At 59.5% G+C, this 55,552-nt stretch carries 58 protein-coding genes and 1 tRNA gene (1 of these 59 cut by a window edge); 40 read left to right on the forward strand and 19 right to left on the reverse strand.

All coding sequences use genetic code 11. From position 1 onward, the window contains the following. Positions 1–173: 173 nt before the first annotated feature. The 3 genes from JJB09_RS21790 to JJB09_RS21800 form a co-directional block, all read right to left on the reverse strand. Entirely contained in the window at positions 174–920 is a 747-nt protein-coding gene (locus tag JJB09_RS21790; RefSeq protein WP_201663201.1) for a Bax inhibitor-1/YccA family protein, read from the reverse strand. 209 nt (positions 921–1,129) lie between these two features. Next, positions 1,130–3,688 (reverse strand): ABC transporter permease, encoded by a 2,559-nt coding sequence (locus JJB09_RS21795; RefSeq protein ID WP_201663202.1) that lies wholly within the window; start codon positions 3,686–3,688, stop codon positions 1,130–1,132. Next, positions 3,685–4,365, reverse strand: coding sequence for an ATP-binding cassette domain-containing protein (locus JJB09_RS21800; protein ID WP_201663203.1), 681 nt, complete (start codon positions 4,363–4,365; stop codon positions 3,685–3,687). The genes JJB09_RS21795 and JJB09_RS21800 overlap by 4 nt, the downstream gene beginning before the upstream one ends. Before the next feature lie 54 nt (positions 4,366–4,419). Here JJB09_RS21800 and JJB09_RS21805 point away from each other — a divergent pair, with 54 nt between their 5' ends. From JJB09_RS21805 to JJB09_RS21815, 3 genes are all read left to right on the forward strand, one after another. Beyond that, the gene (locus JJB09_RS21805) at positions 4,420–5,055 is read left to right on the forward strand and encodes an arylesterase (RefSeq protein WP_201663204.1); all 636 of its coding nucleotides are present in this window, start codon (positions 4,420–4,422) and stop codon (positions 5,053–5,055) included. A gap of 97 nt (positions 5,056–5,152) precedes the next feature. Beyond that, positions 5,153–5,731: an RNA 2',3'-cyclic phosphodiesterase gene (gene thpR / locus JJB09_RS21810; protein WP_201663205.1), complete on the forward strand. Its 579-nt coding sequence runs from the start codon at positions 5,153–5,155 to the stop codon at positions 5,729–5,731. Positions 5,732–5,924: 193 nt separating this feature from the next. Next, positions 5,925–6,254 (forward strand): hypothetical protein, encoded by a 330-nt coding sequence (locus tag JJB09_RS21815; protein ID WP_201663206.1) that lies wholly within the window; start codon positions 5,925–5,927, stop codon positions 6,252–6,254. A 4-nt stretch (positions 6,255–6,258) separates the two neighbouring features. Here the strand turns inward: JJB09_RS21815 and JJB09_RS21820 are convergent, their stop codons facing one another. After that, complete coding sequence (locus JJB09_RS21820; protein ID WP_201663207.1) at positions 6,259–6,732, reverse strand: low molecular weight protein-tyrosine-phosphatase; 474 nt, start codon at positions 6,730–6,732, stop codon at positions 6,259–6,261. Between the two features lie 37 nt (positions 6,733–6,769). On the opposite strand from JJB09_RS21820, the gene JJB09_RS21825 reads away from it, so the two are divergent. From JJB09_RS21825 to JJB09_RS21880, 12 genes are all read left to right on the forward strand, one after another. Next, complete coding sequence (locus tag JJB09_RS21825) at positions 6,770–7,069, forward strand: 4a-hydroxytetrahydrobiopterin dehydratase (RefSeq protein ID WP_201663208.1); 300 nt, start codon at positions 6,770–6,772, stop codon at positions 7,067–7,069. A gap of 78 nt (positions 7,070–7,147) precedes the next feature. After that, a complete protein-coding gene (locus JJB09_RS21830; RefSeq protein WP_201663209.1) occupies positions 7,148–7,528 on the forward strand; it encodes a YkvA family protein in 381 nt (126 codons plus the stop codon). 256 nt (positions 7,529–7,784) lie between these two features. Further along, complete coding sequence (locus JJB09_RS21835; RefSeq protein ID WP_201663210.1) at positions 7,785–8,294, forward strand: invasion associated locus B family protein; 510 nt, start codon at positions 7,785–7,787, stop codon at positions 8,292–8,294. A 238-nt stretch (positions 8,295–8,532) separates the two neighbouring features. Next, positions 8,533–9,705: a dual-specificity RNA methyltransferase RlmN gene (gene rlmN, locus JJB09_RS21840; protein ID WP_425523764.1), complete on the forward strand. Its 1,173-nt coding sequence runs from the start codon at positions 8,533–8,535 to the stop codon at positions 9,703–9,705. Between the two features lie 142 nt (positions 9,706–9,847). Further along, entirely contained in the window at positions 9,848–10,801 is a 954-nt protein-coding gene (locus JJB09_RS21845; protein WP_201663212.1) for an ABC transporter substrate-binding protein, read from the forward strand. An 88-nt stretch (positions 10,802–10,889) separates the two neighbouring features. Then, the gene (locus JJB09_RS21850) at positions 10,890–11,771 is read left to right on the forward strand and encodes an ABC transporter permease subunit (protein ID WP_201663213.1); all 882 of its coding nucleotides are present in this window, start codon (positions 10,890–10,892) and stop codon (positions 11,769–11,771) included. After that, complete coding sequence (locus tag JJB09_RS21855; protein WP_201663214.1) at positions 11,768–12,562, forward strand: ABC transporter ATP-binding protein; 795 nt, start codon at positions 11,768–11,770, stop codon at positions 12,560–12,562. Before JJB09_RS21850 ends, JJB09_RS21855 begins: the two co-directional genes overlap by 4 nt. Positions 12,563–12,662: 100 nt before the next feature. Continuing rightward, positions 12,663–13,289, forward strand: coding sequence for a DUF1287 domain-containing protein (locus JJB09_RS21860; protein WP_246748883.1), 627 nt, complete (start codon positions 12,663–12,665; stop codon positions 13,287–13,289). A gap of 29 nt (positions 13,290–13,318) precedes the next feature. Further along, positions 13,319–14,920: an MBL fold metallo-hydrolase gene (locus JJB09_RS21865; protein WP_343229073.1), complete on the forward strand. Its 1,602-nt coding sequence runs from the start codon at positions 13,319–13,321 to the stop codon at positions 14,918–14,920. Between the two features lie 115 nt (positions 14,921–15,035). Continuing rightward, the gene (locus tag JJB09_RS21870; RefSeq protein WP_201663215.1) at positions 15,036–15,389 is read left to right on the forward strand and encodes a YciI family protein; all 354 of its coding nucleotides are present in this window, start codon (positions 15,036–15,038) and stop codon (positions 15,387–15,389) included. Further along, positions 15,389–16,639, forward strand: a complete 1,251-nt coding sequence (locus tag JJB09_RS21875) for an RNA polymerase sigma factor (protein ID WP_201663216.1) — start codon at positions 15,389–15,391, stop codon at positions 16,637–16,639. Before JJB09_RS21870 ends, JJB09_RS21875 begins: the two co-directional genes overlap by 1 nt. 43 nt (positions 16,640–16,682) lie before the next feature. Further along, on the forward strand, positions 16,683–17,096 hold the full coding sequence (locus JJB09_RS21880; protein ID WP_201663217.1) for an iron chaperone: 414 nt from the start codon (positions 16,683–16,685) through the stop codon (positions 17,094–17,096). On the opposite strand, the gene JJB09_RS21885 is transcribed toward JJB09_RS21880, so the two are convergent. Both JJB09_RS21885 and JJB09_RS21890 read right to left on the reverse strand, forming a co-directional pair. Beyond that, entirely contained in the window at positions 17,077–17,718 is a 642-nt protein-coding gene (locus JJB09_RS21885; RefSeq protein WP_201663218.1) for a LysE family translocator, read from the reverse strand. The genes JJB09_RS21880 and JJB09_RS21885 overlap by 20 nt on opposite strands. Positions 17,719–17,723: 5 nt before the next feature. Continuing rightward, positions 17,724–18,593: an SDR family NAD(P)-dependent oxidoreductase gene (locus tag JJB09_RS21890; protein WP_201663219.1), complete on the reverse strand. Its 870-nt coding sequence runs from the start codon at positions 18,591–18,593 to the stop codon at positions 17,724–17,726. Between the two features lie 199 nt (positions 18,594–18,792). Between JJB09_RS21890 and JJB09_RS21895 the strand changes: the two genes are divergently transcribed. After that, complete coding sequence (locus tag JJB09_RS21895) at positions 18,793–20,016, forward strand: argininosuccinate synthase (RefSeq protein ID WP_201663220.1); 1,224 nt, start codon at positions 18,793–18,795, stop codon at positions 20,014–20,016. Between the two features lie 43 nt (positions 20,017–20,059). Here JJB09_RS21895 and JJB09_RS21900 read toward each other — a convergent pair whose 3' ends face one another. Further along, positions 20,060–21,316: a multidrug effflux MFS transporter gene (locus JJB09_RS21900; RefSeq protein ID WP_201663221.1), complete on the reverse strand. Its 1,257-nt coding sequence runs from the start codon at positions 21,314–21,316 to the stop codon at positions 20,060–20,062. After that, entirely contained in the window at positions 21,313–21,801 is a 489-nt protein-coding gene (locus tag JJB09_RS21905) for a MarR family winged helix-turn-helix transcriptional regulator (RefSeq protein ID WP_201663222.1), read from the reverse strand. The genes JJB09_RS21900 and JJB09_RS21905 overlap by 4 nt, the downstream gene beginning before the upstream one ends. Positions 21,802–21,966: 165 nt before the next feature. On the opposite strand from JJB09_RS21905, the gene JJB09_RS21910 reads away from it, so the two are divergent. The 4 genes from JJB09_RS21910 to JJB09_RS21925 all read left to right on the forward strand — a co-directional run bounded on the left by JJB09_RS21910 (position 21,967) and on the right by JJB09_RS21925 (position 27,270). Continuing rightward, positions 21,967–24,030, forward strand: coding sequence for a M3 family metallopeptidase (locus JJB09_RS21910; protein WP_201663223.1), 2,064 nt, complete (start codon positions 21,967–21,969; stop codon positions 24,028–24,030). Between the two features lie 143 nt (positions 24,031–24,173). Next, positions 24,174–24,590: a hypothetical protein gene (locus tag JJB09_RS21915; RefSeq protein ID WP_201663224.1), complete on the forward strand. Its 417-nt coding sequence runs from the start codon at positions 24,174–24,176 to the stop codon at positions 24,588–24,590. Positions 24,591–24,726: 136 nt separating this feature from the next. Beyond that, positions 24,727–26,559, forward strand: a complete 1,833-nt coding sequence (gene typA / locus JJB09_RS21920) for a translational GTPase TypA (RefSeq protein WP_201663225.1) — start codon at positions 24,727–24,729, stop codon at positions 26,557–26,559. Between the two features lie 201 nt (positions 26,560–26,760). After that, on the forward strand, positions 26,761–27,270 hold the full coding sequence (locus JJB09_RS21925) for a GNAT family N-acetyltransferase (protein WP_201663226.1): 510 nt from the start codon (positions 26,761–26,763) through the stop codon (positions 27,268–27,270). 5 nt (positions 27,271–27,275) lie between these two features. On the opposite strand, the gene JJB09_RS21930 is transcribed toward JJB09_RS21925, so the two are convergent. Next, positions 27,276–27,905 (reverse strand): hypothetical protein, encoded by a 630-nt coding sequence (locus tag JJB09_RS21930; protein ID WP_201663227.1) that lies wholly within the window; start codon positions 27,903–27,905, stop codon positions 27,276–27,278. 172 nt (positions 27,906–28,077) lie between these two features. Between JJB09_RS21930 and ppa the strand changes: the two genes are divergently transcribed. Then, positions 28,078–28,617 (forward strand): inorganic diphosphatase, encoded by a 540-nt coding sequence (ppa, locus tag JJB09_RS21935; protein WP_201663228.1) that lies wholly within the window; start codon positions 28,078–28,080, stop codon positions 28,615–28,617. Here the strand turns inward: ppa and JJB09_RS21940 are convergent, their stop codons facing one another. Together JJB09_RS21940 and JJB09_RS21945 are read right to left on the reverse strand one after the other, a co-directional pair. Further along, complete coding sequence (locus tag JJB09_RS21940) at positions 28,618–28,923, reverse strand: DUF167 family protein (RefSeq protein WP_201663229.1); 306 nt, start codon at positions 28,921–28,923, stop codon at positions 28,618–28,620. Further along, entirely contained in the window at positions 28,920–29,210 is a 291-nt protein-coding gene (locus JJB09_RS21945) for a YggT family protein (protein ID WP_246748885.1), read from the reverse strand. Before JJB09_RS21945 ends, JJB09_RS21940 begins: the two co-directional genes overlap by 4 nt. 137 nt (positions 29,211–29,347) lie before the next feature. Between JJB09_RS21945 and JJB09_RS21950 the strand changes: the two genes are divergently transcribed. Then, positions 29,348–30,601, forward strand: a complete 1,254-nt coding sequence (locus JJB09_RS21950) for an MFS transporter (RefSeq protein WP_201663231.1) — start codon at positions 29,348–29,350, stop codon at positions 30,599–30,601. 91 nt (positions 30,602–30,692) lie between these two features. On the opposite strand, the gene secA is transcribed toward JJB09_RS21950, so the two are convergent. Continuing rightward, positions 30,693–33,407, reverse strand: coding sequence for a preprotein translocase subunit SecA (secA, locus tag JJB09_RS21955; protein ID WP_201663232.1), 2,715 nt, complete (start codon positions 33,405–33,407; stop codon positions 30,693–30,695). A gap of 240 nt (positions 33,408–33,647) precedes the next feature. On the opposite strand from secA, the gene JJB09_RS21960 reads away from it, so the two are divergent. The 5 genes from JJB09_RS21960 (at position 33,648) to JJB09_RS21980 (ending at position 37,436) form a co-directional block, all read left to right on the forward strand. Further along, the gene (locus JJB09_RS21960; RefSeq protein ID WP_425523762.1) at positions 33,648–34,505 is read left to right on the forward strand and encodes a peptidylprolyl isomerase; all 858 of its coding nucleotides are present in this window, start codon (positions 33,648–33,650) and stop codon (positions 34,503–34,505) included. A gap of 102 nt (positions 34,506–34,607) precedes the next feature. Continuing rightward, positions 34,608–35,849 (forward strand): bifunctional glutamate N-acetyltransferase/amino-acid acetyltransferase ArgJ, encoded by a 1,242-nt coding sequence (argJ, locus tag JJB09_RS21965; protein ID WP_201663233.1) that lies wholly within the window; start codon positions 34,608–34,610, stop codon positions 35,847–35,849. Then, a complete protein-coding gene (locus JJB09_RS21970) occupies positions 35,830–36,606 on the forward strand; it encodes a GNAT family N-acetyltransferase (RefSeq protein ID WP_201663234.1) in 777 nt (258 codons plus the stop codon). The genes argJ and JJB09_RS21970 overlap by 20 nt, the downstream gene beginning before the upstream one ends. A gap of 1 nt (position 36,607) precedes the next feature. After that, positions 36,608–37,024: an 8-oxo-dGTP diphosphatase MutT gene (gene mutT, locus JJB09_RS21975; RefSeq protein ID WP_201663235.1), complete on the forward strand. Its 417-nt coding sequence runs from the start codon at positions 36,608–36,610 to the stop codon at positions 37,022–37,024. Between the two features lie 97 nt (positions 37,025–37,121). Then, positions 37,122–37,436, forward strand: coding sequence for a hypothetical protein (locus JJB09_RS21980; protein ID WP_201663236.1), 315 nt, complete (start codon positions 37,122–37,124; stop codon positions 37,434–37,436). Positions 37,437–37,490: 54 nt separating this feature from the next. Here the strand turns inward: JJB09_RS21980 and JJB09_RS21985 are convergent, their stop codons facing one another. Beyond that, positions 37,491–38,351 (reverse strand): SAM-dependent methyltransferase, encoded by an 861-nt coding sequence (locus JJB09_RS21985; protein WP_201663237.1) that lies wholly within the window; start codon positions 38,349–38,351, stop codon positions 37,491–37,493. 101 nt (positions 38,352–38,452) lie between these two features. Here JJB09_RS21985 and JJB09_RS21990 point away from each other — a divergent pair, with 101 nt between their 5' ends. The 7 genes from JJB09_RS21990 to JJB09_RS22020 all read left to right on the forward strand — a co-directional run bounded on the left by JJB09_RS21990 (position 38,453) and on the right by JJB09_RS22020 (position 44,611). After that, positions 38,453–39,199 carry a ComF family protein gene (locus JJB09_RS21990; RefSeq protein ID WP_201663238.1) on the forward strand — a complete coding sequence of 249 codons (747 nt, stop codon included), beginning with the start codon at positions 38,453–38,455 and terminating at the stop codon, positions 39,197–39,199. A 52-nt stretch (positions 39,200–39,251) separates the two neighbouring features. Continuing rightward, complete coding sequence (grxC, locus tag JJB09_RS21995; RefSeq protein WP_201663239.1) at positions 39,252–39,509, forward strand: glutaredoxin 3; 258 nt, start codon at positions 39,252–39,254, stop codon at positions 39,507–39,509. Between the two features lie 5 nt (positions 39,510–39,514). After that, on the forward strand, positions 39,515–40,360 hold the full coding sequence (locus JJB09_RS22000; RefSeq protein ID WP_201663334.1) for a carbon-nitrogen hydrolase family protein: 846 nt from the start codon (positions 39,515–39,517) through the stop codon (positions 40,358–40,360). A gap of 5 nt (positions 40,361–40,365) precedes the next feature. Continuing rightward, positions 40,366–40,794, forward strand: coding sequence for a DUF1178 family protein (locus JJB09_RS22005; protein WP_201663240.1), 429 nt, complete (start codon positions 40,366–40,368; stop codon positions 40,792–40,794). A gap of 130 nt (positions 40,795–40,924) precedes the next feature. After that, positions 40,925–41,776 carry a DMT family transporter gene (locus tag JJB09_RS22010; RefSeq protein WP_246748887.1) on the forward strand — a complete coding sequence of 284 codons (852 nt, stop codon included), beginning with the start codon at positions 40,925–40,927 and terminating at the stop codon, positions 41,774–41,776. Positions 41,777–41,915: 139 nt separating this feature from the next. Beyond that, a complete protein-coding gene (locus JJB09_RS22015; RefSeq protein ID WP_425523763.1) occupies positions 41,916–43,331 on the forward strand; it encodes a lipopolysaccharide biosynthesis protein in 1,416 nt (471 codons plus the stop codon). Positions 43,332–43,333: 2 nt separating this feature from the next. Beyond that, the gene (locus JJB09_RS22020) at positions 43,334–44,611 is read left to right on the forward strand and encodes a GNAT family N-acetyltransferase (RefSeq protein ID WP_201663243.1); all 1,278 of its coding nucleotides are present in this window, start codon (positions 43,334–43,336) and stop codon (positions 44,609–44,611) included. Positions 44,612–44,667: 56 nt separating this feature from the next. Here the strand turns inward: JJB09_RS22020 and JJB09_RS22025 are convergent, their stop codons facing one another. After that, positions 44,668–45,594: a prephenate/arogenate dehydrogenase family protein gene (locus JJB09_RS22025; protein WP_201663244.1), complete on the reverse strand. Its 927-nt coding sequence runs from the start codon at positions 45,592–45,594 to the stop codon at positions 44,668–44,670. Between the two features lie 51 nt (positions 45,595–45,645). Continuing rightward, complete coding sequence (locus JJB09_RS22030; RefSeq protein WP_201663245.1) at positions 45,646–46,401, reverse strand: class I SAM-dependent methyltransferase; 756 nt, start codon at positions 46,399–46,401, stop codon at positions 45,646–45,648. Between the two features lie 94 nt (positions 46,402–46,495). On the opposite strand from JJB09_RS22030, the gene gloB reads away from it, so the two are divergent. The 3 genes from gloB (at position 46,496) to JJB09_RS22045 (ending at position 48,571) form a co-directional block, all read left to right on the forward strand. Then, positions 46,496–47,266, forward strand: a complete 771-nt coding sequence (gene gloB / locus JJB09_RS22035; RefSeq protein WP_201663246.1) for a hydroxyacylglutathione hydrolase — start codon at positions 46,496–46,498, stop codon at positions 47,264–47,266. Positions 47,267–47,269: 3 nt separating this feature from the next. Then, positions 47,270–47,911 (forward strand): DNA-3-methyladenine glycosylase family protein, encoded by a 642-nt coding sequence (locus tag JJB09_RS22040; RefSeq protein WP_201663247.1) that lies wholly within the window; start codon positions 47,270–47,272, stop codon positions 47,909–47,911. Between the two features lie 102 nt (positions 47,912–48,013). Beyond that, positions 48,014–48,571, forward strand: coding sequence for an HNH endonuclease (locus tag JJB09_RS22045; protein ID WP_201663248.1), 558 nt, complete (start codon positions 48,014–48,016; stop codon positions 48,569–48,571). A gap of 61 nt (positions 48,572–48,632) precedes the next feature. On the opposite strand, the gene JJB09_RS22050 is transcribed toward JJB09_RS22045, so the two are convergent. Both JJB09_RS22050 and JJB09_RS22055 read right to left on the reverse strand, forming a co-directional pair. Beyond that, complete coding sequence (locus JJB09_RS22050; protein ID WP_201663249.1) at positions 48,633–49,133, reverse strand: disulfide bond formation protein B; 501 nt, start codon at positions 49,131–49,133, stop codon at positions 48,633–48,635. 13 nt (positions 49,134–49,146) lie between these two features. Beyond that, positions 49,147–49,737, reverse strand: a complete 591-nt coding sequence (locus JJB09_RS22055) for a YqaA family protein (protein ID WP_201663250.1) — start codon at positions 49,735–49,737, stop codon at positions 49,147–49,149. 175 nt (positions 49,738–49,912) lie between these two features. Here JJB09_RS22055 and JJB09_RS22060 point away from each other — a divergent pair, with 175 nt between their 5' ends. Both JJB09_RS22060 and JJB09_RS22065 read left to right on the forward strand, forming a co-directional pair. Beyond that, positions 49,913–50,866, forward strand: coding sequence for an aldo/keto reductase (locus JJB09_RS22060; RefSeq protein WP_201663251.1), 954 nt, complete (start codon positions 49,913–49,915; stop codon positions 50,864–50,866). A 96-nt stretch (positions 50,867–50,962) separates the two neighbouring features. Then, positions 50,963–51,047, forward strand: a tRNA-Leu gene (locus JJB09_RS22065). Between the two features lie 836 nt (positions 51,048–51,883). Here the strand turns inward: JJB09_RS22065 and JJB09_RS22070 are convergent. Beyond that, entirely contained in the window at positions 51,884–53,470 is a 1,587-nt protein-coding gene (locus JJB09_RS22070) for an adenylate/guanylate cyclase domain-containing protein (RefSeq protein WP_201663252.1), read from the reverse strand. A gap of 805 nt (positions 53,471–54,275) precedes the next feature. On the opposite strand from JJB09_RS22070, the gene JJB09_RS22075 reads away from it, so the two are divergent. Beyond that, the gene (locus JJB09_RS22075) at positions 54,276–54,947 is read left to right on the forward strand and encodes a DUF938 domain-containing protein (RefSeq protein ID WP_201663253.1); all 672 of its coding nucleotides are present in this window, start codon (positions 54,276–54,278) and stop codon (positions 54,945–54,947) included. 195 nt (positions 54,948–55,142) lie between these two features. Here the strand turns inward: JJB09_RS22075 and JJB09_RS22080 are convergent, their stop codons facing one another. Then, on the reverse strand, positions 55,143–55,552 hold the 3' portion of the coding sequence (locus tag JJB09_RS22080; protein WP_201663254.1) for a hypothetical protein. It continues 13 nt past the right edge of the window; 410 of the gene's 423 nt are visible here — the last part of the coding sequence; its start codon lies beyond the right edge, outside the window — the gene reads right to left on this strand; the stop codon is at positions 55,143–55,145.

Raw genomic sequence — 55,552 nt, forward strand, 5'->3', positions numbered from 1 at the left:
TTCGTCCATAGAACCTCCGTTCTGTGTCGCGCATAAAATAGCGGTCCAAGCACGGAGGTCTCTCAACTACGATGTAGAACACGTCCAGTCCTCCACCGTAGGTGGAGGTTTACTTACTTCATAGCAAAAGGGCGGCATGAATGCCGCCCTTGATCGTCTGGCCTTCGGCCCGTTTATTCCTTGTTGCCCATGAAGCGCAGCAAGAAGAGGAACAGGTTGATGAAGTCCATGTACAGGTTCAGCGCGCCCATGATGGCCTTCTTGCCGGCAGCTTCGAAACCGTCGCCTTCGAAGTACATTTCCTTGATCTTCTGTGTGTCCCAGGCGGTGAGGCCGGCAAACACCAGCACGCCGATCGCCGACACAGCGAAATCAAGCGCCGAAGACTTGAGGAAGATGTTGACCACGGAAGCGATGATCAGACCGAACAGGCCCATCATCAGGAAGGAGCCCATGGCGGAAAGAGACCGCTTGGTCGTGTAGCCGTAGAGCGAGAGCGCCGCAAACGAAGCAGCCGTGACCGCGAAAGTCTTCACAATGCTGGCATCGGTGTAGACCATGAACACGCTGGCCAGCGAAGCGCCGACGAGAGCCGCATAGATCCAGAAGGTCAGCTGAGCCGCAAACAGGCTCATCTTTTCAATCCTGAAGCTCAGGAAGAAGACGAGGCCGAGTGGAGCAAGCAGCACAACCCAACGCAGCGGGCTGGCGAAAATGGCGGTGCCGAAAGCCGTCAGCTGTCCGTTGGAAACCGCTGCTTCAGCAAAGGCGTAGGCAACGAGACCCGTCAGCGCAACGCCGAGTGCCATCAGGTTGTAGACCTTGAGCATGTAGGACCGCAGGCCCTGGTCGATCTCGGCATCGGTACGACCGAGAGCCGGATTGCTCATTCGGGTTTGGAAGTCTCTGATATCAGACATAGTTCCCTCAAACAAAGCTCCGTTTTGCCAAGATCACGGTACCGGACCATAGGCCACCCATGGCGGTCATCGCCCGTGCGCCGCTGCGGAGCTCCAGCAAGCATTCCGGGAATATGGGGTGCCTTTCCGATTGAAGCAAGGGCCCAACCATGACAAAAGAGTCATGTTTTACCACCTGCGATAATCTATGTCGGCAATTTCCCGCATAACTACAGTTCACGAAGCACCGGCGCAGCTTTCTGTCCGAGGACGGACCAAGTGCCAATCAGCCCTGTTCCGGCAGTGAGAACGAGCGCAATCAGCACGGTGCCAACTGCGGTTCCGGTCAGGAATGTGAACGGTAACTCCATGATCTCTGTGACAGCATACCACGAAGCACCCGCCGCTGCCAGCAGCGCAAACGCAGATGCCGATAGGCCGAGCAGGAAATACTCGTAAAGGTATGCCCGCATCAGCATTGTCCTTCGTGCGCCGAGTGTTTTCAGCACCACTGCATCGTGGATGCGCGCCCGATTGCCTGCAGCGATGGCGCCCGCCAGCACCAGCACCGACACCAGCAGCGCAATGGATGCTGCAGCGCGCACGCCGATCGCCAGCTGACCCACCAGGCCGGCGGCGACGTCCAGTGCATCCTTGACCCGGATGGTGGTGATGCCGGGATAGGCATTGGTGACGGCATTCATCACGGTGGCGTCCTGAGCGCTGGTGGCGCCGGTATCCGTCAACGTTGCGAGCCAGGCATGCGGCGCGCCCTTGAAGGTGTTTGGCGAGAACACCATGACGAAGTTGATCGACATCGAACGCCATTCCACTGCACGGAAATTGGCGATCCTGGCGGTAATGCTCCGGCCAAGCACATTGACCGTGACGGTGTCGCCGATCCTGAGACCGAGTTCGCGTCCTTCTTCACCGGAGAAAGAGACGAGTGGCTCGCCATTGTAGTCGGCAGTCCACCATTGTCCTTCGTCGAGGGAGGCGTTGGCGGGCAGCATGTCGGAGTAGGTGATGCCGCGGTCGCCCTGCAGCACCCAGCGGGCTGCCTGCGGTATAGACCGCTTCTGGACGTCCTCGCCGTTGAAGGCGACGATCCGGCCACGAAGCATCGGCACCTCAGCGACCTTTCCGGCCGGAGCCTTCTGTTGGACCAGCTCGCGAAAGCCTTCTACATCCTTACCCTGAATATCGACGAAGAAGAAGTTCGGCGCTTTCTCGGCAAGCGCACCGGAAAGGTTGCCCCTGAGATTACCCTCGATCAGCGCCAGCGACGCCAGCAACGTCAGGCCAAGGCCGAGCGAGAGAACGACCGGAGCCGTCAAAGCGCCGGGCCGGTGTATATTGCCGATCGCAAGCCGGAGTGCTGGCGAGCTGACCTTCGGAGCGTGCCGCGCAATGGCCGAAATGCCCAGCGCAACCAGTCGCAGCACGACGAAAGCGACGGCTGTCGATCCCAGAAATGCCGTTGCGATGAAGCGGTCTTCCGATGAGAATATGGCAAGGGCTGCCACCAGCCCGAAGGCGATGAAGGCGCCGATATAGTATCGCATCGGCACCCGGCGCCATCCTTCATAGCTCTGCGAGCGAAAGAGTTCGGTGGCGCGAACGAGCCGTGCCCGGCCGAGCGGCAGGATCGAGAAAGCCACCGTCGTCAGCAGTCCGAACAGTGCTGCGATCCCAAGGGCGACCGGATAGAGCGGAAAGCTGTCCGGGACGGGCAGGAAGCCGCGCAGGAAATAGGTCGCGACCGGCGTGATCGCTGCCCCAATAACCACACCAGCTGTCACCGCGATGGTGGCAATGGCGAGGATCTGGATCATGTAGATCGTAACGATCAGATGTCCCGGCGCGCCGAGACTCTTGAACGAGGCGATCACCTGCCGTTTTTGGTCGAGAAAAGCGCTGACGGCATTTGCGACGCCGACGCCACCGGCGGCAAGCGCGGCAAGCCCCACCAGCGTGAGAAAATCCGAAAAGCGTTTGATGTTGTCCGACAGTGAAGGTGCCGCATTGTTGGCACCGCGGATCGACCATCCCGCCTCGGGAAACTTCGCTTCCGCTTGCCGTTTGAGCTGACGGGCTTTTCGGTCGGGGTCATCGAGCTTGATCCGGTAGTTGTTGTCGATCAGGCTGCCGGTTCGAACCAGCCCGGTCCTGGCCAGCGCGTCACGCGAAATGAGGATACGAGGCGCAAAGGCAAAGCCGTCGGAGAGCAGGTCGGGCTCGGAGACGATCGTGGCGCGGATGACGAAGGACAGTTCGCCGAGAAGCACATGGTCGCCGATCTTCAGACCCAGCCTGTCCATCAGCGCGGGTTGGACGACGGCTCCGTAGAGGCCGGCATCTTCGGCCAGCAAGTTCGACAAGGGCCGGTCCGGCTGCGCTATGAAACGCCCATAGAGCGGATAGGCGCCATCGACCGCTTTGAGTTCGGCCAGCGCCTGGCTGGATTTGTCGGCAAGGCGCGCCATCGATCGCAGGTTGCTGCTGAGGGAAACCTTGCCGAGGCTTTCGAGATAGGCCAGTTCCTCGGGTTTGGCCTCGCGCTGCTTCAGGCCAAAGCGGATGTCACCCGCAAGGATCTCGCTGCCTTGTGCGCGGATGGCGCTGGTCATTGCCCGGCCGACCGAGTTGACTCCGGCAATGGCGGCGGTGCCAAGCAGTATACAGAGGATGAAGACATAGAAGCCCCTCAGTCCGCCGCGCATCTCACGAAGCGCAAAACGAAAGGCAAGCGGGAAACTCTTGAGGGCCGTTGCGATACCGAACATCATTCACCCGCATCGATGATCTGGCCAGAGCGGATCCTTATCTGCCGCTCGCACCGGGCCGCCAGAGATGCATCGTGGGTGACGAGTACCAGCGTCATGCCGCGTTCGGCCTGTTCGGAGAAAATCAGGTCGGCGATCTGCCGCCCGGTTTCGGTGTCGAGATTGCCGGTCGGTTCGTCGGCAATCAACAGTTCCGGCGATGGCGCCAGCGCACGCGCAATGGCCACGCGTTGCTGCTCGCCTCCCGAAAGCTGGCCGGGATAGTGGCTCAGGCGTTCGCCCAGGCCGACGGCTTCCAGTTCCTTGCGGGCGATGTCGAAAGCGTCCCTGCGGCCAGCAAGTTCGAGCGGCACGGCGACATTTTCCAATGCCGTCATATTGGGAATGAGGTGAAAAGACTGGAAGACGATGCCGATGTTGCGGCCCCGGAACGCCGCAAGCGTGTCCTCGTCTGCGTCGTGGAGCGGCTGGCCGGAAATTCGGATTTCACCGGCATCCAGCTTTTCGAGGCCTGCGAGAACCATTAGCAGCGTCGATTTGCCGGAGCCCGACGGGCCTGTGATGCCGTTGGACGTGCCCTTGCCGATTTTGAGTCCAAGTCCTTTCAGGACATGTACGGCGCTTGCGCCATGACCGAGTGTAAGGTCAGCATCTTTCAGCTCGATGATGGTGTCATCCACGCAGTCAGTCCCTATATTGTCCGAAAACCTGACTGGAAATCTAGGAGTGGCGGGATGACATTTAAAGCTCTGGGTCGTGCTTTCTTCGCCGTAACGCTGTTTGCGCTCGCAGCGGCCAAAAGCGAAGCACAGACGATCAGCATCGTCGGCTTCGGCGATTCGCTGATGGCGGGCTATGAATTGCCGCCAGAAGAAGCGTTCGCCGCGCAGCTTGAAAGCCTCCTCAAGGCCCGGGGCCACGATGTCACGATCACCAATGCCGGCGTGTCCGGCGACACGACCGCCGATGGTCTGGCGCGGCTCGACTGGTCCATTCCCGACGGCACGAAAGGCGTGATCCTCGAACTCGGTGCCAACGATGCGCTCCGGGGACTTTCGCCAGAGGAAAGCCAGAGTAATCTCGATGCCATGCTGACCCGGCTTAAACAGCGCAACATCCCGGTCCTGCTCGCGGGCATGGTGGCACCGCCGAACATGGGCGCCGACTATGAGGCAAAGTTTAACCCCATCTACAAAACCTTGGCAGAAAAGTACGGGGTGATGCTCTATCCGTTCTTTCTCGACGGGGTGGCGATGCAGCCGGAGTTGCAATTGAAAGACGGCATGCATCCGAATGGACAGGGAACTAAGCGAATGGCCGAGAAGTTTCTGCCAGTGGCGGAAGCGTTCCTTAAAAACATCACCCGATAACTAATTTGGGACAGGGGAGGCAAAACAGAATTATCGATTGCGCCAATGGCCATTCGGTGATTCGCTGGACGTATCGAAGCGAATCGAGGAGCTACCAATGCCCAGATTATTCACCGCTCTCGAAATTCCGCAAAGCGCAGCATTGAGCCTGTCGTTGTTGCGCGGCGGCGTTCCTGGCGCTCGCTGGATCGACAGGGAGAACTTTCATATCACCCTGCGCTTCATCGGCGATGTCGACCACCGGACTGCCGACGAAGTGATCGAAGCCTTTGACAGGGTCCGCCGGCAGCAATTCGAACTTTCGCTTTCCGGTACCGGTTTCTTCGGTTCGAAGAAACCACACAGCATCTGGGCGGGTGTGCGCCAGACGCCGGCGCTGATGGCGCTTCAGGCGGATCAAGAGCGTATCTGCCAGCGCATGGGTCTGCCCGCCGAGCCGCGCAAATTCACCCCGCATGTGACATTGGCGAGATTGAAGAATGCCCGGGTCGATGACGTCGTTCACTACCTGACCGGGCGCGGCAATTTCGAAGCCGGGCCGTTTACGGTGACGCGCTTCGTGCTGATGTCGTCGCGTGATTCCGTCGGCGGAGGACCTTATGTCGTCGAGGAAGGCTATCCCCTCGACATGCCGATCGCCGCAAAGCCACTGCGCCTCGGAGAGTTGAGGGTCTAGGCACCAGTTCCCAGGATAGGAACCCCGGTCTTGACGGTATTTGCGGGCGAGGCAGGACTGCATTTTTGGCGCGGGACATCTCGTCCGCAATCGACATTGTTCGCGATTTCATGAATGGTTGCTTTACAAGCAATCCTCTAGATCCCATAAGGGGCCTGTGAGTTATCGGGACAATTTCGCACGGAAGTATTGTATGAAAAGGACTGTGATATGCGCGCTGCTGCTGCTGGCAGGTTGCGCGAAAATGCCGGACGACATTTCCGCCGCGCCGGTTTCGGCCGATCCTTATATGCAGATGTCATGCGAGAGCCTGGCGTCGGAGCGCGCGGCCAAGCAGGCGGATTACGATCGCATTGCCAAGGTTCAGACCGAGACATCGAAACGCGACGAAGCCTGGATGGCGATCGTTCACGTACCCGTTGCATCGATGAGCAACGGCGACAACGAACCGCACATCGCGACACTAAAAGGTCAGCTGAACGCCATCTCGAAGGCTTCGCAAGCCAAGGGTTGCAGGGTCTGAGCCTCTATTTGTTGGCAAACAGGGTGGCGATCAGCGTTTCGCAGCCCTTTTCCAGCATATCGTAGACCTCCTCGAAGTCGCTCATATCGCCATAATAGGGATCGGGCACATCGCGCCGTTCACCGCTGACAAAGTCCATGAACAGATGGATGTCGGCGGACGAGTCGTGCGGGGCCATCTTGACGAGGTCCCTGAGGTTGTCGCGGTCCATCGCGAAAATCAGATCGAACGCGTTGAAATCGGCAGGTCTGACCTTTCTTCCTCGCAGCGGCGCGATGTCGATGCCGTGATTGCTTGCAGTTTTGATCGAGCGTGGATCAGGCGGATCGCCCTGATGCCAGCCGCCGGTGCCGGCCGAATCCGTTTCTATGAGATGGGCAAGTCCTCGATCGTCTGCGAGATGCCGGAGTATGCCTTCGCCGAGCGGCGAGCGGCAGATATTGCCGAGACAAACAAAAAGAATTCGCCGTTTATCCATGATATCATGCCCGCCTGTTGCTGCCGGGAGTCTGGAGATGAGTCGCGAAAAATTGTCCAGCCAAGAAATTGCCGAAGCGCTTGGCGCATTGGCCGGGTGGGAGATGGCTGATGAAAGCACAGCCATCGAGAAGACCTTCCGGTTTTCCGGTTTTCCGCAGGCCTTCGGTTTCATGGCCGAATGCGCCCTGTTTGCCGAGAAGATCGACCATCATCCGGAATGGAGCAATGTCTACAGAACGGTGGTCGTCAAGCTGTCCACCCATTCGGCAAAAGGGCTGACAAAACTGGATTTCGATCTCGCCGCCTTCATGGACAAGGCTGCATCGCACCATTGAATGAGCCGGGGCAAGCCCCCATATCGCCAAAGACCTCTCACGTTTAGCGGGAGGAGAGAAAGGTGTGTCGAGGATACGATGGATGACATCAAGATTGGCGAAATCCTGTTGCCGGGCGAGGAATCCGATACCGAACGGCGCGCGCGCAAGGTGAAGTCCGGCTTCTGGCCTGTGTTCAGGAAGGCCTTCAGGCAATTGCCGTTCGCCCGTGATGTCGCCGCGGGTTATTACTGCGCAATCGACCCGACCACGCCAAAGACAGTTAGGGCAATTCTGATCGCGGCGCTTGCCTATTTCGTCATGCCGTTCGACATGCTGCCCGACCTGTTAGCAGTCGTCGGATTTACAGACGACGTCGCCGTGTTGGCTGCAGCGATAGCGGCCGTGCGCGCCAATATCAGGCCCGATCACTACGCCAGGGCGGACGAGGCGCTCGACGGAGCCGACGTCAAACGGTGAACCCTTGCGTGCTAAGCTGGGGCATGTTGATGTTTCGCCAAATTCTTGCCTGATTCTTCGCCTCATGAACGAAGCGGCTTGCTGCGGTCCGAATCCGCAACCGGCTGCGGGAAGCATTCCGTGCCATTACGGTGCAAATGTCGAGCCGAAGCTGCAGGCGTTGACCGTTTGGTAACCTGAATTAAGTCATAATGAACGCAAAAAAGTGGATGCGTTCGCATCCCGGCTGACCATCGAGTGAAATCGGAAGGATAACATGTTCGCGAGAAAACTGGCTGCCGCCATCATGGCCGTTATGGTCGTTGCTTCATCCGCCGCCGCCCAGGCGCCGACCCGCATAGAGCAGTTCAAAGCATGGGGCGCATATTTTTATCAGGGGTCCTCGGGTAAAGTCTGCTATGTACTCACCGTTCCCGATCCCAAGCAACGGACGCCGGCTTCTGTCGATCACGGCGATGTCTTCTTCCTCGTGACCCAGCGTCCGGGACAGAATATTTCCTACGAGCCGCAGGCCATGCTCGGTTACGAGTTGCAGGCGGGCTCGAAAGTGAGCGTCAAGATCGATGAGAAGACGTTCACGATGTTCACCAAGGGCAAGTCGGCCTGGCTGGAAAATGCCGCCGAGGAGCCTGCGCTTGTGGCTGCAATGCGCACTGGCAAGTCCATGACCATGGGCGCGGTCTCCAAGAAGGGCACCCAGACCGGTTATGTCTTTTCGCTTTCCGGCATATCGGCGGCGCTGAAGAAGATCGAAGGCTGCCAGTAAGCCCGGCCAGCCGGAATTGCACATCAGGGTCGGCATCGCCGGCCCTTTTTTGCTTGTACGGACGGGGATGACTCGACGGCAAAATGATGCTATGCGGGCGCAAACTCTCCCACATGACTGGGACACAGCCGTTTGCCCCGACTGAAAGTCGGCTAGGCACGGCCCATAGGAATCTGACATGACCGCATTGGATACATTGAGCGCCGCTGCTCCCCAACCCGTGGCTGTTTCGCCCGCAATGTTCGAAACGCGCCCATCGCTTATCGGCCTTTCACGCGAGGATCTCGCCACGGCGTTGATTGAGAAGGGCGTGTCCGAGCGCCAGGTAAAGATGCGCGTGCAGCAGATCTGGCATTGGCTCTATGTGCGCGGCATTTCCGATTTCGACGATATGCTGAATGTTTCACGCGACCTGCGCGAGCTTCTCAGGACGCATTTTACCATTGCTCGCCCGGAAGTCGTCGAGGAACAGATTTCCAATGACGGCACCCGCAAGTGGCTTCTGCGCTTTCCGCCGCGTGGCGCCGGCCGACCGGTCGAAGTGGAAACGGTGTATATACCCGAGGAAGGTCGCGGCACGCTCTGCGTCTCTTCCCAGGTCGGTTGCACGCTGACCTGCGATTTCTGTCACACCGGCACCCAGCGGCTGGTGCGCAACCTGACGGCGGAGGAAATCCTGTCGCAGTTGCTGCTGGCGCGCGACCGGCTCGGCGATTTCCCGGACAAGGAAGTGCCTCAGGGCGCCGTCGTGCCGTCGGAGGGCCGCAAGGTCTCCAACATGGTCATGATGGGCATGGGCGAGCCGCTCTACAATTTCGAAAACGTCAAGACGGCGCTGCTCATTGCAACCGATGGCGACGGGCTGTCTCTGTCGAGGCGCCGCGTCACGCTTTCGACCTCCGGCGTCGTGCCGGAAATCTACCGCACCGGCGAGGAGATCGGCGTGATGCTGGCGATTTCCCTGCATGCGGTGCGCGACGATCTGCGCGACACGCTGGTGCCAATCAACAAGAAATTCCCGCTCAAGCAGTTGATGGAAGCCTGCCGGGCCTATCCCGGTCTTTCCAATGCCCGTCGCATCACCTTCGAATATGTCATGCTCAAGGGCGTCAATGACTCGCTTGCGGATGCGCGTGATCTGGTCAAGTTGCTCAGGGGTGTGCCGGCCAAGATCAATCTCATTCCCTTCAATCCCTGGCCGGGCTCGAAATACGAGTGCTCGGAATGGGAAACGATCGAGGCTTTTGCCGATTTCATCAATCAGGCCGGCTATGCGTCGCCGATCCGTACGCCGCGCGGTCGCGACATTCTCGCCGCCTGCGGCCAGCTGAAGTCGGAATCCGAGAGGATGCGCAAGACCGACAGGCTGGCGTTCGAAGCGATGATGATTGCCAACCACGGCGAGGACTAAGCCGCCACGCGTTCCATTCCAGATCGTTATGGACCCATTCTTTTGCATGAATCCACCGCGCAGGACAGCTTGCGCGATTGATTTTGGGTGTCCGCCTGCCTAAGAGAGAGGCAGAAATAACTGAATATGGAGGACACCCATTATGCGTAAGCTTATTCTCGCGCTTGCAGCCGCCAGTGCGCTGGTCATGCCGGCAAAGGCCGAAGAGGTTACTGTCGCGATCACCGCGATCGTCGAACATCCGGCGCTCGACGCTGCTCGTGATGGCGTCAAGGCAGCACTTGCTGAAGCCGGCTACAAGGAAGGCGAGAACATCAAGTTCCTCTATGAGTCTGCGCAGGGTAACCCGGGCACCGCCGCCCAGATCGCGCGCCAGTTCGTCGGCGAGGAGCCGACTGTGATCGTTCCGATCTCCACACCTTCCGCTCAGGCCGTCGTTGCCGCCACCCGCGATATCCCGGTTGTCTTCACGGCAGTCTCCGATCCGGTCGGCGCACAGCTGGTCAAGGACATGGAAAAGCCGGGCGGCAATGTCACCGGCCTTTCCGACATGTCGCCGGTTGCCGATCACATCAAGCTGATCAAGGAAATCAGCCCGAATGTGAAGAACCTCGGCTTCGTCTACAACACGGCCGAAGCCAACTCGGTCTCGACGCTCGCTGCCATGAAGGCTGAAGCTGAAAAGGCTGGCGTGACCATCGTCGAATCCGTCGCCACCAAGTCGTCTGAAGTGCAGGGCGCGACCCGCGCACTGATCGGTCGCGTCGATGCCGTCTACATCCCGACCGACAACACGATCGTCTCGGCGCTCGAAGCTGCTGTCGGCGTTGCGGAAGAAGCCAAGATCCCGCTCTATTCCGGTGATACCGACTCGGTCGCCCGCGGTGCGCTTGCTTCGGTCAGCTTTAATTACTTCGATGTGGGCAAGCAGACGGGCGCTATCGTCGCACGCGTCCTCAAGGGTGAAAAGCCTGGTGATATCGCGGTTCGCGTGGCAGCCGGCAGTGATCTGGTGATCAACAAGAAGGCAGCGGCCAAGATGGGCGTCACCTTCTCGGACGATCTGGTCAAGCGCGCCACCAAGGTCATCGAGTAAGCTACAACCGGGCGGGGCCTAACGGCTCCGCCCCAATTCATGCCCCGCCATCCTTCGGCCGGCATGAAAAGAATAGGAACGAACCGCCGTGAGTCAAATCGCCTTCTGGGGTGCCGTGGAACTGGGCCTCGTCTTCGCCTTCGTCGCGATCGGGGTCTATCTGGCCTTTCGCGTTCTCGATTTTCCTGATTTGACCGTCGACGGATCTTTCCCATTGGGTGCTGCTGTCGCAGCGGTCCTGATCATCGCCGGGTTAAATCCATGGCTGGCCACAGCCATCGCCATGGTGGCGGGCGCGGCCGCGGGCATCGTCACCGCGACGCTGAATGTCCGCTTCAAGATCCTCAATCTTCTCGCCTCGATCCTGACGATGATTGCGCTCTTTTCCGTCAATCTGCGCGTCATGGGCAAACCGAATGTCGCGCTGCTCAACGAAACGACGATGCTGAGCCCGTTCTACGGCCTGGGGCTGAAGGAATATCTCGTCCGGCCGTTGTTCATCTTCGTGCTTGTCGCTATCGCCGTCCTCCTTGTCTGGCGCTTCCTTGAAAGCGACGCGGGACTGGCGATGCGGGCCACGGGCACCAACGCGCGCATGGCGCGCGCCCAGGGCGTCAAGACAGGCAACCAGATCTATCTCGGCATTGCCATTTCCAACGCGCTCGTTGCCCTCGGCGGCGCACTGTTTGCCCAGACCAACGGTTTTGCCGATGTCACTTCCGGCGTCGGCACGATTGTCGTCGGCCTGGCGGCTGTGATCGTTGGCGAGACGCTGTTCGGCAAGCGTGGCCTGATGATGGCGCTGATCGGTTGCGTCGTCGGCTCGATCCTCTATCGCCTCGCCATCCAGCTTGCGCTTTCCACCGATGCGCTCGGCCTCAAGGCGTCCGATCTCAATCTGGTAACCGCCGTTCTGGTCGCCGTCGCACTCATTCTGCCGAGGCTGCGCCGCGGAGGAGCATCGACATGATTTCCGTAGAAAAGCTGCAGGTCGTTTTTGGTCGCGGAACGCCGCTCGAAAAGCAGGCCCTTTCCGGACTCGACCTGACCATCGAAACCGGCTCCTTCGTCACCGTCATCGGCTCGAACGGCGCGGGAAAATCGACCTTGCTCGGCGTGCTCGCCGGCGATGTGCTACCCACATCCGGACGCGTGACGATCGGAACCACGGACGTGACGCGCAAGCCGACCGCCAGCCGCGCCGGCCTCGTCGCCCGCGTCTTCCAGGATCCGCTGGCCGGCAGCTGTGGCCCGCTGTCGATCGAGGAAAATCTGGCGCTGGCCTATACGCGCGGCCAGTCGCGCGGACTTGCGCCGGCGCTTAGCGGAAAGCGGCGCGACTATTTCCGCGAACGTATTGCCGAGCTCAACCTCGGGCTTGAAAACCGGATGAAGGACCGCATGGACCTGCTTTCCGGCGGTCAGCGTCAGGCGGTGTCGCTCGTCATGGCAACACTGAGCGGCTCGGAAGTGCTGCTTCTCGACGAGCATACGGCAGCACTCGATCCGGGCATGGCCGAGTTCATCATGGAGCTCACCCAGAAGGTCGTCTCCGATCGCAAGCTGACGACACTGATGGTGACGCATTCGATGCGTCAGGCGCTCGATTTCGGCACGCGCACGGTGATGCTGCATGGCGGCGAAGTCGTGCTCGACGTTACCGGCGACAACCGGAAGAACATGCAGGTCGAGGACCTGATCGCCATGTTCCGCAAGATCCGCGGCCAGACGCTGGACGATGACGCATTGCTGATCGGTTAAGGCGCGACCCGCTCCGAAATCCTGCAAGGCAAGGTAGCGGCAGACAACAATTCGCCGGAATTGGGTAAGACGATCCTGAGATGAATTGAAGGGGTCGTTGATGCTTTCACGGCGTTTGTTTGTAACAGGATCATTGGTTGCCGGCGCCGGCTATTTCGCGCTGCCGACCACGCGGCCCGCTTCCGCCGGAATGCTTCCGGCTGAGGACTGGGCCGGAAAGCTCATCACCGCTGCGGCAAAGCAGGTCGGCGTGACGCTTGTCTACGACCCCTCCTATACAAAGCTCGACTATCCGGGTGGCGACGTACCGCGTTTCAAGGGCGTGTGTACGGATGTCATCATCCGGGCTTATCGCGATGCTTTCGGTGTCGATCTGCAGAAGCTGGTTCATGATGACATGAAGAGCGCCTTTTCCGCCTATCCGAAGACGTGGGGTCTGAAAGCGCCCGACAGCAATATCGACCATCGCCGCGTGCCAAACCTGCAGACATTTCTGAAACGGCGCAAGGCCGACCGCCCGATCAGCATGCATGGTCTCGATTACCAGCCAGGCGATATAGTCACCCAGAGGCTGCCGGGCAACAAGACGCATATCGTGCTCGTCTCCAACCAGTTAAATCCACAGGGGTCACGGCCACTCGCCATTCACAATATCGGCTGGGGTGCTCGGATAGAGGATGTTCTTTTCGCTTACGACGTGACGGGGCATTATCGTTCCATGGGTTGACAGACGCATCATTCCGGGAGGATTGAACCGTGGACAGCAGCGATCAGAAGGACCCAATTATCCGCTTCTTTGGCGCAGCCGGAACGGTTACCGGCTCGTGTTTCATGGTCGAGATACCTGGGCTGAAGCTGTTGGTCGATTGCGGCATGTTTCAGGGCTCAAAGACAGAGCGCGAGCTCAACTACCGTACGCTCCCCTTCGATCCCGGTCATATCGATGCGGTGATCCTCACTCACGCTCATATCGACCACTCAGGCCTGCTGCCCAAGCTTTATAATGCTGGCTATGAAGGGCCGATTTTCGCCACCCCGCCGACCATTGATTTGTGCGCCGTGATGCTGCCCGACTCCGGCCATATCCAGGAAAGCGAGGTCGAGTATCTCAACCGTCGCAATGGACGGCGCGGGCGCGATATGGTCGAGCCGATCTACACCGCAAAGGACGCTGTCGAGACGCTGACGCTTTTTCGTTCGGTCGAACTCGGCATCTGGCAGGCGGTGGGCCGCAACGCCCGCTTCCGGTTCTGGAATGCCGGTCATCTGCTGGGTTCAGCTTCGGTCGAGCTTGAGGTGACCACGGCGGGCAGGACCACGCGGCTGCTTTTTTCGGGAGATTTGGGGCCGGAGTACAAACTGCTTGAATTCGATCCAGTAGGGCCCGCCGACGTCGACTACCTGATTTGCGAAAGCACTTATGGGGACACCGATCGGATCGATGCGACCAAGGACGGCAGACGAAGGGCGCTGAAAGAGGTGGTCATGGAGGCGCATCATGCCAATGGCGCCTTGCTGATCCCGTCCTTTGCCGTGGAGCGAACGCAGGAGCTTCTCGCCGACCTCGTCTGGCTGATGGAGCGCCGGGAAATACCTGAATGTCCCATCGTTATCGATTCACCACTTGCTACCAAGGCGAGCCGAATTTTCCTGAACTATGCCAGTGAACTCGAAGATGGCGATTTGGTCGTTCACGCCATGCGCGCGCACAATGTACGGTTCACGGAATCGGCGGAGCAGTCGAAGGCCATCGATCAGATGAAGGGCTTTCATATCATCATTGCCGCGAGCGGCATGTGCGAAGCCGGACGGATCCGCTACCGGCTGGCGAACTGGCTGTGGCGCGATGAGGGCACGGTGCTGCTTGTCGGCTACCAGGCCGCAGGTACGCTCGGACGCATTCTTGAGGAAGGGGCCACGATGGTGCGCATTCGCGGCGATGACATCAAGGTTCGTGCCCGCATTCGAACGCTCGATCTTTACAGTGGGCATGCCGACGGTCCCGAACTTGCCGCCTGGGTTCGAAACCGGATGCCGATCGGCAAGGCTGTTTTCCTGATTCATGGTGAAGCTCAGGCTCTCGAGGGAATGCGCAACAGAATTGGCACTATTCTCGATCCGGACAAGATTTTTATACCGCATCTGGATTCGGCCTTTGTGCTTACTGCTGGCGGGATGCGTGATGTTTCGACGCTCGTGCCGCCGCCGCGTATCGATCCCGTTCATACGGGCCAGCGTGATTGGCACAACGACTACCAGTCCTTGCTGCTCGACCTTCAGGAGGAGCTGAAACGTGCAGCCGACGACAAGGCACGTGCCGTCGTGATCCGCAAGGTCAGGAGAGCGCTGGCTGAATAGAGGGTCGAAAGGCCAGCGCGAAATATTTTGCCCTGATCTGTCGATCCGCTAGCATCCCGTTCGTTATCGTTCACCAATCGCACTGAAGCGATCGCATAGCGAAGAGGACGAACCGATGAAATACATGGCTTTGATCTATATGAACCCTGACAATACCACACCGCCGGACTCGCCGGAATTCGGCAAGATGATGGCTGGATACCAGGTCTGCAACGAGACCTACCGGAAGGATGGGGTCTATGTAACAGGGGACGCGTTGCAGCCGGCCACGACAGCAACCACCGTCAAGGTCCGCAATGGCCGGACCGAATCCATGGACGGTCCGTTCGCCGAAACCAAGGAGCAACTCGGCGGGTTCTACATTCTCGATTGTAAGGATCTCGATGAAGCGATCCGTTATGCAGCGATGATCCCGCATGCCGCCAATGGCGCCGTCGAAGTGCGTCCAATCATGGTATTCGACCGCTGATGAACCGGCGCGCGATAGAGGCCGGCTCCGTTCCCGCTGCGATCGAGGCGATCGCGCGCGCCGATGGCGGCCGGCTTCTCTCGCACCTTGTCGGCGACATCAGGGATTTTCAGCTCGCCGAAGACAGCCTCCAGGACGCGCTGGAATCGGCGTTGATCCATTGGGGCCGCAACGGTCTGCCGGCCTCGCCGCAGGGCTGGCTGATGCAGACCGCCCGACGCAAGGCGATAGATCGCTTGCGGCGCGCCAGCAATTTTCGAGTGAAGTCGGTCGAGATCGCGCAATTGATCGAGCTTGAGAACCAGTCGGACGAGGAAGTTTACATGGGCCCCATCGCGGACGAACGGCTCAAGCTGATCTTCATCTGTTGCCATCCAGCGCTTGATCGCAAGACCTGCGTGGCGCTGACGCTGCGCTCGGTCTGCGGGTTGAAGACGGAAGAAATCGCCGACGCCTATCTCGACGGCCATGATGCAATGGCGCAGCGGCTGGTGCGCGCGCGCCACAAGATCACCAAGGCCGGCATTGCCTATGAGGTTCCGGAGCCGGACGGCTGGGCCGAGCGGCTCGAGAGTGTGCTGGCAGTGATCTACCTGACCTTCAACGAAGGCTACGCGTCCGGCAGCGAAGCGCATATCCGGGCCAATCTTTGTGAAGAGGCGATCCGCCTGGGTCGGCTGCTGAAGGATCTTTGCCCCTGGGAAGCGGAGGTCGAGGGGTTGCTCGCTCTGATGCTGCTTCATCACGCGCGGCGTGTGGCGCGGCTTGGGCCATCGGGAGAAATCGTCTCGCTTGAGGATCAAAAGCGAAAACTATGGGACCGCGTGCTGATCGACGAGGGGGCGGCGCTGGTTGATATGGCGCTGCGGCGCGGCAGGGCTGGGCCGTACCAGCTGCAGGCGGCGATCATCGCGTTGCACTCCGAAGCGCCGAGTTTCGGCGAAACAGATTGGCAGCAGATCGCAGCGCTTTATCGCGCGCTTGCAACAACGGCGGAAAATCCGGTCTTCGAGCTAAACCGGATCGTGGCGATCTCCTATGCCGAGAGCGCCGAGCGCGCGCTTTCCATGCTAGGCCCGCTGGCGCAGGCGCTGGCCCAATACCAGCCGTTCCATGCGGTCAGGGCGGACCTGCTTGTGCGTACCGGCGGGCACGAGGAAGCGCGCGCGGCCTACAAATCCGCAATTGCATTGTCACAATCGAACGCAGAGAAATTGTTTCTCGCGGCGAAAATGCAGGCGCTTGGCTAGAACTTAGCGCCGCGTTATTCTGTCGTATAGGAGGGGCTGTGCGATGGACAACAACGTGGCAGCAGACGTCGAAGCCTATCTGGCTGGTATCGAAGAGCCCTTTCGCGGAATGCTGGAACGCATCCGCGCCATCGTCCGGTCTGCGGCTCCCGACGCAGTCGAAGCCATGGCCTATGGAATTCCGACCTTCCGGCTGGATGGAAATCTGGTGCACTATGCTGCCTTCAAGAAGCATTGCTCATTCTTTCCCGGAGCTATCGTCCTGGACGAGTCGCTGAAGGAGGATCTCGCAGGTTTCAAGATCGCCAAGGGCACCATCCAGTTCACCCCCGACAATCCGCTGCCCGACGAACTGGTTCGGAAAATTGTCGCCCTACGCGTCATCGAGAACCGCAATGCTGTTGCCGCCAGGAAAAGCAAAAAGGCGGCACGGTCGACTAACGTGACTGGGTCATGAAGATCTTGACCGCAAACAGCGAGAAGACGCCGGCAAATGTATAGTCGATGCCGCGCAGGACTTTCCGGTTTCGCTGCAGCCAGCTCGACAGCTTTTGTGCCGTGAGCACGATGGCCAGATTGACAGGCGTGCCGATCAGGATGGAAAACAGACCGAGGAAAATCAGTTTGCCGGTCACATGCGGATCGTTGGCGTTGATGAACTGCGGCAGGAAGGTCATGAAGAAGATGATGACCTTGGGGTTGAGCAGATTGGTGAGAAAGCCGGAGACGAAATTCTTCCTGCCGCTGTTGGCAGGGCCTTCAGCGCGCTTGACCGAAAGGCTGGAACCGTGCCGGATCGCCTGCACCGCCAGCCAGACAAGGTAGCCCGCCCCGCCGGTCTTCAGGATCAGGAAGGCCGTCGGGGAGGCGACGATCAGCGCCGATATGCCGAAGGCGACGAGGAAAGTATGGACCACAATTCCGCATGTCGTCCCGAGCACCACCATGGCACCGCCGAGTTTTCCGTCGGTGACGGCGCGGCTGATCGACAGTGTCATGTCGGGTCCGGGCGTGATGGCCAGGAGCGAAGTCGCGATCGCAAAGGCGACGAGCGTGGCGAGATCGGGCAGGAATTCCATTGCTGCTATGCCTTGTTGTCTTGGAGGAATGCCTTGAAGGCTTCGGTGTAGTCCGGATGCCAGCGGCTCAGCGGCGGGCGGTTGTCGATGATATCGTGGGCTGCCCATTCGATGCGCTTTTCGTCAAGCGTTCGCGGCACATCATTGTCGGGGCAAAGTATGTAAAAGTCCTCGTTAGCCAGCGATTCCATCATGAAATCGACCGTCTGCTCCGGTGTCCAGGCCGCTTCAGGCTTGTCCGTCCGTCCATGCGCTGTGAGCCCGGTAAACACGAAACCCGGGATCAGCAGATGCGCAGAAACGGCCGAATTCGGCGTGTTGCGCAACTCGTGCTGCAACGCCTCCGTAAAAGCCTTCACGCCAGCTTTGGCCGTGTTATAGGCCGGATCGCCCGGTGGGGTGGTGATGCCCTGTTTGGAGCCGGTGTTGATGATCAGGCTGCGCTCGCCATGCGCCAGCATCAATGGCGCAAAGACCCGGCTGCCATGGATGACGCCCCACAGATTGACCGCGAATACCTTTTCCCAATTGTCGAGCGGACCGAAAAGCGCGCTGCCGGGCTGTATGCCGGCATTGTTCATCACAACATGGATGTTGCCGAAGCGCGATTTCGCATCCTCGGAGAGCACCTCGATATCGGCAAGGAATGCGACGTCGGTGGGGATCGCGGCAACTGCATCCTTGCCGCGCGGCGCGACGGCAATGACATCATGTGCAGCTTCGGAAAGTCTGTCGCTGCCTAGGTCGGCGAGCACGACGTTAAGACCGAGCGCTGCGAAAGATTTCGCGGCAGCCAGCCCGATACCCGAAGCTGCGCCGGTGATGACGGCCGTGTTGCCGGACTGGAAAACGGGATGAAGCAGGGTGTCAGGCATGGGCGTTTCCAGCATTTTGGGTGGCAAGGTACGATCATAGTTTTTACCGCGAATCCGAAACTTGGCAACTGGGCAATACGACCTGCGGGACTGCTCGGCTGATCGATTGGCGATTCCTCGCGCGCGACAACACTTGCAACTCCCGCCAATAAGGCTAAAAGACCGGCAATCCCATCGTTTCAAGTGACGGAAGATTGCCATGGCGCTCCCCAAAGACGTGAAGAAAGTCGTGCTGGCCTATTCGGGCGGCCTCGATACCTCGATTATCCTGAAATGGCTGCAGACGGAACTCGGTGCTGAAGTCGTGACCTTCACCGCCGATCTCGGTCAGGGCGAGGAACTGGAGCCGGCACGCAAGAAGGCCGAGATGCTCGGTATCAAGGAAATCTTCATCGAGGACGTCCGCGAGGAATTCGTCCGCGATTTCGTCTTCCCGATGTTCCGCGCCAATGCCGTCTATGAAGGCGTCTACCTGCTCGGCACCTCGATCGCCCGTCCGCTGATCTCCAAGCACCTCGTCGAAATCGCCAGGAAGACCGGCGCCGACGCCATCGCGCATGGCGCGACCGGCAAGGGCAACGACCAGGTCCGTTTCGAGCTTTCGGCCTATGCGCTGAACCCTGATATCAAGATCATCGCACCGTGGCGCGACTGGACCTTCAAGAGCCGGACAGACCTGCTTGCCTTTGCCGAGCAGCACCAGATCCCGGTTGCCAAGGACAAGAAGGGCGAGGCGCCGTTCTCGGTCGACGCCAACCTGCTGCACTCCTCTTCGGAAGGCAAGGTTCTGGAAGATCCTGCGGTCGAAGCACCCGAATACGTGCACATGCGCACCATTTCGCCGGAAGCCGCGCCCGACAAGGCGACGATCATCAAGATCGGCTTCGAGAAGGGTGATGCAGTTTCGATCAATGGCGTGCGTCTTTCGCCTGCGACCCTGCTTGCCAAGCTCAACGACTATGGCCGCGACAACGGCATCGGCCGTCTGGATCTGGTCGAGAACCGTTTCGTCGGCATGAAGTCGCGCGGCGTCTACGAGACGCCCGGCGGTACGATTCTGCTTTCGGCGCATCGTGCGATTGAATCGATCACGCTCGACCGGGGTGCTGCCCACCTCAAGGACGACCTGATGCCGCGCTATGCGGAACTGATCTACTACGGCTTCTGGTTCTCGCCGGAGCGCGAAATGCTGCAGGCGGCAATCGACCTCAGCCAGCGCCATGTCGAAGGCGAAGTCACGCTCAAGCTCTACAAGGGCAACGTGATGGTGATCGGCCGCGAGAGCGACAAGTCACTCTATTCCGACAAGCTGGTCACCTTCGAGGACGACCAGGGCGCCTATGACCAGAAGGATGCGGCCGGCTTCATCAAGCTCAACGCGCTGCGGCTGCGCACCCTAGGCAAGCGCAATCTCAAGGGCTGAGGCCGTTTGCGGTCCACTGATGCGGATCGCGGGTACTTATCATTCAGGCGGCGGCGGACATTTCCGCCGCCGTTTTGTATTCTTCGACCAGCTTGTCGGCGTCCAGCAGCGGGTGAGCTCGGATCGCAGCCCGATAGACGAGAAAGCTGATTATGCTGACGAGGCCGAAAGACGGGATCACGGTGGCCATGGCCAGTACCGGCGTGCCGATGGCCGCACAGATCAGCCCGCCGACCAGACCCGAACCCATCTGCACGAAGCCCATCAGCGCTGACGCGGTGCCCGCGATATGCGGGAAGGGGGCGATGGCTGCCGTCATCATCGAGGGGGTGATGAAAGCGATGCCGAAGGCAAAGACCGCCACCGGCACCATGACCGACAGGAAGCCGAGCGGCAGAAGAGCGATCGACAGCGCCACGGCGGCCGATCCGATACCGATCAGCGTCAGGCCCGGTACGATCAGCTGGCTTGCGGTGAAGCGAGCAAGCAACAGGCGTACGGCGACGGAGCCGGCGAAATACATCCCGGACTGCATCAGCATGCCGATACCGAACTGCAACGGCGTGAGGCCGACGCGGTCGATCAGGATGAAGGGCAGGATGGCTGCGAGCGTGTAGAGCACGCCCACCGCGCCGGCGATCACCAGCGTTGCCGAGACGAAGCGGCTATCGGTCAGAACTTCCTTGTAGGCGGCCGTCAGCGGGCCGATCCTGGCCTTGCTGCGATCCGGCACGGAGGTTTCTTCCAGAAAGACATAAGCGATCAGACAGGCAGTGGCCGAAAAGCCCAGCATGACGAAGAAGATCGATCGCCAGCCCGCCAGCCCGAGCGCGATGCTGCCGATCGTCGGCGCGAGGGCGGGGCCGACCGCGAGCATCATGCCGATCAGGTTCATGATCGAGGCCGCCTTGTCGCCGGTAAACTGGTCGCGGACGATAGCGCGAGACACCGTCATGCCGGCCGCGGCGCCGATTCCCTGAATCAACCGTCCGGCGAGCAGCACATGCACCGTCGGCGCAAAGGCCGACATCAGGCTGCCGATCAGATAGATGGCCATGAAAGCCATGGTGACGGGCTTGCGGCCGAAGGCATCGGATAGCGAACCGGCGATGAGCTGCGAAATGGCAAAGCCGCCGAAATAGAGCGACAGAGTCAGCTTGATCATCCCATCGGTGGTTCCGAATGCGCTGACGAGTTCCGGCATGGCAGGCGTATAGAGCGCCATCGAGATCGGTCCGAGCGCTACCAGAAAGGCACCGATAATGCTGGTGCGGGCTTCACTCATGCGGGCAGCGGTCATATCGAGACGGTCTCGCCACCAGCATGCGGCTGCGGTTTGTCGGACAGCAGGGAATGGAGGTTACCACGCACGGTTTTCATTGCGCTGAAGAAGATATCGCGCGCCTGTTCATCAAGGCCGGATTGGATCTCCTCGTAGAGTGCTGCGGATTGTTCGCGCACGGCGACGATCAACCTGTCGGCAGCTTCCGTCGTCGTGACGTTCTTGGCGCGACGGTCCTTCGGATCCGGGTTTCTTTCAACGAGGCCAAGCTTCTCCAGCTTGTCAAGATAGGCGCAGACGGTCATCGGCTCGACGCCCATGCGTTCTGCAATCACGTTCTGCCGGGAGCCTTCGGCGGCTGCCACATAAACGAGGGCACGAGCCTCAGCTGGCGTGACGTCCAGTCCGACGGCGGCGATGCGCCGTTCGAGCGCGGTGCGCAGCAGCCTGGATGTCTCGGTAAAAACGAAGCCGAAGGAATCTGGATTGGCTTTGGATGGCATTTTGGTAGCGTCCAATTATAATAAGCAATACTTATTATATTGCATCTTATCTTTCAAGGTGAAACACGAGATAATTTTGCATGGGGACGCATGCGTGCCATCGCAAAAGCGGCCCGAGTGTCCCTATATAGTCGTTTGATGCGATCTGATTTGCGAGGAAACACGATGTCCGACACCCCGTCCCTGAACCCTCAGATATTCTATTGGGACGGCGAACACGGATTGCCGCGCTTTGATGCGGTCCTTGACAGCGACTTCAGGCCAGCTTTCGACGCGGCGATTGCCGCGCATGAAAAAGAGATCGACCAGATCGCTGACAATGGCCAGCCGGCGACATTTGCCAACACGATCGTTGCTCTGGAGATTGCTGGCGACGAATTGTCCCGCGTCTCCTCGCTGTTCTGGAACAAGGCCGGCGCCGACACCAACGACGCGATCCAGAGCTTGGAGCGCGAGATCTCGCCGGTCATGTCGCGGCATTATTCGAAGATCGGCCAGAACGAGGCGCTGTTCAGGCGCATCGATGCGCTGTGGGAAGCAAAGGATACACTTGGGCTGACGCTTGAGGAAACCCGGGTGCTCGAGCGCCACTGGAAGGGCTTCGTCAAGTCGGGTGCGAAACTGCCGAAGGAGCAGCAGACGCGACTGGCCGCGATCAACGAACGGCTTGCGAGCCTTGGGGCCAATTTCGGCCAGAATGTTCTTGCGGATGAAAAGAGCTGGGCGCTTTACCTGACCAGCGAAGACGAACTGGCCGGTCTGCCGGATTTCCTGCGCGATGCGATGGCAGGCGCAGCCGCCAACAGGGGCGAGAAGGGTAAATTTGCGGTGACGCTGTCGCGCTCGATCATCGAGCCGTTCCTGACATTTTCCGAAAACCGGGCGTTGCGCGAAGAGGCGTTCAGGGCCTGGACGGCGCGCGGCGAAAATGATGGCCCGACCGATAACCGCAGCATCGTCGCCGAGACCCTCGCCCTTCGCGACGAGAAGGCCAAACTCCTTGGTTACGTCAACTACGCGGCGCTGAAACTCGACAATACCATGGCGAAGACCGCCGAACATGTCGACGACCTGTTGATGAAAGTGTGGGAGAAAGCGCGGGTGCGCGCCGAAGAGGAAGAGGCCGATCTTGCGGTGCTGATTGCCGAAGAGGGCAAGAACCATGCGGTGGCGCCTTGGGACTGGCGCCACTATGCCGAGAAGCTGCGCGCGCAGAAATACAATTTCTCCGAAGGCGAGCTCAAGCCCTACCTGCAGCTTGAGAAGATTATCGACGCCTGCTTCGCCGTCGCCGCGCGGCTCTTTGCCATCAAGGCGATACAACGCAGTGACATTGCCGGTTATCATGCCGATGTGCGGGTTTTCGAGATCCGCGATCTCAATGACAACCTGATCGCTCTGTTCCTCGGCGATTATTTTGCGCGCCCTTCCAAGCGGTCCGGTGCCTGGATGAGCTCGTTCCAGAGCCAGCACAAGCTGACGCTGAAGAACGGCACCAAGGGCGAAATGCCGATCATCTACAATGTCTGCAATTTCGCCAAGCCAGCGGAGGGCAAGCCGGCATTGCTGTCGCTCGATGACGCCCGCACGCTTTTCCACGAGTTCGGGCACGCGCTGCACGGCATGTTGTCGAACGTGACATATCCATCGGTTTCGGGAACCGGCGTGTCGCGGGATTTCGTCGAATTGCCCTCGCAACTCTACGAACATTGGCTGACGATTCCGGACGTGCTCAAGGAGTTCGCCTTGCATTTCGAGACCGGCGAACCGATGCCGGAAGCTTTGCTCGACAAGGTGCTGGCGGCGCGCACCTTCAATTCCGGTTTTGCCACGGTGGAATTCACCTCGTCGGCGCTGGTTGACATGGCCTTCCACACCCGGCCGCCGACTGCGGAACCGATGGATGTCGAGCGCGAGGTGCTTGCGAGCATCGGAATGCCATCCTCGATCGTCATGCGCCATCGTACCCCGCATTTCAGCCACGTCTTTTCCGGCGATGGCTATTCGGCGGGATATTATTCCTACATGTGGTCGGAAGTGCTGGATGCCGATGCCTTCGATGCCTTCATGGAAACGGGTGACGCTTTTAACCCGGAAACAGCAAGGAAGCTCAAGGACTGCATTTATTCCGCTGGCGGCTCGGTCGATCCCGAGGATGCCTATAAGGCCTTCCGCGGAAAACTGCCGAGCCCGGACGCGATGCTGAGGAAAAAGGGCCTGGCGGCCTGAGGGGTGGCAGCCGCATGTCCGATCCGTTCGCGTCGTCATGGGAACTGACGGCGCAATGGCGGGAATGCCCTCCCGGTCATGGGTGAGTTCAAGGATTTCGTGGTATGCGTGATGGCGAGCAAGGATCTGTCCGGAAGAGCAATATGCCTGTCATCCTGAGGATCGGTTTGGCTGCCATCCTGCTCGTTCCGGGTCTGATCGGATTGGCGGGCTTTTGCTTCCTGCTCTCGGAGTGGGTGGATCAAGGGTTCGGGTTTGCATCCGACCGCTGGTTGATGGCTCTTTTCGTAATTGCCGCGCTCTGTGCGGTGTCGTTTTCGGTTTTGACCGTCGGAATAATCCTGCGCTTCGCCCGTTGGAAAAAGGCTGCGAAGGCAAGCTTGGTGCTGTCGGTCATCGCCGTTTTGACGATCGTTCTGGGCTACCAGATGCTGCTGGACGCCTTGGGACCTGACGATGCGGAAGGCCCGACAATGGCATTCATCGCATCTGCCGCGGCGTTGATATTGATCGCTGCGCCGCCGTTTCTTCATTGGTTCAGGCATGTCGAGATCAAGTAAATCGGCCGCAAAATGAGGCTGTTCGGCACTTTGTCGTCGTTTTCTCTTTCGCAATCGCAAAAAAGCAGGTAAGAGGCCGCCAAACGAATTGGGCGCCGCCTGCCATTGCCGCGCCAAGAGCTCAGAGATTCAAAACATGAAAATGCGAAATATTGCAATTATCGCACACGTTGACCATGGGAAAACGACACTGGTCGACGAACTGCTGAAACAGTCGGGTTCTTTCCGGGAAAACCAGCGCGTTGCCGAACGCATGATGGATTCCAACGAGATCGAAAAGGAACGCGGCATCACCATTCTCGCCAAGGCGACTTCGGTGGAGTGGAAGGGTGTCCGCATCAACATCGTCGACACGCCCGGCCACGCCGACTTCGGCGGTGAAGTCGAGCGTATCCTGTCGATGGTGGACGGCGCGATCGTACTCGTCGACTCCTCGGAAGGCCCGATGCCGCAGACCAAGTTCGTGGTCGGCAAGGCGCTCAAGGTTGGCCTTCGCCCGATCGTAGCAATCAACAAGATCGACCGTCCGGACGGCCGCCACGAAGAAGTCATCAACGAAGTCTTCGACCTGTTCGCCAATCTCGACGCGACAGATGAGCAGCTCGACTTCCCGATCCTCTACGGTTCGGGCCGCGATGGCTGGATGAACGTCAATCCGGAAGGTCCGAAGGAACAAGGTCTCGAGCCGCTGCTCGACCTCGTTCTGAAGCACGTGCCCGAGCCGAGCGTCGGCGAGGAAGACGGCGCGTTCCGTATGATCGGCACCATCCTCGAAGCCAACCCATTCCTCGGTCGCATCATCACCGGCCGCATCCATTCCGGTTCGATCAAGCCGAACCAGGCCGTCAAGGTTCTGGGTCAGGACGGCAAGCTGATCGAAAACGGCCGTATTTCCAAGATTCTGGCTTTCCGCGGCATCGAGCGCACGGCTATCGAAGAAGCGCATGCTGGCGATATCGTCGCCATCGCCGGTCTTTCCAAGGGCACGGTCGCCGACACGTTCTGCGATCCGTCCGTGACCGAGCCGCTGGTTGCCCAGCCGATCGATCCGCCGACCGTCACCATGTCCTTCATCGTCAACGACAGCCCGCTTGCCGGCACCGAGGGCGACAAGGTCACCAGCCGCGTTATCCGCGATCGTCTCTTCAAGGAAGCTGAAGGCAACGTTGCGCTGAAGATTGAAGAAGCCGAAGGCAAGGATTCGTTCTTCGTGTCCGGCCGCGGCGAACTCCAGCTCGCTGTTCTGATCGAAACCATGCGCCGCGAGGGCTTCGAACTGGCCGTTTCGCGTCCGCGCGTGGTCATGCACAAGGATGAGAACGGTACCCTGATGGAGCCGGTCGAGGAAGTCGTCATCGACGTCGATGAAGAGCATTCCGGCGTCGTCGTGCAGAAGATGTCCGAGCGCAAAGCCGAAATGGTCGAGCTTCGCCCCTCCGGCGGCAATCGCCTTCGCCTGCGGTTCTTTGCACCGACCCGTGGCCTTATCGGCTACCAGTCGGAACTGCTCACCGACACCCGCGGCACCGCGATCATGAACCGCCTGTTCCACGATTATCAGCCCTTCAAGGGCGCAATCGGCGGACGCACCAATGGTGTTCTGCTTGCCAACGGTTCGGGCGAAGCCGTCGCCTATGCAATGTTCAACCTGGAAGACCGTGGTCCGATGATCATCGAGCCGGGCGAGAAGGTCTATGCCGGCATGATCATCGGCATCCACTCCCGCGACAACGACCTCGAAGTCAACGTGCTCAAGGGCAAGCAGCTGACCAACATCCGTGCCGCTGGCAAGGATGAGGCCGTCAAGCTCACCCCGCCGATTCGCATGACGCTCGACCGCGCGCTGTCGTGGATCCAGGACGACGAACTGATGGAAGTCACGCCGAAGTCGATTCGCCTGCGCAAGATGTATCTCGATCCGAACGAACGCAAGCGCCAGGACAAGCTGCGTACGGCCGGTGCGGCCTGATATTGCAAGCCTTTCAGGCACCTAAACTCAAGAACCCGGCTGGAAAGGCCGGGTTTTTTATTTGGATGACGCTCGGCGCTGCTTGCGGCTACGGTTAAAATGGCGTTAACATTTTGCAAATCCTGCAAATGATGTGTGGGAAACTGCCTGAAGAGGGATGAGCCATCTTCCAGTTTCCGAGCGTACGGGTGAAATAGCGTTATGAAGACGTTGTCGATCGAGGTCAGGCGGGCCGAGCCGCGCGATGCGTGTGCCGTGGCGGATGTCCATCGGGCATCGTGGCTGCAGGCCTATAGCGGTCTCATTCCCCACAAGAGCCTGCTGGCAATGCTCGAGAAGCGCGGCGAAAGCTGGTGGCGCCGCGCTGCCGACGGCCCCTCGACGCTGCTGGTGGTGGAAATCTCCGGAAGACTCGTCGGCTATGCGACGATCGGCATCAACAGGGCAAGAGCGCTCAAGCAGGAAGGCGAGATCTACGAACTCTACCTCCTGCCTGAATTCCAGGGCACCGGACTGGGCGGCTATATGTTCCGGGAATGCCGGGCCATTCTGCGAAGCTATGGCTTCAACGGTCTGGCTGCGTGGTGCCTGGAAGACAGCGAAAATGCCGTCACCTTCTTCCGCGCAACCGGCGGCATGGATATTGCCGAAGGGATGGAAGACTTCGGCGGCAAGTCGTTGCGCAAACTCGGCTTTATCTGGCCGAATTGACGGTTCTATTTCGCATCAACGGATGGAAAGACGTAGACGGCTTCGTTCGAGGTTGCGCCCCTTAGCCCGTGGAAGATTGGCCTGTCGCGGCCGCACGTAAAGCCAGCGGCCATCTTGCCGGCAGCTTCACGCGCCAGCTCGTTGGGCTGCGGATTGGCGCGGGCATCGACATAGGCGATAACGCAGCCACGCCCATCCGATGGCTGCGCAACGCGGGAAACCACCAGGACCTGCCCCTCTCGCGCCTTGCTGGGCACTCCAGTCTTCGGATCCAGATTTTCGATGTGGAACCGCACTATGGCAGCAAATGGCGCCCCATCCGCGCCAAGGCGCCATTCCACCTGCTTTCCGATATGGTTGAAGGCCTCGAACGTCTCGTTGGCTTCGTCGATGATGTCCTGACCGATGGGGCCGAAATAGACGCTCTGGCGAAGGTCGCCCTCCTTGAACCAAAGCGCATAGTCCTTGTAGCCTTTGCATTTCATGGACACATAATCGCCGTCCTCGCCAGGCTGGCTTGCCGCCAGCGTCTTGCAATGTTTGAGATCGACGTCGGTGTAGACGCTTTCTGCCGCTTTGACTGGCAGGGCCAGAAAGAGGAGCGGCAGGACGAAAATTGCAAGTCGCGGTACCATGTCAAAACCCCTGATTGATCCGTACATCAGACGTTCCTAACCAGAGCGATATTCTCGCGACCCAATTTGCCGCAGGCCTGCCGTCGGAAGGCCACTTGCGCTAAAGTCCAATATTGTCTTTGCCCGAGAGTTCCTATATCGCAGTGCAAAATTCCTGCACACGGAGGCCCACATGCGTATCGACGCCATTTCCATCGGCAAAAACCCACCCGAAGATGTCAACGTCATCGTTGAAGTGCCCGTCGGCGGCCATCCGATCAAGTACGAAATGGACAAGGAAGCCGGTACGCTGGTGGTGGATCGCTTCCTCTATACGCCGATGACCTATCCCGGCAACTACGGTTTCGTGCCGCACACGCTTTCCGAAGATGGCGATCCGATCGACGTGCTGATCGCTTCGACCCGCCCGCTGGTTCCGGGCTGCGTCATCAATGTGCGCCCGATCGGCGTGCTGATGATGGAAGACAATTCCGGCAAGGACGAGAAGATCATCGCCGTTCCCTCGCCGAAGCTGACGCTGCGCTACGAGAAGGTGCTCGAATACACCGACCTTCCGGAGATCACCGTCAAGCAGATCGAGCACTTCTTCGAGCACTACAAGGATCTGGAGCCCGGCAAGTGGGTCAAGCTGTTCGGCTGGAAGGGCGCTGAAGACGCACGCCGCCTGATCGTCGAGGCGATCGAACGCGCCAAGGCCGAAAAGTCCAAGTAATCAAAGCGACTTTATACGAACAAGCAAATCCTCCGGGTCGCCAGCGATCCGGAGGATTTTTTTACGCGATGTTTCGCCCGAGACGATCGAAACCAGAGATTTTGCGATGCCGAGACGCTTGGCGATCAACGCGATCAGCGCCTTGTTGGCCTTGCCATCCTCCGGCACTGCACTGACGCGTGCCTTGAGCCAGGTTCCGCCGCTGCCATCGTCCTCAATGCCATCAATGGCATCGCGGCCGCCATTCGGCGTCAGCCGCACGGTGAGCCGCACATGGTCGCCATGCGCCTGAACGGCCAACGTCACATTGCCAGCGGATAGAGGTAGTAGACGATCAGCTGCTGGATCAGGTAGATAATGATGAAGACAATGATGGGGGAAATGTCGACGCCACCAAGATCCGGCATGTAGCGGCGGATCGGTTTCAGCACTGGCTCGGTGACGGCGTAGAAGAACCTGCCAAGGGAATTGACGAACTGATTGCGCGAGTTGATGACGTTGAAGGCATAGAGCCACGAAAAGACCGCCGACGCGATCAGGATCCAGATGTAGATATTCAACGCGTACATCAGCGTATTGAGAAGCGGAATCATGTTGGTCTCCGTTTGGACGTTGACAGACATGTAATCATTGGCTCTTTATCGGGCAAGAGCGCGTTGCACCGCGCGAATGTCATGCTTAACGGCCATTTGCGGTTGGCGTGAGGATCTTTTCGAGGAATCCCCCTTCCATGTCGATCACCCAGGCGGACGACCGCTTTGCCGCATTCCGGCATCGCTCCTATACCCTGTTCTTTATCGCCCGGTTCCTGGCCGCTTTCGCAACCCAGATCATTTCCGTCTCCGTTGGCTGGCAGATCTACGCCGTCACCGGCAACGCCCTGTATCTTGGCGCCATCGGCTTCGTTCAGTTCATGCCGGCGCTGTTGCTGATCCTTGTTACCGGTTTCGTGGCCGACCACTATAACCGAAGGGCGATCGTCAGCATCTGCCTGAGCGTCAGTGCGGTCTGTGCACTTGCGCTGCTGTGCCTCACTCTGACGGAGACTTTCTCGCCGTTGCCCGTGCTGATCATCCTGACGATCTTCGGCATCGAGCGGGCCTTCATGGGGCCGGCGGTGCAGTCGCTCGCTCCCAACCTGGTGCCGGAGAAAGATCTGGCCAATTCCTTTGCCTGGAATTCGTCCTCATGGCAGACGGCGTCGATCATCGGCCCGGTCGCCGGTGGCTTGCTGTTCGGCGTCGGTGCCAGCGTGGCTTATTCGGTGGCGCTCGCCTTCATGATCGGCGCGGCGCTGCTGGTCTTCATGATACCCAAGCCCGCACAACGAACGGTGTCTGAACCAAAGAGCTGGGCCTATGTCCTGGCCGGCTTCGAGTTCATCAGCCGTGAGAAGGTCGTGCTCGGGGCGATATCCCTGGATCTGTTTGCCGTGCTGCTCGGAGGAGCGGTGGCGCTGATGCCGATCTTTGCCTCCGAGATCCTTGTGCTCGGGCCTTTGGGTCTCGGACTTCTGCGCGCGGCCCCGGGCGTCGGCGCCATCGCCATGGCGATCTGGCTGGCGACATTTCCGATCAAACAGCATTCCGGCGTGAAAATGTTCATCGGCGTGGCCGTATTCGGAATCGGAACTCTGGTGTTCGGCTTGTCGCAAACTGCCTGGCTGTCGATACTGGCGCTTGCGGTCATGGGCGCGGGCGACATGATCTCGGTCTATGTCCGCGAGACGCTGATTGCATTGTGGACGCCCGACGACGTGCGCGGTCGTGTCAACGCTGTCAATTCGGTGTTTGTCGGCGCGTCCAACGAACTCGGCGAAACACGGGCGGGCTTCATGGCCTGGGCGTTTGGTGCAGTGCCGGCCGTGGTGATCGGGGGGATTGGCACGCTTGCGGTTTCCATTGCCTGGGCGCGCTGGTTTCCATCGTTGCGCAAGATCGACACGCTCGAAGCGCCGACTCCCGAGGAGCGGGCGAGGGCTTGAGGTCCAAGGCCCCAATTCAGTCCAGAAAGATACTGCTGATATGAAAATGCCCCGGAGATTGTCCGGGGCATTGCGTTGGTAAGTGCCTGTCTCAGGCTGTCTGGTAGGCGCCGTGGCAGTGCTTGTACTTCTTGCCGGAACCGCACGGACAAGGCTCGTTGCGGGCGACTTCGCCCCACGTCGAAGGATCTGCCGGATCGCGCTTGACCTCGGTCGCCGCGAAGCTGCCGATTGGGTAACCCTCGCCGAAATCGTCTTCGCCTGTGGTGGCATCGATGTGATGGCCGGCCATGAACGGCAGCTCGTCCGGCGCTGGAGCCTGATGGGCAAGCTCGACGCGCATCAATTGACCGACGACCGTGTTGCGGAGATTGGCAAGCAGCGCCTGGAAGAGTTCGAACGCTTCCTGCTTATATTCCTGCAGCGGATCGCGCTGGGCATAACCGCGGAAGCCGACGACCGAACGCAGGTGTTCGAGGTTGACGATATGCTCGCGCCAAAGGTTGTCGAGCGTCTGCAGCAGCACCGAACGCTCGACATAAGCCATGAGTTCCGGGCCGAAACGTTCGGCCTTTTCCTTCATTTCCTGGTCGGCTGCGGCCTTGATGCGGTTGACGATATCGTCTTCGGCAATGCCTTCCTCGGCAGCCCATTCCTCGATCGGCAGGTCGAGATTGAGGCTTTGCAGGATGTCTTCGCGAAGCGCCTTGACATCCCATTGTTCGGCATAGGCCCGTTCGGGAATATGCTTGCCGGTAAGAACCTGGATGACCTCGTCGCGCATGTCCTCGATGGTCTCGGTCATGCTCTCGGCTTCCATCAGCTCGAGGCGCTGTTCGTAGATCACCTTGCGCTGGTCGTTGAGAACGTCGTCATACTTCAGAAGGTTCTTGCGGATATCGAAGTTGCGCGCTTCGACCTTCTTCTGGGCGCGTTCAAGCGCCTTGTTGATCCACGGATGGACGATAGCTTCGCCTTCCTTGAGGCCGAGCTTCACCAGCATCGAATCCATGCGCTCGGAACCGAAGATGCGCATGAGATCATCCTGCAGCGACAGGAAGAACTTCGAACGGCCGGGATCGCCCTGACGGCCGGAACGGCCACGCAGCTGGTTGTCGATGCGACGGCTTTCATGCCGTTCGGTGGCCAGAACGTAGAGACCACCGGCGTCGAGCGCCTTTTGCTTCAGTACGGCGATTTCTTCGCGGATTGCGGCTTCGCGCGCATCGCGTTCCGGACCCGGCTCGACGTCGGAAAGTTCCTGGGCAATTCGCATGTCGACGTTGCCGCCGAGCTGGATGTCGGTACCGCGACCGGCCATGTTGGTGGCGATGGTGATCCCGCCCGGAACGCCGGCCTGTGCGACGATAAAGGCTTCCTGCTCGTGGTAGCGGGCGTTGAGGACTTGGAAGTCGCTGAAGCCTTCCTTGCGCAGCCGGTCGGCAAGATATTCCGACTTTTCGATAGAGGTGGTGCCGACGAGCACCGGCTGGCCGCGCTTATGCGAATCGAGGATGTCGGCGATGATCGCCTGGTACTTTTCCTCGACGGTCCGATAGACCTCGTCGTCTTCATCGATACGCTTGATCGGCAGGTTGGTCGGCACTTCCACAACGTCGAGGCCGTAGATGTTGCCGAATTCTTCTGCTTCGGTCGACGCCGTGCCGGTCATGCCGGACAGCTTGTTGTACATGCGGAAGTAATTCTGGAAGGTGATCGAGGCGAGCGTCTGGTTTTCGGGCTGGATCTGTACCTTTTCCTTGGCTTCGAGCGCCTGGTGCAGGCCTTCCGAGAAACGGCGGCCTGGCATCATGCGGCCGGTGAACTCGTCGATGATCACCACTTCGCCGTTACGAACGATGTAGTCCTTGTCGCGCATGAACATCTTGTGCGCCTTGAGCGCGTTGTTCACGTGGTGGACGATCGCCACATTTTCGACGTCGTAGAGGGATTCGCCCTTCAGGTGGCCGGCGGCCCGCAACAAATTCTCGAGCTTTTCCGTGCCGGACTCGGAGAAATTGACCGAGCGCTGCTTTTCATCGAGCTCGTAGTCGGACGGCTCCAGTATCGGGATGAAGGCATCGATGGTGTTGTAAAGCTCGGAGCGGTCGTCCAGCGGGCCGGAAATGATCAGCGGCGTCCGCGCTTCGTCGACCAGGATCGAGTCCACTTCGTCGACGATCGCGTAGTTGTGATCGCGCTGGACCATCTGGTCCTTTTCGAACTTCATATTATCGCGCAGATAGTCGAAGCCGAGTTCATTGTTGGTGGCGTAGGTCACGTCGCAGGCATAGGCCGTGCGGCGCTGGTCGTCGTCCAGACCGTGCACGATGACACCGGTGGTCAAGCCGAGGAAGCCATAGACTCTACTCATCGTCGCGGCGTCGCGCTGGGCGAGGTAATCATTGACCGTGACGACGTGGACGCCTTTTTCGGACAGGGCGTTGAGATAGACGGGCAAGGTCGCGACCAGCGTCTTGCCTTCGCCGGTCTTCATTTCGGCGATGCCCTTCTCATGCAGGATCATGCCGCCCTTGAGCTGCACGTCGAAGGGACGAAGCCCGAGCACGCGGCGCGCGGCTTCGCGGGCCACAGCAAAAGCGGGCACGAGCAGGTCGTCCAGCGACTTGCCTTCAGCCAGCTGCTTGCGGAATTCCGCCGTCTTTGCCTTCAGCTGCTCATCCGTCAGAGCCTTGGTCTGAGGCTCCAGCGCATTGATCTCGTCGACGCGGCTCGAAAGTGAACGGATGCGGCGATCGTTGGAAGAGCCAAACAGTTTGCGGGCGAGGCCGCCTAGACTGACCATCTCTATGGTCCTTTCTAATCTTAGTACGTTTGTTCAAACGTGTCGGAGATTCAAGCAAATCTGCGAGTAAACGTTCCTCCGCGCCGAACTATTCGTGTGCGCAAAACTGCGAGACAGATAAGAGTGGGCAATGTTCATGTCAACTCGAACCGGTCGAACGGCCGCTTTTCTGATTGCGTTTTGACCTGAAAAATGCAAATCCCGAACCCGAAAAACGAAATTGTTCGAGATGGTGATAAGATGTTTCGCAAAGGCCTGCTTGCAGCGACTGCTTTGACCGCCCTGATGGCCCTGTCCCAGGCGGCTTCGGCCGAGGACGTCAAGGACCCCGTAGTCGCCACCGTCGATGGCGTCGACGTCAAGAAATCGGACCTGGATCTGGCCGAGGGCAACATTGATCCGCAGCTGGCGCAGCTGCCGCCGGAGCAGAAGCAACTCGCGGCCCTGACTGCGGTGATCGACTCCAAGCTGATCGCCGTCAAGGCGAAAGCCGAGAAGCTCGACGAGACCGAAGAGTTCAAGACCCGGCTGCAGTTCATTCTCGATCGCGAACTGCACAATGCCTACTTCAAGAAGCATGTCGTCGACGTGGTGACCGATGCCGAGGTCAAGGCTCGCTACGACAAGGAAGTTGCCGGCATGCCGAAGCAGCAGGAGGTTCACGCCCGCCATATCCTGGTCAAGACCGAGGATGAGGCCAAGGCAGTGATCGCGGCGCTCGGCGAAGGCAAGGATTTTGCCGAACTTGCCAAAGAGAAGTCTACCGATCCGAACAAGTCGGATGGCGGCGACCTCGGCTATTTCCGCAAGGGCCAGATGGTGCCTGAATTCGAAGCGGCAGCCTTCGAGATGAACAAGGGCGACGTTTCCAAGACGCCGATCAAGACCCAGTTCGGCTTCCATGTCATCAAGGTCGAAGACAAGCGCGATGCGCCTCCGCCCCCTTATGATCAGGTCAAGGACCAGGTTCGCCAGATGATCATGCGCGACAAGTACATGGAACTTCTGAAGGCGTCCAAGGACTCTGCCAAGATCGAGATCCTCGATCCCGCCCTGAAGAAGGGTTATGACGAGGCCAACAAGGCGCCTGCCAAGTAAGCCACTTCGCAAAGGCCGCCCCAACAGGCGGCCTTTCAAGTCATCACCATGTCACGTTCAAACCTTGCTATGGGACAATCAGCGTCCTGAAATGAGGTCACCATGTCGCACGCCGTCTCCCCCCTCGCTCCGAAATCCTTCGCCGAGATGCCCGCCATCGACGGCGTCCGCATGGCCACCGCCGAAGCCGGAATCAAGTACAAGAACCGCACTGACGTGCTGTTGATGGTGTTCGATGAGCCCGCCAGCGTTGCCGGGGTGTTCACCCGCTCCAAGTGCCCATCGGCTCCAGTCGATTTCTGCCGCCAGAACCTGCCGTCTGGCCGTGCGCGCGCCGTCGTCGTCAATTCGGGCAACGCCAATGCCTTCACTGGCAAGAAGGGCAAGGCCGCGACGGAGCTGACGGCGAAATCCGCCTCCGAAGCCGTGGGATGCGCGATGAGCGATGTCTATCTCGCTTCGACCGGCGTGATCGGGGAGCCGCTCGACGCCACCAAGTTTGCCGGCGTGCTGGGCGACATGAACGGCCGCGCGACCGGCGATTTCTGGTTCGAGGCCGCCAAGGCCATCATGACCACCGATACCTACCCGAAGGTGGCGACGCGTTCCGCCAAGATCGGCGACGTGACGGTGACCATCAACGGTATCGCCAAGGGTGCGGGCATGATCGCGCCTGATATGGCCACCATGCTTTCCTTTGTCGTCACCGATGCGGATATTGCGCCGGGTGCGTTGCAGGCGCTACTTTCGAAAGGTGTCGGTCCGAGCTTCAATTCGGTAACAGTCGACAGCGACACGTCGACGTCCGATACCTTGATGCTGTTTGCCACCGGGGCTGCCGCAAAACGCGGGCAGAAGAAGATCGATAATGCCACGGCAGCAGAGCTTGCCGATTTTGCCAAGGCGCTCGACGGTCTGCTGCTCGATCTTGCCCATCAGGTCGTCTGCGACGGCGAAGGTGCCCGCAAGATGCTGGAGGTGACTGTCACCGGTGCGACCAGCGACGAGAGCGCCAAGAAGATCGCGCTTTCGATTGCCAATTCGCCGCTGGTGAAAACGGCGGTCGCCGGCGAGGATGCCAATTGGGGCCGTGTCGTCATGGCCGTGGGCAAAGCGGGCGAGCCGGCCGATCGTGACCTGCTTGCCATCAGCTTCGGCAATGTTCGCGTCGCTGTCGACGGCGAGCGTGATCCGGATTATTCGGAAGCAGCCGCAAGCGCGGTCATGAAGGAAGCGCGGATACCCGTCACAGTCGATCTCCGCCTGGGTACGGGACGGGCGACCGTCTGGACCTGCGATCTCACCAAGGAATATGTCGAAATCAATGGCGACTACCGTAGCTGACACTGCTTTAACCCGGCTGCCATATGTGCGGCGGCTGGAGGCGGCCGGCTTTCGCGCATGGCCGGCCTCGAAGGTGACTTTCGACGGCGCCTGGCAACTCCGCCTCACGCCTGGCCATCCCTCCAAGCGACTGAACTGCCTCGTGCCGCTGGACCCTTTCGATGCAAACAATATGCCTGCCCGGGTCTTGGCGGCATGTTCGGCATTCGAGGCGCAAGGGCTGAAACCTGCAATCCGCCAGTCACCGCTTTGCCCGCCGGAATTGCCGGCAATCTTGACGCGTGAAGGTTGGGTACGTCGCCACGAAACGCTGGTGCTGGCGGCAGACCTCGAAAAGATCGAGCTTGGCGGTGGCATGGATCACCTGCCCACCCGCGATATCCAGCGCTTTTCGGAAGCCTGCGTGCGCATTGACGACCGTGAAACGACGGCACCCGTTCTTGCCGGCATTATCAGTTCCATCCAACCGACCGCCGGGCTTTTCCTGATGGAAGGCCCTGCAGGGCCGACTGCCGTGGGTATCTGTGTACAGGACAATGACCTGGCAGGGCTGCAGCAGTTGGTCGTGGCGCCGGCCATGCGTCGCCAGGGTTTGGGTCGGGAAATCGTCACCGCAGCACTTCGCTGGGCAAAGCTGCGTGGCGCACGCTACGGCTGGCTGCAGGTGGTCGCGGAAAACCATGCGGCGCTTGCGCTTTACGAGGGGCTCGGCTTTGCCAAGGTCTATGACTACGCCTACTGGCAGAGAGGTGACTGACATGCCGGAGACGAACAAGCGCATGCTTCTGGTCGCCGCCTGCGCGCTGATCGATGCCGATGGAAGAATTCTTCTCAGCCAGCGCCCGGAAGGCAAGTCGCTGGCGGGACTGTGGGAATTTCCAGGTGGCAAGGTAGAGGTTGGCGAGACGCCGGAAGAGGCGCTGATCCGCGAGCTGCGCGAGGAGCTCGGCGTGGAGACGAAAGTTGCGTGTCTTGCACCGCTGACTTTCGCCAGTCACACCTATGACGATTTCCATCTGCTGATGCCGCTCTATATCTGCCGCCGCTACGAAGGCATCGCCCGCGGGCTTGAAGGGCAGGCGATCAAGTGGGTGCGGGCGAAGGATCTCCGCAACTATCCGATGCCCCCGGCGGATGATCCGCTTGTGCCATTTCTGGTCGATCTTCTGCCATGAATATGCGGAAATAACGATCTGTTAAGAGTTCGTTTAGCACCCTGTGCCAATTATCAATCCGGTAACCAAACTGGAATGACTACAGGGTTGATAAAAAATGGACGATGAATTCTGGAAATCGCCGGGCGAGCAGGAATTTGTTGGCGAAAAATCCAATCGGATCGGTGCCGTCAACATGGCGCTGCTGTTCGGAACCGCAGCTATTGCCCTGTCTCTTATCCTGACACCCTTGCTCACGACCGACAAGGATCGGATGGAAGCCAGCACGATGGGCTACGATGATATCAAGACCGGATCGATTCCCACCGAAGACGGCAAGATAAAGCGTTACACGATCCGCCGTAGCGTACTTCAGGATAATCCCGGTGAAGTATGCATCATCGATCAGGACCGCAACCGCAACGGTTGCTGACAGCCGCTTGTGGCAAATAGGTATGAACAAGCGCCCTACGGGGCGCTTTTTCGTTCAGTTCGATCTTGGCTTCAGGACGTCGGCGAGGCTGACTTTGGCAGACCCCGGCTTCAGCGGCTTCTGCTGGCTTTCGTGTGGCGCCCAGCCGGAGAGATAGATAATCGAGAAGGTCGCGCGGATGCGGCCGTCCGGATCTGAATAGCGTTCGCGGTAAAGTTCGGCGGCCTCAAGAAAGAAGCGGCGCGAGACCGGCCGCGACGAGCGGGCTTTCAGCATGTTGGTCATGCCGAAGGCGCGCAGGTCGCGCATCAGGTCGAACAGGGAATCATAGCGTACGGTATAATTATCGACATCGGCCACCGGCAGGGCGAGGCCGGCACGTTGCAGCAGCCCGCCCATCGCGCGCACTTCGCCGAAGGGAATGACGCGGGGGCTTGCGCCGCCATAGAGGCGGGTCTCGGTGCTCAGCAGCACATCGTTGAGCTCGGCAAGCGTGCCCGCGCCCGGCAGGGCAGCGAGCAGAAGCCCGTCTGCTTTGAGGCTGCGCTGGATGCGGATCAGGCTGCCCGGCAGGTCGTTGACCAAATGCAGGAACAGCGGCGCCAGAACCAGGTTCTGCGACCGGGGCTCGAGCGGTACGTCCTCGAAAGTTTCCACGACGCGGCCATCATCACGCGGCAAGACATCGACGACCGTCAGGTTGCCGATCTTGCCGGTTTTCAGGCACTCTCGCGCGACAGCGCCCGTCGCCCCGAAGAGTTCGGCGGCGTCATCGAAATGACGCTCTACCACCGACAGACGCATGGCAAGTTCCTCGGCGGCAATGTCCATCAGGAAGCCGGCCTTCGGCTCGTAGCTTGCAGCTGCCCGCTTGCGCCTGGCAACCGCCAGTTCGGGGTCGATCAATATGTCCATTCGCTTCGATGCCTTTTCATGTCGCCGTCGCAAAGTCATCAAACATGCGCTAATGTCAAGAAATGGGCGCAGGGAAGCAGCCGGATAGCGAAGGAAAGGCGATGTTTGCGGTCGACCATCTGGCCGCAATGTTGCGTCGTGCCGGCGATTTTCTATTTCCGCCTGCTTGCGCGGGCTGTGGTCGCATGCTGGCAAGCCATGGCGCCGTCTGCCAGCGTTGCTGGCAGTCCATCGCCTTCATCGAACGACCTTACTGCCAGGTGCTCGGCATCCCCTTTTCGCACGATCTCGGCGAAGGCTTTCTTTCTGCGGAAGCGATCGCCAATCCGCCGGAGTTCGATCGGTTGCGTTCGGTCTGCGCTTTCGATGCCGCGGCGCGGTCCCTGGTGCACGCGCTCAAGTACAGGGACCGGACGGAGCTGGCACCGATGATGGCGGGCTGGATGGCGCGCGCCGGCAAGGAGCTGCTTGCCGATTGCGATGTACTCATACCCGTGCCGCTGCATACGCGCCGCCTGCTGTCGCGCCGGTTCAACCAGGCGGCGGAACTGGCCTTCGCAGTCTCCCGGCAGACCGGCAAGCCGATGTTGGCTACGGCTGTCCGCCGGACGCGCAATACTGCTCACCAGGTCGGGCTCGGGCGGGCGGGTCGCGAGGACAATGTGCGCGGCGCCTTCACCGTTACGGTCAATGGCAAGCAAGAGGTGATGGGAAAGCGGATTGTGCTGATCGATGACGTCTACACGACTGGAGCCACGGTCTCGGCCATCGCCCGCGCGCTCAGGCGGGCAGGTGCTGCAGACATTGCGGTTTTGACCTTTGCAAGAGCTCTGCCGGACACTATATGAAATTGAAATGACAGGCTGAAAGGTCCTGATCGTGCCTTCAACGGAGAACAGAATGGCGTCCGTCATCATCTATACCAGACAGTTCTGCGGTTATTGCGCAGCGGCAAAGTCGTTGCTCGAAGCAAAGGGCGTCGACTACATCGAGCACGATGCGACCGGCAAGCCGGAGCTGCGCGCCGAGATGATCGACAAGTCGCATGGCCGCAACACCTTCCCGCAGATCTTCATCGATGCAGCGCATATCGGCGGTTGCGACGATCTGCATGCACTCGAACGGTCGGGCAAACTCGACCCGATGCTGGCGGCATGAACACGATGACCAAGGTTGCTGCGATACAGATGTGCTCCGGAATGGACCCGGCCCGAAATGTCGAGCGGTTCGAGGCACTGGTGCGCCAGGCGCACGCGGCCGGCGCCGTCTATGTCCAGTCGCCGGAAATGACGGGATCCCTTCTGCGTGATCGCAAGGCATTTGCCGAAATACTCCGGCCCGAGGAGAGCGACCTCGTCGTCGCCAAGGGGGCGGCGCTTGCCCGCGAACTCGGCATCCACGTCCATGTCGGTTCGACGGCGATTGCCATCGAGGACGGCGCGGTCGCCAATCGTGGCTTTCTTTTCGGACCGGACGGCAAGATCGTCTGCCGCTACGACAAGATTCACATGTTCGACGTCGATCTCGACAATGGCGAGAGCTGGCGCGAAAGCGCGACATACCGGCCGGGCACCGAGGCACGGATCGCCGAACTGCCATTTGCAAAACTCGGATTCGCCATCTGCTACGATGTTCGGTTTCCGCAACTGTTCCGTGCCGAAGCGCTCGCCGGCGCCGAGATCATCAGCCTGCCCGCCGCCTTCACGCGGCAGACCGGCGAAGCGCATTGGGATATCCTGCTGCGTGCTCGGGCGATCGAGAACGGTGTCTTTGTCGTTGCCGCCGCGCAGGGCGGGGTTCACGAAGACGGCCGCGAAACCTATGGACACTCGATGATTATCGATCCCTGGGGCAAGGTTCTGGCGGAGGCATCGGGTTCGGGCGAGGCGGTCATCGTTGCCGATCTGGACCTTTCAGCCGTCGCGGTAGCGCGCCGGAAGATTCCCAATCTCAAGAATGCACGCGAGTTCGATGTCCGTTCGACACCACTCGCCGAAATGGTGGGCTAAACAAAGTGATCCGCTATTCGCTCCAATGTGACAACGGCCATGAGTTCGAAGGATGGTTTGCTTCCAGCGCCGACTTCGACAAGCAGGCTGCAAGCGGCTATGTATCCTGCCCGCATTGCAATTCGTTGAAAGTGGGCAAGCTGCTGATGGCTCCGAATGTGACGACCGGACGCCAGAAAGACGAGATCAAAGCGCTGGTGATGGACAATTCACGCCGCGAGGTCATCGCAAAAATCAAGGAAGCGGTCAGCGAGATCCGCCGAAATGCCGAGGATGTCGGGGAGAAGTTTCCCGAGGAGGCGCGCAAGATTCACTATGGTGAATCTGAGGCGCGCGGCATCATTGGCCAGGCTTCGGTCGATGAAGCCGAGGCACTGATCGACGAGGGGATCGAAATTGCCGCTTTGCCTCATTTTCCAGATGACGTGAACTAGCGGAGCCGGCGACTCCCACTGGAGTGGCAGGCCAGCGTGCGCTTCCGTTTCCGGTTGTCGTCTTTGCTCTGTACATCCGATACTTGAACGAGATAGACCCCCGTCGGGTTCGAGCATGGGGGAGATTCGGATGCAGTTCGGCAGTGCCAACAAGGCAGCAGCGCTTATCGCGCTCATGTCATTTGCCATCTTTACCGGCGCTGATGCCTCCGTGAAGTTGTTGAGCGATCGGTTCAGCGTCTTTCAGGTTACCTTTGTTCTCACCAGCTATGCGGTTCTTTTCATAGCAGCCTGGGCTTTGATTGCCGGCAAGGCCGCGGCGATTGTTCCCAAGGCGCCGCTTTTTGCCAGCGTCCGCGGCATCCTGCTGGCGACCGAAACGCTGCTCATCTACTACGCCTTTTCCACGGTGCCGTTGGCGGAGGCCTATGTGATCGCGTTCCTCGCGCCGATCATGGTGGCGGTGCTGGCGGTGATCTTCCTCGGCGAACGGATGTCCATGTGGGGTGCGTTGGGCGTTGCGCTCGGTTTTGCGGGCGTTCTCGTGGTCATGCAGCCCGGCCGGTCCGAGATTGCGCTTGGCCATGTTGCCGCAATTTTCTCGGCGCTGATATTCTCCATCACGCTGCTGATGCTCCGCCGCACCAAGGCGCATGAGGACGACCTGGCACTGGCGGCAGTGCCACTCGTCATTCTGGCGCTGATGGCGGGATGTTTCCTGCCGTGGGCCGGCGGCTTTCCGGCGCTTGACCTTAAAGACCTGCTGATCTTCATGCTCGGCGGCTTCTGCCTGTTTCTCGGGCATACCTTGCTGGTGAAGGCATTCCGGGTCGGCGAGGCATCGGTTGTCGCCCCTTTCCAGTACAGTCAGATCATCTGGGGCAGCGCCTTCGGGCTGGTGCTGTTCGGCTCGCCGATCGAACTGACGACGATGCTGGGTGCGGCCATCATCATCCTTTCCGGATGGCTGGTGCTGAGATAGCGAGAGCGGATCGGGATCGGGATCGGGGCATTTTACCGATTTCCCTTCGCGCAGACAGAGCTTCCAAACCGTCTGTTAACCCAGCCATGGCTATGATCGTACTCTAGTTTTTTTGTTTTAGAGTCGGGTTTTGCGTAACATGGCCATTCTGCAGGCATCCGCTAAGGATCTGCCGGACAGTCGCCTTGCAAGGTTGAAGAACCTTGCAGGCAAGGTCATTGCATACCTGACTTCGAGGGACGGGGAAGGCCGTGCCGGCCGCATGGCCCTTGTCGCCTTCATCATCCGCATCGTTTCCGCAGCCATCGCCTTTGTATCACAAATCATCCTCGCCCGGCTGATGGGAGAGCACGAATACGGCATCTTCGTCTTCGTCTGGGTACTGGTCATCCTGATCGGCAACCTTTCGTGTCTGGGCTTTCATTCCGCCCAGATCCGCTTCCTGCCGCAATTCGAGGCAATCAACGATTTCGAACGGGTACGTGGCCTTGCCATTACGGCGCGCGTGTTTGCCCTGGTGTCGTCGACCGCCGTCGCACTGCTCGGCTTCGGTGCCCTGCACTTGTTCGGTGGTTACATCGAGAATTACTATGTTGTGCCGCTGTTCATCGCGCTGTTCATCCTCCCGATGGTGGCGCTCGGCGACACGATGGAGGGGACGGCGCGCGCCAACTCCTGGGCCTTTGTGGCGCTCAGTCCGACCTATCTCGTCCGGCCGATGCTGATCCTGCTGTTCATGCTGGGATTGATCTATGCCGGCGAGCCGCAAACTGCCAAAACGGCCATGCTGGCCAGCCTGGCGGCGACTTACGTGACGACGCTCGGCCAATTGTTCAACATCAAGTCGCGGTTGCGCAGACGCTATGAAAAGGGCCCCGTCCGGATCGAATTCGCGGACTGGTTCCGTGTCGCACTGCCGATCTTCCTGATCGAGGGATTTGGGTTTCTGCTGACCAACTCCGACACAGTGGTGGCCGGACTGTTTCTCGACCCGACCGATGTCGGCATCTATTTTGCCGCGTCAAAAACCATGGCGCTTGTCCAGTTCGTCTATTTTTCCGTCAAGGCCGCGTCCGCCCCGCGTTTCTCGGCGCTCTACGGCGCCGGTGATCATCTCGAACTCAGCCGCTTTGCCGGTCGTACGGTGCGCTGGTCGTTCTGGCCCGCGCTGGCCGTCGGCCTCGTCATGCTTGCGGCAGGCAACCTGTTGTTGTCGATGTTCGGTCCGGGCTTCACGGCAGGCTACAGCGTGCTGGTGATCCTGTTCTTCGGTATTCTGGCAAAAGCATCGGTTGGCCCCGGCGAGGTTTTGCTGACGATGGCCGGCGAGCAGAAGCTCTGCGTGAAACTCTATGCGGCGGCGCTTGGCGCCAATGTTGTCCTCAATGTCGTGCTGGTGCCGCAATACGGCATCAACGGTGCCGCGCTGGCGGCAGCCGGCGCCATGTTCATCGAGGCAGCACTGCTGCACGTGGCCGTGCGGCACAAACTATCGATCGTACTTTTCGCATTCGCGCGGCCGGACAGCCAGCGCGTGCCTGCAACGGGAGCTTGATGATGGCGCCTGCGCCTGTCTACCACGAAGAAACTTTCCAGGCGTCGATGAATCTCGCGCATGGCAAGCTGGGCACGATTGAATCGGCTCCCACGCCGATGCAGACGCTTGATACGCCGCGCGAGGGCCGGACGCTTTCGATCTACCACACCGCCGCAGGATACGACTTGCAGGAGGAACTGGATTTCCTCTCCCATCGGGCCATGGAGCCGAATGTCTTCTTTTCCAGTCGGTTCCTGGCGCCTGCCATGCCGCGTCTCGACGATCGCGAGATACGCCTGGCCATCATCCGGGATGAGGACAAGCGCCGCAGCCGGTTGCGGATGCTGATGCCGTTCTCGATCGAAAAGCCCGGCTTCTCGATCGGAACGCCGATCATTCGCGTCTGGGCAAACCCGTTTGGACCGCTCGGCACGCCGCTGGTCGATGCCGAAGGCGCGGCCGAGACCATCGATCACATGCTCGAAGCGCTCGGCCGCGACGACGCACGTCTCCCGCTGGTATTGGTCATGCCCGACCTCAGGCTGAGCGGACCATTCGCGAAGCTGGCGCGGGCGATTGCCGTATCCCGTAATCTGCCGATCGACGTCAGTTCCACCTCAAAGAGACCGATGCTCGAAAGCCTGAAGGATGGCGACAGCTACCTCCGGGGCTCGATCAAGCCGCAGCATATGCGGGAGATGCGCCGGCAATGGGCGCAGCTGGAAAAGTTGGGAGAGCCATCGTATTCCGTCGCTCGCCAACCCGGCGACATCAGAGCCCGCATGGAGGAGTTCCTGCTTCTCGAGGCCAGCGGCTGGAAGGGCAAGAAGCGTTCGGCGATGCTTTCGGATCGCTACCGCGCGGCGTTCGCACGCGAGGCAATCAACAATCTGGCCGAGATCGATGGCGCGCGCATCCATACGATCGATCTGGACGGCAAGGCGATTGCGTCGATGATCGTGCTGATCATGAATGGCGAGGCCTATACCTGGAAAACCGCCTATGATGAGAATTTCGCCCGGTTTTCACCGGGCAAGCTGCTCGTCGCGCAACTGACGGATTGGCATCTCGATGATGCCAATATCGTGCGTACCGATTCCTGCGCGGTTGCCGATCACCCGATCATGAGCCGGTTCTGGCAGGAACGCGAGGAAATCGGCACGCTGGTTATCGGTCTCAGGGAGAACTCCGACCGCGAGACCCGGCAGGCCGCGACACAGCTGCATCTCTATAAAAACACGCGCAATGTCGCCCGCTTGATCCGCGAGAAGATCATGTCTCTCGGCCGCAAGGGCTGAAGCGAGATCAAGGATAGTGGCTGTTGCCAGGGACCGCTGTCCAGCGATCCTTGGTGCTACTTTTCGTGCCGGATATGGCGACCGAAATCCGCCTCGGCGATATCCTGACCAGCTTCGATGATCGAACGGCGAACGGCGCGCGTGCGCGTGAACAGGTCGAACAGTTTATCGCCTTCGCCCCAGCGTATGGCCCGCTGCAGGTAGGCGAGATCTTCGGAGAAACGTGCCAGCATCTCGAGGATCGCATCCTTGTTGTGCAGGCAGACGTCGCGCCACATTACGGGATCGGATGCCGCCAGGCGGGTAAAATCGCGAAAACCGGAGGCGGAATACTTGATGACTTCGGATTCGGTGACGGTTTCAAGATCCTCGGCGGTGCCGACGATGTTGTAGGCGATGATGTGCGGCAGATGCGAGACGATCGCCAGTACCTTGTCGTGGTGCTCCGCGTCCATTTCATCGACACGCGAGCCGAGCGACTCCCAGAACGAGCGCAGTTTCCGGACCGCCTCCGCATCAGTATCTTCAACGGGCGTCAGGATGCACCAGCGGCCTTCGAACAGGTCGGCAAACCCGGCATCCGGGCCGGAATGTTCGGTACCGGCAACGGGGTGGCCGGGAATGAAATGCACGCCCTCGGGCACGAAAGGCTGCATCTGGCTGATGACCGAGGCCTTGGTGGATCCGACATCGGTGAGGATTGCGCCTTGCTTCAGGGCCGGCGCGATCTGTTCGGCCACCGCTCCCGATGCGCCGACCGGTACCGAGACGATCACCAGGTCTGCGTCCTTGACGCATTCGGCGGCGCTTTCGGTATAGAACGTCCCGAGCTCGAGCTCTTCGGCCCGCGCCAGCGTCAGCGGGCTGCGCGTCGAAATCGAAATCTCGCGGGCAAGGCCGTGAAGCTTGATGGCTCGGGCGATCGACGAGCCGATGAGGCCGATGCCGATCAGCGCAATCTTGTCGAACTGGAAATCACTCATGGTCTGGAAATTCCGATGGGTAGGAGACTGGCCAAAGCAAATAGCTGCCGCTCAGTCCTTTGTCGAGTGCCCGGCTCTGGTCGTTGGAATGCCGTGCGGCGCCAAAACCGGCACGAACACGCGGCGAGACGCGCGGGTGAAGACCGGCAAACCCTGGTAAAGCCGCTTCTGCGCTTCCACCGCGATCACGCCGGAAAAGACCGGCATCAGTCGCCGGCCGAGCGGCTCCATGCCATGAAAAAGACTCAGCAGCCAGCGGGTGCGGTAGGGCGGAAAGAACAACGCGTCGGAAAACCCGCCGGGAGTGAAGTTCGTTTCCCGGAGCAGCGTGGTCAGCTGGCCGCGCGAATAGGGGCGCCCCGCGCCGAACGGGGTGTGTTCGAAACGCGCCCAGACGCCGCGCCGGTTGGGAACGGCAATCACCAGCCGCCCGCCGGGGGCAAGCACCCGCCACAGTTCCTTCAGCATCTCACGCGGGTTTTCGGCAAACTCCAGCGAATGAACCAGCAAGATCCGGTCGATACAGGAATCGGGTAAGGGAAGTTCTTCATCGAACACCAGCGCTGTTGCCGAGAGCCCACCGGGGGGCCAGTTCACGGCACCCTGCCCGGCAGGCATGAAGGCGAAGGTACGTTCTGCATCGCCCCGAAACCGCTCGATATAGGGTAACGTATAGCCCAGCCCCACCAGCCGCTCGTCCGGCATGCGTGGCCAGAGCTTCGCCAGCGCGTGGCTGATGGAGGCCTCTGCAAGCTGACCCAGCGGGGAAAGATAAAACTGCCTGAGATCGACGATATCTGTATTCATTGGCCAAATGTATCCTGACCGGGTTGGACTTCAAGGCCGGACCAACTAAATCTTGACCTTGGAGCCTGTCAGAACAAAAAAGGGATGAACGACGATGAGCGAACTTCAGATCGAGCTCTTCAACTGCCGAAGCGACAATTTCGGTGTGCTGATCCATGATGCGCAATCGGGCAAGACCGTCTCGATCGATGCACCGGAGGAAGCGCCGATCCTGGCAGCGCTGGATCGGCGCGGCTGGACGCTCAGCGACATCTTCACCACCCATCACCATCCCGACCATGTCGAAGCCAATCTCGCGCTCAAGGCGCGCTTTGACGTCGAAATTACCGGTCCCAAGAACGAGGCCGACAAAATCCCCGGCATCGGTTTCGCCTTTGGCGATGGCGGTTCGTTTGCCTGGGCAGGCCATCCGGTCAGGGTTATCGAAACGCCCGGCCACACGGCGGGGCATATTTGCTATTATTTGCCGGAGGACCGAATCCTGTTTTCCGCCGATACGCTGTTTGCGCTTGGCTGCGGGCGGCTTTTCGAGCGCCCGCCGCGCGACATGTGGCAATCGCTGTCGAAGCTCAAGGCCCTGCCCGGTGATACCGTGGTCTATTTCGGCCACGAGTATACACTGGCGAACGCGAGGTTCGCGCTGACCATCGATCCACACAATCAGGCGCTCGTGTCCCGTGTGCGCGACATCGAGCGGCAGAGAGCCGAAGGGGTGTTCACCGCCCCGACGACCATCGAACGGGAGCTGCAAACAAATCCGTTCCTGCGCGCGGACGATCCCGCCATTCGCAAGCATCTCGGCATGGAAGGTGCAGAAGATTGGGAAGTGTTTGCCGAAATACGCGCCCGCAAGGATAGATTTTGACCGATGCAGCCGATTCGAGATGGCGCCGATATCGAAAGGGCCGTCGCCGACATTCTCCGGATCGACCCCGAGTTCGCGCGGGTGATCGACCATGCAGGACCGATCCCGCTCCGCCACACGCAGGCGGGGTATCGGGGGCTCGCGGCAATCATCGTCTCGCAGATGGTGTCGCGTGCTTCGGCGGATGCAATCTGGGCCCGGCTTGAGGAACTGACGGGCGGTGTGCAGCCCGATGTGATGCTTGCTCATGAAGTGGCGGCCCTGCGCGGCATCGGGCTTTCCGGCGCCAAGGAGGCGACGCTGCGCCGCCTGGCAGAGGCATGCCGCGATGGGCTGGATCTCGAAACGACGGCTTATCTGACGGCAGAGGAGGCCTTTTCGCGTCTCAGGGCCGTCAAGGGCATCGGTCCCTGGACTGCCGAAGTCTACCTGCTGTTTGCCGCGGGACATCCCGACGTGTTCCCGTCGGGGGACGTGGCGCTGCAGGCCGCCTTTGCGCATGCCTATGGTCTTGAGGCCAGACCGACGGAAAAAGAATTCCGTGCATTGGCCAACAGATGGCAACCATGCCGTTCGATTGCTGCGCGCGCCCTTTGGGCTTATTATGCCCGCGTACTAAGGCGCAATGGCGTGCCTGTTGCCTGAAAGCAACAGGAGCAAATAACTCATTCTTTTCAGGGCTTCACAATCCTGTTGCAATCCGCCTAGTATGAAGAACAGGGAAATCGAATCGGTCTGGGAGCTTCCATGACGATTGCAGTGTCACCCCAGTCTCTTCCGGCGTTGGTCCTTAATGCGGACTACCGGCCTCTGAGTTATTACCCCTTGTCGCTATGGTCCTGGCAGGACGCGATCAAGGCGGTCTTCCTTGACCGTGTCCACATCATCGCCGAATACGAACACTCGGTTTCCTCACCCAGCTATTCGATGAAACTGCCAAGCGTCGTCTGCCTGAAATCCTACGTGCAGCCGTCCCGGTATCCGGCCTTCACCCGTTTCAACGTTTTCCTGCGCGACAAGTTCGAATGCCAATATTGCACGTCCGATGACGATCTGACCTTCGACCACGTGACGCCGCGGGCGCTCGGCGGCCAGACGACATGGGAGAACGTGGTGACGGCGTGCGCACCGTGCAATCTGCGCAAGGGCTCGAAGCTGCCCAAGCAGGCAGGCATGTTCCCGCACCAGAAGCCCTACCGACCGACGGTGCAGGACCTTCACAACAACGGCCGGCTGTTTCCGCCGAACTACCTGCATGAGAGCTGGATGGACTATCTCTACTGGGATACCGAACTGCAGCCATAATGGCGTATCCGGGCAGCCCAAGCCCCTCATCCGGCTTTCAGCAAGCGGCCTTGCCGCTCCTTCAAGCGCGCTTTGCTGCGCCCCGAAACCCGATTGCTGCCAGCACCAGACTGACGATCACGTTCCAGCCGGCGAAGGACAGGCCGAGCACGCGCAGCGTGGCGTCGGTGCAGGACGGACCGTGTTGGGTGTTGATATCGTCGAGCAGGCTGCCGGCGTTCTTGGTCACCGCATTGACCGAGGTCGAGCAGGTCGCGGGCCCTTCCCAGAAACCCCATTCGACGCCGGCGTGATAGACGCCGAGGCCGGCGCCAACCAACATCAGGATCGCGGCGATACCGAGCAGTACCCGTGTCACTTTCGAGGGCAGGCCGAAGAGTGAGGAAAGCACGGCCAGCACAGCCACCGGAATGCCGACATAATAGGGATCGCGCTGCAGCAGGCAGAGCATGCAAGGGACGTAGCCGCCAAGATGTTCGAAGCCGAGAGCGGAAAAAATGACGACGATCATTCCCACCAGCAGCAGGATCGAGGCGAAGAGATGGGGACGCGTTGCGGTCATCAGGCAAATTCCGTCAGTGTTTGAGCGCGAGATAGGCGACATAGGCGAGAATCAGCGCGCCAGCGGCCAAACCTGCAATCAGATTGAGGCGTTTTTCGATGAAATCGCGGATCGGCGCGCCATAGCGGGCGAAGAGCCAGGCGAGCAGCATGAATTTGCCGCCGCGGGCCACGACCGCCGCGATGAAGAACAGCAGCAGGTTGAACTGCAGAACGCCAGCCAGGATGGTGACGATCTTAAGCGGCGGCAGGTGGGCCGCACCTGAGGTGACGAGGAAAAGGGTCACCAGTTCGATGTTGACGGCATGCTTCAGCGACTGGAATTCATCCATCTTGCCGTAGAATTCGAGAATCGGCCGGGCAATCGCCTCGAAGGCATAGTAGCCGATCATCCAGCCCGCCACGCCACCGAGGATGGACCCCACCGAAGCGATGAGCGCATAACGCCAAACCTTCTTGGGATTGGCGATCGCCATCGGCAGGAACAGCACTTCGGCCGGGACCAGAAACACCGAACTTTCGATGAAGGCGATGATGAAGAGCCATAATTCGGCGGACGGACGTTCGGCGAGGCGGAGGGTCCAGTCGTAGAGTCGCTTCAGCATGAAAGGTTCCGGTGATAAGGCAGTCACGTCTTTATGACGTCCGGGCGCGGTTTGTAAATCGCCGCTGTCGCGGGTGTCTACACTTTGATGTGATGGACAGCGTACCAAACCGGGCGGAACGGGCCGACGCCTTGGGGCACGTTAGCTCTTGCCATCTAGCGGAAGGAGCGACACCGTGGAAAAACGCCCCTTGGGAAAAACCGGCCTGGACATCGCCCCCCTCGCGCTCGGCGGCAACGTCTTCGGATGGACAATTGACGAACAGCAGAGTTTCGCGGTGCTCGATGCCTTCATCGATCATGGCTTCAATGCGATCGATACGGCCGATGTCTACTCGTCCTGGGCACCCGGCAATAAGGGCGGCGAATCGGAGACCATCATCGGCAAGTGGCTGAAGGCTCGACCGGGCATGCGTGACAGGGTGGTGATATTCACCAAGGTCGGTTCCGATCTCGGCGGCGACCGCAAGGGCCTTTCCGAGCGCTGGATCCTTCGTGCTGCCGAGGATTCGCTCAGGCGGCTGGGTGTGGAGACGATCGATCTCTATTTCTCGCACTGGCCTGATGAAACGCCGTATGCGGAAACGCTGGGTGCCTATGAAAAGCTGCTGAACGCCGGCAAGATCCGATCCATCGGCGCCTCCAATCTCGATGCTGCCCAGCTCGGCGAGTCACTCAAGGTCTCGCGCGAAAACAACCTGCCCGCCTATCAGGTACTCCAGCCGGAATATAATCTTTATGCCCGGTCGGGCTTCGAGGGACCGTTGCGCGATCTCTGCATCGAGCAGAATATCGGCGTCGTGAACTATTACGGCCTGGCTTCGGGTTTCCTGTCGGGTAAGTACCGTAACGCGAAAGATCTCGAGCAGAGTGCGCGGGGAGAAGACGTTGCGACATATCTCAATGCGCGGGGTTTTGCGGTTCTCGATGCCTTGGACCAGGTATCGGCCGCTCATGGTGTGAAGCCTGCGGAAGTCGCGCTTGCCTGGCTGATGGCGAGCCCGGGAATTACCGCGCCCATCGCCAGCGCCACGCGTGTCAGTCACGTGGAGAGTTTCGCGCGAGCGGCAGATCTGGCCCTGTCCGATGAGGACATGGCGGTTCTGAACCGGCCCGGCGTCGCGGGGTGAGGCAAAAAGGCGACGATGGCTTCAAAAACCGGTTGACCGAGGGGCGTTCCTTCGTATAGTCCGCCGCTGTCTCCGTTGAATATTCCTTCACGGCTTGCCCCATTGGCGGAACTGGTAGACGCGCTCGACTCAAAATCGAGTTCCGAAAGGAGTGCTGGTTCGATTCCGGCATGGGGCACCAAGAACCTCTTGGTTTATCAATAACATAGCGCGAAATCAACGGGTTAAGCTTCCATCTGCTACGGCAAACTGCTACGGTGGAGGCATGGAAGACTTGTCTGAATACCCTTGGCTGGCTCTTCGTGGCCGCACCTACTGCATCCGGCCCATAGTACCGGCGGACATCCTGCAGGCGCCTCCCGTCTCCCCGGTGCCTCACCTATCGGACCGCTGAACGAGACGAAAACCCAGAATTCCTACGTACAGGAATACGATGCCGATCACGACCAAGAACAAGTTCATCCCCAACGCTAGCAGATATCCAAGAGGGGCAGTGCTAACGCTATAGGCGTGAGCGCCTCCTCTGCCGCCTAGCGTTACAACGCCAGTGGATAGGGCTTGTACCGTCTTGAAACCCCCTGCTACGAGGAAAAGAAGTCCTGGTAATGCGATTAGCAGGATGTACAACTGCTTGCGTTTAGCTCGCTCCTTAATGCTTTCGTCCATACATCTTCTCATATGTGGGGGCTTCAGTGGTTCATGCTTGTTCACATGGCCCAGATAATACTTTTTCGACGCACAGGGACTGAGAAAAGCCGCGCTGTAAACTTGTTGATGCGAATGACAGGTCTGCACCGAAAGCGACCAACGTTTGCAGCGCAGCTAAAAGAAGCAATGGGCGACAAGCAGAAGTTAACTCAACTTGCTCGTAAGGGGCGCACATACTACTCCGGCAGCCCCGCCTTCCGCAGGGCATCAATCAAGTGTTGCTGAGCTTCTGGGCGTGCGTAGTGCAGTACCTGGATCACATTCCGAAGCGATAAATCCGGTTTCACCAGCTTAACCTCGGCGATCACCTCACTTGCACCAGTTAAGTCGCCTAATTGCGCGCGCGGCGGCTAGATACAAGAAGCCACTGGAGCGCTGTACAGGGACACTCTCGAGCGCTTCTACTGCGTCAGCATATCGAGCGAGGTCAAAGAGCGTCAGGCCGCGAACCGCTGCAAACCAATCGGGCACGAAGGGGCCCAAGTCTATGGCGGCATCGATTGTGGCCAACGCATCGGCCGGTCTGCCACTGGCGCGCTGCCAGTTCGCGTAGTCGCCCTTAATCTGCATATCGGCCGGATTGAGTGTCAGCGCCCTGTCAAAATGGAAGCGTGAACGGTAATGGTCGCCTGTCCAAAGGTAGTAGAGCGCTCTTGCCCAATGAGACGTGGCGTCGTTGGCATCTAGTTCCAGCGCTTGTTTAGAAGCGCTCTCCGCCTTGGCCATCTGATCGTCATCGAGCACAATGACATTGCTGATGGTAAGAGCTATCGCCAGCCAGGCATGAGCAAGTGCAAAATGCGGATCGACGGCAATTGCGCGCTCAAGCAGGGGTACGGCTTCGGCATCACGCTGATGGTCACATAGATTGCGGCCTTGTAACAGACAGTCGTAAGCCGACCAGCTAGTAGTTGGTTTTGCACGGGCTTTTGCTGCTTCTGCAGCGTACATACGGCCCTCCAGCATTGTTACGATTGCGGCCACAACAAGGTCCTGGACAGCGAAGATATCCTGCGCATCGCGATCGTAGCGGTCGGCCCAGACGTGATTGCCGGTTATGGCATCGACCAACTGGGCTGTGATGCGTATTCGCTCGCCCAATTTGCGTAGACTACCCTCAACTACATAGGCAACGCCCAGTTCCCGCGCTACTTCGATATGACTTTTTCCTTTGTTCGCAAAATGAAACGACGCGTGGCGAGCTACTACGGATAGGCCGCGAAAGCGGGCGAGTTCGGTAATGATATCCTCGGTGATCCCATCGGAAATGTACTGTTGCCCGGGATCACCACTCATGTTGGTAAATGGCAGTACTGCTATGGACGGTTTGATACGTTCTACCGCTGTTGGTCGCACCGATGTTCCTGAAGGAGCTCCCAGACTATAGACCCGGACCGGCTGGGCGATATTCTTGAGTTGCTGCTCACCCATGTCTTCAAACGAGAGATCAAGGCGACTTCCTACGTTGTCATGAACCATGCTGGTGACTGCAATGCCGCCCGCCGGGGCAAGTCCCTCGATCCGCGCAGCGACGTTCACGCCTTCACCGAAAACATCGCCATCCTCAGCAATCACATCCCCCAAGTTGACGCCAATGCGGAGTTGGATGGCTCGGTCCTCTGGCAACTCTGCGTTCCGTGCTGCCATATCCTTCTGTAATGCAATTGCGCAGGCCACGGCATTCACGACGCTGGGGAATTCCGCGAGAAAGCCATCCCCCATAGACTTAAACAGCCGACCTTGGTGCTCGGCGATCCTAGTTTCGATCACTTCGGCGCGGAGGTTCCGCACGACCGTCAGAGTGCCGTCCTCGTCCACACCCATGAGGCGACTGTAACCGACTACATCGGCTGCAAGGATGGCAGCCAGACGGCGCTGAAAGGACTTCTCCACCACTCGATAGTGCCCCAGTTGGTCACCTGGGCTCCCGTGCAGATCTTGGTTGATGACACGATAGCACAGCCGCGCCTGGTCGCAACCAGTGGTCCCAGAGCGAAGTCAGGCTGCTAGGCGTCATGCCTGCTAGGGGCCAAAAGCGGTTATAGGCGCCCGTTCGCTTTGGAGGGCTATGCAAGGGCAGTTCAGACGCCTCTCGTGCGAAGGTCAGGGCCGGATAGCAGAGAGGTAGTCTGCACCGCCTCCGCTCACGCCCTCAACTGCTCCTGCTTCAGAGATGCGGCCACGCTCGGGGCTTCTGGCCACCACGATCTTAGCGAAGATCTCGGGTTGGTTCGGCTGATAAGCCTTGGTGATGAACCAGCGTAGGAAGAGGTTGGGGTTTGCAGGGTCACACCGCCTGTCGGGGCCCGCTCACAGCCAACTCTGATCACCTTGAAGGTGCTACGGCAAACTGCTACAGAGAAGCCAGCAGGTGCGAAGCTAACACATTGATTTAACAGCATGTAAGGCGGTGCCTTGACCCCGGCATGGGGCACCAAGAACCTCTTGGTTCATCAATAACATAGCGTAAAATCAACGGGTTCTGATCTCGTTAGGTGGGGCGTAACACCTACCTCGTGAGGTTTCCTTGTTCTATATCCGAGAAACTGGAAACCCCTTTCGGCCCCGAGCAAGACGTTCGCTTGCTCTCGGCCCAACCCACGCCCATGACCCATTCGGGAAGTCCAAAATCCCCGGGATACAGGTCCATCATTTTCACCTATAATGCGGGAAACATCATCCCAAGGCGATTTAACGACCCATGTCCGAAGAGAACGACAACCGCCCACCTGTAGCGCTTGAACAACGTGGCGTAAGCGCCGACCAACGCATGTTCTCGCCTTCGGCTGCGCGAAATTCGGCACCGATCCTTGCGGTCCTAAAGCGTGTTCTTCCGACACATGGCCTCGTGCTGGAGATTGGCTGCGGGACTGGCGAACACGCGATGTGTTTTGCGAAAGCGATGCCCAACCTCACTTGGCAGCCAAGCGATCCGGATTGCGACGCCCGCGCTAGCACCACCAGCTGGATCAAATTTACGGGGCTAAACAATGTTCTTGCACCGCTTGATATAGATGTGTGCTCAAGACTATGGGGCGTGGAGCAAACGGCGCCGTTTGACGCCATCGTGTCGGTCAATATGGTTCATATCGCGCCATGGGAGGCAAGTTTAGGATTGTTTGCAGGCGCTGGCCGTTTGCTCTGCTCTGGAGGGGTGCTTGTTCTCTACGGCCCATTCATGCGTAACGGCGTACACAACGCCCCCTCGAACGTCGATTTTGACGCCTCTCTAAAGGCGCGCAACCCATCTTGGGGTGTGCGTGATATTGCTGATCTTGAACGTGCGGGTGAGGCCTCTCAACTCAGTCTTCGCGAGACGATAGAGTTGCCTGCCAACAATATGTTGCTTGTCTTCTCCCGCGGTAGTGCCTGAACGAGAGCTTTGGGGGCCGCAAATATCCGGACTTGGTCCAGCCCCCCGTGGCTGGTCTTGCCTTTGGTTACGAGAAGCGCACACCATCGATGAAGAGGTTTTTGGAAATAAGGGACGGTCTCATGCCGGTTTCGACCCGTACCGAATAGCCGAGTCGAATGTGGTCGATCATGTCATCCTCAGTGCGCACCTTACTCAGGGTGCGGTGTTAGGCGGTTGGCAAGGTACGCTTGCTCCGTTGCGTTTCTGAAAATTTAAGGATTTCTCCACACGGACGATATCTCTCCTCGACGCCTTGCCTTCCTCAAGTATCAGCATACCTGAAGGTTCCTCACTTCCCGAACAAGCTCTGCGAAGGGCCATGAGAACAGGGCCGTTGATGAACATGTAACGACCAAGATCAACGCAGTTGGGTTGTCCTGTGTCAGTCAGATTGCCGTTGGGATCACACCTTTCAACGTAGGGGAAATCTTCTGCTGCGGCTGAAAGCCGATTAACAGCAGCGGTCGTACTAAAGGTTTCCCAGAGGAACCATGCGACAACAGCGACGCAGCCAAGAAATACATTGAGCCTGTAGAGACCACGAGCAACGCTAGGACTGCCAC

Origin of the sequence: Phytoamicus setariae, from assembly GCF_016722925.1 — a bacterium.
GTDB classification, from domain to species: Bacteria; Pseudomonadota; Alphaproteobacteria; order Rhizobiales; family Rhizobiaceae; genus Rhizobium_E; species Rhizobium_E setariae.

Coding starts and splice junctions, on each gene's coding strand:
- JJB09_RS21790 (WP_201663201.1), bottom strand. CDS start 920: ATGTCTGATATCAGAGACTTCCAAACCCGAATGAGCAATCCGGCTCTC.
- JJB09_RS21795 (WP_201663202.1), bottom strand. CDS start 3,688: ATGATGTTCGGTATCGCAACGGCCCTCAAGAGTTTCCCGCTTGCCTTT.
- JJB09_RS21805 (WP_201663204.1), top strand. CDS start 4,420: ATGACATTTAAAGCTCTGGGTCGTGCTTTCTTCGCCGTAACGCTGTTT.
- thpR (WP_201663205.1), top strand. CDS start 5,153: ATGCCCAGATTATTCACCGCTCTCGAAATTCCGCAAAGCGCAGCATTG.
- JJB09_RS21815 (WP_201663206.1), top strand. CDS start 5,925: ATGAAAAGGACTGTGATATGCGCGCTGCTGCTGCTGGCAGGTTGCGCG.
- JJB09_RS21820 (WP_201663207.1), bottom strand. CDS start 6,732: ATGGATAAACGGCGAATTCTTTTTGTTTGTCTCGGCAATATCTGCCGC.
- JJB09_RS21825 (WP_201663208.1), top strand. CDS start 6,770: ATGAGTCGCGAAAAATTGTCCAGCCAAGAAATTGCCGAAGCGCTTGGC.
- JJB09_RS21830 (WP_201663209.1), top strand. CDS start 7,148: ATGGATGACATCAAGATTGGCGAAATCCTGTTGCCGGGCGAGGAATCC.
- JJB09_RS21835 (WP_201663210.1), top strand. CDS start 7,785: ATGTTCGCGAGAAAACTGGCTGCCGCCATCATGGCCGTTATGGTCGTT.
- rlmN (WP_425523764.1), top strand. CDS start 8,533: ATGTTCGAAACGCGCCCATCGCTTATCGGCCTTTCACGCGAGGATCTC.
- JJB09_RS21845 (WP_201663212.1), top strand. CDS start 9,848: ATGCGTAAGCTTATTCTCGCGCTTGCAGCCGCCAGTGCGCTGGTCATG.
- JJB09_RS21855 (WP_201663214.1), top strand. CDS start 11,768: ATGATTTCCGTAGAAAAGCTGCAGGTCGTTTTTGGTCGCGGAACGCCG.
- JJB09_RS21860 (WP_246748883.1), top strand. CDS start 12,663: ATGCTTTCACGGCGTTTGTTTGTAACAGGATCATTGGTTGCCGGCGCC.
- JJB09_RS21870 (WP_201663215.1), top strand. CDS start 15,036: ATGAAATACATGGCTTTGATCTATATGAACCCTGACAATACCACACCG.
- JJB09_RS21875 (WP_201663216.1), top strand. CDS start 15,389: ATGAACCGGCGCGCGATAGAGGCCGGCTCCGTTCCCGCTGCGATCGAG.
- JJB09_RS21880 (WP_201663217.1), top strand. CDS start 16,683: ATGGACAACAACGTGGCAGCAGACGTCGAAGCCTATCTGGCTGGTATC.
- JJB09_RS21885 (WP_201663218.1), bottom strand. CDS start 17,718: ATGGAATTCCTGCCCGATCTCGCCACGCTCGTCGCCTTTGCGATCGCG.
- JJB09_RS21890 (WP_201663219.1), bottom strand. CDS start 18,593: ATGCCTGACACCCTGCTTCATCCCGTTTTCCAGTCCGGCAACACGGCC.
- JJB09_RS21895 (WP_201663220.1), top strand. CDS start 18,793: ATGGCGCTCCCCAAAGACGTGAAGAAAGTCGTGCTGGCCTATTCGGGC.
- JJB09_RS21900 (WP_201663221.1), bottom strand. CDS start 21,316: ATGACCGCTGCCCGCATGAGTGAAGCCCGCACCAGCATTATCGGTGCC.
- JJB09_RS21905 (WP_201663222.1), bottom strand. CDS start 21,801: ATGCCATCCAAAGCCAATCCAGATTCCTTCGGCTTCGTTTTTACCGAG.
- JJB09_RS21910 (WP_201663223.1), top strand. CDS start 21,967: ATGTCCGACACCCCGTCCCTGAACCCTCAGATATTCTATTGGGACGGC.
- JJB09_RS21915 (WP_201663224.1), top strand. CDS start 24,174: ATGCCTGTCATCCTGAGGATCGGTTTGGCTGCCATCCTGCTCGTTCCG.
- typA (WP_201663225.1), top strand. CDS start 24,727: ATGAAAATGCGAAATATTGCAATTATCGCACACGTTGACCATGGGAAA.
- JJB09_RS21925 (WP_201663226.1), top strand. CDS start 26,761: ATGAAGACGTTGTCGATCGAGGTCAGGCGGGCCGAGCCGCGCGATGCG.
- JJB09_RS21930 (WP_201663227.1), bottom strand. CDS start 27,905: ATGGTACCGCGACTTGCAATTTTCGTCCTGCCGCTCCTCTTTCTGGCC.
- ppa (WP_201663228.1), top strand. CDS start 28,078: ATGCGTATCGACGCCATTTCCATCGGCAAAAACCCACCCGAAGATGTC.
- JJB09_RS21945 (WP_246748885.1), bottom strand. CDS start 29,210: ATGATTCCGCTTCTCAATACGCTGATGTACGCGTTGAATATCTACATC.
- JJB09_RS21950 (WP_201663231.1), top strand. CDS start 29,348: ATGTCGATCACCCAGGCGGACGACCGCTTTGCCGCATTCCGGCATCGC.
- secA (WP_201663232.1), bottom strand. CDS start 33,407: ATGGTCAGTCTAGGCGGCCTCGCCCGCAAACTGTTTGGCTCTTCCAAC.
- JJB09_RS21960 (WP_425523762.1), top strand. CDS start 33,648: ATGTTTCGCAAAGGCCTGCTTGCAGCGACTGCTTTGACCGCCCTGATG.
- argJ (WP_201663233.1), top strand. CDS start 34,608: ATGTCGCACGCCGTCTCCCCCCTCGCTCCGAAATCCTTCGCCGAGATG.
- JJB09_RS21970 (WP_201663234.1), top strand. CDS start 35,830: ATGGCGACTACCGTAGCTGACACTGCTTTAACCCGGCTGCCATATGTG.
- mutT (WP_201663235.1), top strand. CDS start 36,608: ATGCCGGAGACGAACAAGCGCATGCTTCTGGTCGCCGCCTGCGCGCTG.
- JJB09_RS21980 (WP_201663236.1), top strand. CDS start 37,122: ATGGACGATGAATTCTGGAAATCGCCGGGCGAGCAGGAATTTGTTGGC.
- JJB09_RS21985 (WP_201663237.1), bottom strand. CDS start 38,351: ATGGACATATTGATCGACCCCGAACTGGCGGTTGCCAGGCGCAAGCGG.
- JJB09_RS21990 (WP_201663238.1), top strand. CDS start 38,453: ATGTTTGCGGTCGACCATCTGGCCGCAATGTTGCGTCGTGCCGGCGAT.
- grxC (WP_201663239.1), top strand. CDS start 39,252: ATGGCGTCCGTCATCATCTATACCAGACAGTTCTGCGGTTATTGCGCA.
- JJB09_RS22000 (WP_201663334.1), top strand. CDS start 39,515: ATGACCAAGGTTGCTGCGATACAGATGTGCTCCGGAATGGACCCGGCC.
- JJB09_RS22010 (WP_246748887.1), top strand. CDS start 40,925: ATGCAGTTCGGCAGTGCCAACAAGGCAGCAGCGCTTATCGCGCTCATG.
- JJB09_RS22015 (WP_425523763.1), top strand. CDS start 41,916: ATGGCCATTCTGCAGGCATCCGCTAAGGATCTGCCGGACAGTCGCCTT.
- JJB09_RS22020 (WP_201663243.1), top strand. CDS start 43,334: ATGGCGCCTGCGCCTGTCTACCACGAAGAAACTTTCCAGGCGTCGATG.
- JJB09_RS22025 (WP_201663244.1), bottom strand. CDS start 45,594: ATGAGTGATTTCCAGTTCGACAAGATTGCGCTGATCGGCATCGGCCTC.
- JJB09_RS22030 (WP_201663245.1), bottom strand. CDS start 46,401: ATGAATACAGATATCGTCGATCTCAGGCAGTTTTATCTTTCCCCGCTG.
- gloB (WP_201663246.1), top strand. CDS start 46,496: ATGAGCGAACTTCAGATCGAGCTCTTCAACTGCCGAAGCGACAATTTC.
- JJB09_RS22040 (WP_201663247.1), top strand. CDS start 47,270: ATGCAGCCGATTCGAGATGGCGCCGATATCGAAAGGGCCGTCGCCGAC.
- JJB09_RS22045 (WP_201663248.1), top strand. CDS start 48,014: ATGACGATTGCAGTGTCACCCCAGTCTCTTCCGGCGTTGGTCCTTAAT.
- JJB09_RS22050 (WP_201663249.1), bottom strand. CDS start 49,133: ATGACCGCAACGCGTCCCCATCTCTTCGCCTCGATCCTGCTGCTGGTG.
- JJB09_RS22055 (WP_201663250.1), bottom strand. CDS start 49,737: ATGCTGAAGCGACTCTACGACTGGACCCTCCGCCTCGCCGAACGTCCG.
- JJB09_RS22075 (WP_201663253.1), top strand. CDS start 54,276: ATGTCCGAAGAGAACGACAACCGCCCACCTGTAGCGCTTGAACAACGT.